The following is a 50176-nucleotide window of genomic DNA, read 5'->3' as shown; positions in this document are numbered from 1 at the left end:
TCGTTGACGGCGTGGAAACCTTGGGTGGGCAGGTAATGGTCGATGGCGCGGTTGAAGGCAGCGCGGTCTTTGGTGGGATCGATGGGTGGGTCGGGTAGGACTTTATTCATGGTGTAACTCCGAATTTTGAGTAAGGAGCCGAACCGGTCGCGACTAAACGAAGGTGGCGGCTGTACGCAGGTTAGTCGACCGGCCAAAATCGGAAACTCCGGCGCACCCAAAGGCGCCCTGCGCACAGCCACCATAAACTGCATGGACCATTGCGCCGAATTTGGAGTCCGGGCGACTAAACCCGATCACTGATGAGCAGTGACGGACCGCAGACTAGCCATCGATTCCAACAGGCACAAGGCGGCGCAGATTGTCTAGGAAACGTCCTGCAATTTAAAGCGACCCGGCTTGCTGGCCCTTTAAAAACCATGACCAAATGCCACTAACTCCAATGAAATGCGGTCCATGTGGGAGGGAGCTTGCTCCCGATGGCGGTGGTTCAGGCACTCATGCAGTGACTGACCCACCGCCATCGGGGGCAAGTCGAACCGTCGCACCGCCCCTCCCACATGGGAGAGTGGGGCTCACCGCCGACCCGCCCGCGTACTCACATCCACCCACACCGCCAGCACCAAAATGCTGCCCTTCACAATCATCTGCCAGTAACTGTCCACATCCAGCATCGACATGCCGTTATCCAGGCTGGTAATCACCAACGCCCCGAGCAGCGCGCCATACACCGTGCCCGAGCCGCCGCGCATGGAGGTGCCGCCGATAAAGCAGGCGGCGATGGCGTCGAGTTCGCCCATGTTGCCCGCCGACGGTGAACCGGCGGCGAGGCGTGCGGTGTTGACCAGGCCGGCGAGGGCGCACATCACGCCCATGATGCCGAAGATCCACAGTTTGACGGCCTGCACGTTGATGCCCGACAGGCGCGTGGCTTCCATGTTGCTGCCCACCGCATACACGCGGCGGCCGAATACGGTCTGGCTGGTGACGTAGCTGAACACGCCGAGCAGCACCAGCAACAGCAGCACCGGCACAGGGATGCCGTCGTAGCTGTTGAGGATGGTGACGAACCCGGCCAGCACCGCGCCGATCACCGCCACGCGCAGCACGTCGCGCATCAATGAGTGTGAGGCCAAGCCATGCAGTGCGCGGTTGCGCCGTTGTTTCCAGGTCAAAAACAGGGTCAGGGCAAACAGCAAAATCCCGAGGCCGATGCCCACCGCATGCGGCAGATAGCCCTGGCCCACGTACACCAGCGACGGCGACACCGGCGCGATGGTGGTGCCGCCGGTGATGCCCAGCAGAATCCCGCGAAACGCCAGCATGCCGCCCAAACCGACGATAAACGACGGGATGCGCAGGTACGCGGTCATGTAGCCGTTGGCCAAACCGATCATCAGCCCGCACAGCGCCACCAGGCTCAGGTTGGCCAGCAGCGGCAGGTGATAGACCACGTCCAGAATCGCCGCGAGCCCGCCCAACAAGCCGAGCAACGAGCCCACCGACAAATCGATCTCGCCGCTGATGATCACCAGCACCATGCCGCACGCCAGAATCCCGGTGATCGACATCTGCCGCAGCAGGTTGGACAGGTTGCGCGGGGTGAGGAAACCGCCCTCGGTCTGCCAACTGAAAAACAGCCAGATGAACGCCACGGCGATCACCAACGCGAGCATTTTGTAGCGGGTAAACAGCTGTTTGAGCTGATTCATCTAAGCGGTCTTCCGATCATTATTATTTTGGCTGAGCGCAGCGGCGAGGACCTGTTCCTGGGTGAGGCCTTCGTTGATGAAATCCCCACGCAACTGGCCGTCGCCGATCACCAGCACGCGGTTGGACACGCCGAGCACTTCGGCCAGTTCCGAGGAGACCATGATGATCGCCACGCCTTCGGCCGCCAGCGCGCCCATCAGTTTGTAGATCTCATACTTGGCGCCCACATCCACACCGCGCGTGGGCTCGTCGAGGATCAGCACCTTGGGCTTGGCCATGAGCATTTTCGCCAGCACGGCCTTTTGCTGATTGCCGCCGGACAGGCTGGTGATCGGCAAGAACGGGCTGGCGGTCTTGAGGTGCATGCGCGCGATCTGCCGGTCGATGCTGCCCAGTTCGGCCTCGGCGTCGATGCGCGTCAGGTGCGCGTAGGTGTCGAGTACCGCCAGGGTGATGTTCTGGCCCACGTCCAGGTCGGGAATGATGCCCTGGCGCTTGCGGTCCTCGGGCACCATGCACAGCCCGGCGCGGATCGATTTGAGCGGCGTGCGCGTGTCGATCAGTTGGCCGTCCAGCCAGACTTGCGCGCTGTAGCGGCCGGGGTAGGCGCCGAACAAGGCCGAGACCAGCTCCGTGCGCCCGGCGCCGACCAGCCCGGCAATGCCGAGGATTTCCCCGCGCCTGAGCACGAAGGAGATGTCGTCCACGCGTTTGCGCTTGGGGTTGTCGACGTCGTAGCAGGTGACATGGCGCGCTTCGAACATCACCTCGCCGATCTCATGAGGCTCGGTGGGGTAGAGGTTGCTCATTTCGCGCCCGACCATCTGCGTGATGATCCGGGGGATATCCATGTCGGCCATGGCGCTGGTCGCGATGTGCTGGCCGTCGCGGATCACCGTGATGGTGTCGCACACCGCCGCCACTTCATCGAGCTTGTGGGAGATATACACGCAAGCCACGCCCTTGGCCTTGAGGCCCTTGATGATCTCCAGCAGTACCTCGATTTCCGAGCGGGTCAGGGCCGAGGAGGGCTCGTCGAGGATCAGCAGGCGCGCCTGTTTATTCAGGGCCTTGGCGATTTCCACCAGTTGCTGGTAGCCACCGCCGTACTGCGACACCGGCAGCGCGACGTTCATGTCCGGCACCTTCAGCTCGCGCATCAACGCTTCGGCGCGGTGCAGCATCGCCGGGTAGTTCATGCGCCCGCCGGGCAGGGTCAGCTCGTGGCCCATGAAGATGTTCTCGGCCACCGACAGGTCCGGCACCAGGGTCAGTTCCTGGTGAATGATGACGATGCCGGCCGCCTCGGTTTCGCTGATCGACTGGGCCTTGAGCGGCTGCCCGTCCCAGAGGATTTCGCCGTCCCAGGTGCCATGGGGATAAACCGCCGACAGCACCTTCATCAAGGTGGATTTACCGGCACCGTTCTCGCCGCACAGGCCGACACATTCCCCCGGCCGCACCTTGATATCGATGCCGTTGAGCGCGTTGACACCGCCAAAGCGTTTGACGATGCCGTTCATTTGCAGCAGGTAGTGCGACATGGCGATGGCTCACACAAAAGGCCGAAGAAACGCGGTTTCCCGTAGGAGCGAGCTTGCTCGCGAAGAACCCTCAGGCAACGCGCACATCCAGGATGCCCGCGTTATCGTTGACGTTTTTCGCGGGCAAGCCCGCTCCTACAGGCCGATCTGCTCTTTGGTGTAGAAGCCGTCCTTCTCCAACAGGTCGATATTGGCCTTGGTCAGCGGGGTCGGGGTGAGCAGAATGGTGTCGACTTTCTTGCTGCCGTTGTCGTATTGCGAGCTGTAGGTGGGCTTCTCGTTGCGCGCCAGTTGCACCGAGAGCTTGGCGGCTTCGGTGGCGATCAGTTTGAGCGGCTTGTACACGGTCATGGTCTGGGTGCCGTCGATCACGCGCTTGACGGCGGCGAGGTCGGCGTCTTGCCCGGAGATCGGCACCTTGCCCGCCAGTTTCTGCGCGGCCAGGGCCTGGATCGCACCGCCAGCGGTGGCGTCGTTGGAGGCAACGATGGCATCGATCTTATTGTTGTTCCGGGTCAGGGCGTTTTCGACGATGCTCAGGGCTTCGGTCGGGTTCCATTCCTTGACCCACTGCTGGCCGACAATCTTGATGTCGCCCTTGTCGATGGCCGGTTGCAGCACTTTCATCTGGCCTTCGCGCAGGACCTTGGCATTGTTGTCGGTGGGCGCACCGCCGAGCAGGAAATAATTGCCCTTGGGCGCCGCCTGCAGCACGCCATTGGCCTGCATCTCGCCGACCTTTTCGTTATCGAAGGAGATGTAGGCGTCGATATCCGCGTTGAGGATCAGGCGGTCATACGACACCACCTTGATCCCGGCCTTCTTGGCTTCGGCGATGGCGTTGGTCAGCACGGTGGCGTTGAACGGCACGATCACGATCACGTCGACGCCGCGTGATATCAGGTTTTCGATCTGGGAAATCTGCTTTTGCTCGTTGGCATCGGCCGACTGCACAAACACCTTGGCATCGAGTTTTTCCGCCGCCGCGACGAAGTAGTCACGATCGCGGGACCAGCGTTCCAGACGCAGGTCGTCGATGGAAAAACCGATTTTCGGATGGGCCGGATCGGCCATGACCGGCAGGGCGAGCAGGGCCAGGGCAGAGGCGAGCAGGGTGCGTTTAAATGACTTCATGGTGGTGCGTCCTTTTATTGTTGTTGGAAAGACACAGCGTGATGCGGGTAGAACTGTAGAGCGTCCCTCGACGCTCTGTGCGTAGATTTGTCGCGCAAATGTCACCGCCGCCCCCTGTGTAGGAGCGAGCTTGCTCGCGAAAAACGTCAACGATGACGCGTGATGCCTGGATAAACGTGTCGAGTTCACGATTTTCGCGAGCAAGCTCGCTCCTACACAGGGGGCTGCGTGATCAGGTGTAGATAAACCGATTGACCACGCCTTCGAGCATCTCCTGCCGACCACTCACGGCCTGCGGGTTGAGCTCGTGGGCAAACGCATGTTCGGCCAGGGATTCCAGGCTGAATTCGCCCGCCAGTACCGCCTGGCCCAACGGTTGCTGCCAGCCGGCATAGCGCTGGTCCTTGAACTGCTGCAACCGATCGTTCTGCACCATCGCCGCCGCGCGTTCCAGCGCCAGGGCGAGCACATCCATGGCGGCGACGTGGCCGTGGAACAGGTCGATCTCGTCCAGGCTCTGGCGGCGCACCTTGGAATCGAAGTTGTAGCCGCCATTCTTGAAGCCGCCGGCCTTGAGGATTTCATACGTCGCGAGGGTCATCTCCTCGACGCTGTTGGGGAACTGGTCGGTGTCCCAGCCGTTCTGCGGGTCGCCGCGGTTGGCGTCGATGCTGCCGAAGATCCCGAGGGACACGGCGGTGGCGATCTCATGATGAAAGCTGTGCCCGGCCAGGGTCGCGTGGTTGGCCTCGATATTCACCTTGATCTCGTGTTCCAGGCCGTACTCATGCAGGAAGCCGAACACCGTGGCGCTGTCGTAATCGTATTGGTGCTTGGTCGGCTCCTGGGGCTTGGGTTCGATCAGCAGGTCGCCCTTGAAGCCGATCTTGTGCTTGTGCTCCACCACCATGTGCATAAAGCGCCCGAGCTGTTCGCGCTCGCGCTTGAGGTCGGTATTGAGCAGGGTTTCGTAACCTTCGCGGCCGCCCCACAGCACATAATTGGCGCCCTTGAGCCGCAGCGTGGCGTTCATCGCGCTGCACACCTGGGCGGCGGCGTAGGCGAACACCTCCGGGTCCGGGTTACTGGCGGCGCCGGCGGCAAAGCGCGGGTTGCTGAAGCAATTGGCGGTGCCCCACAGCAGTTTGACGCCGGTCTGTTCCTGGTGGCGTTCGAGGTGATCGACCATCTGCGCGAAGTGGTTACGGTATTCCTTGAGCGAGCTGCCTTCCGGCGCCACATCGGTGTCGTGAAAACTGTAGTAGTCGATGCCCAACTTGGAGAAAAACTCAAAGGCCGCCTCGGCCTTGCCGATCGCCACTTCCATCGGCTCGCCGCTGCGCTGCCACGGGCGCTTGAAGGTGCCCATGCCAAACATATCCGCGCCGGGCCAGACGAAGGTGTGCCAATAACAGGCGGCCATGCGCAGGTGTTCGCGCATCGGTTTGCCGAGGATCAGTTTGTTGGCGTCGTAGTGGCGAAAGGCGAGGGGGGCGTCGCTGGCGGGGCCTTCGAAGCGAACCTTCTCGACACCGGGGAAGTACGTCATGGCGTGTTCCTTATTGTTCTTGGCGGTGTCTGGATACTAGCAACGGCACTGGGCCCGGCGATTATGAAAATCGTCAAGGTGTAGTGCGATTTTGAGTGCTGGGGTCTAACCTGTGGCGACCGGCCTCAGGACAAAAACAATGAAAACCCTACCGCCCGTCCACCGCATCGCCTTGCTGTTCAACGGCAGCAAAATCTATGACCGCGGCATCATCACCGGCATCGGCAATTACCTGAGCAGCACCCGCGCGTCCTGGGATTTGTTCCTGGAGGAAGATTTTTTGTGCCGCCTCAAAGGCATCGAGCGCTGGCAGGGCGACGGCATCATTGCCGACTTCGACGACCCGCTGATCGGCGAGGCACTGGCCGATATCAAGCTGCCGGTGGTGGCGGTGGGCGGTTCCTATGAGGATGCGCGTGCCTACCCCAGGGGCATCCCCTACGTGGCCACCGACAACCATGCGCTGATGAAGCTGGCGTATGAGCATTTGATCGAGGCCGGACTGACCCGGTTTGCCTGTTTCAGCCTGCCGCCAGCCCAGGCCAATCGCTGGGCCCAGGAGCGCGAAAAGGCCTTCAAGCGCCTGCTGCAACGTGATGGTTTGCCGGTGGAGGTGTACCGCGGCCTGGGCACCAGCGCGCCGTTGTGGGACAGCGCGGTGGAGCAGCAGATCGCCTGGCTGCAAAGCCTGCCCAAGCCCATCGGCATCATCGCCGTCACCGACGCCCGCGCCCGGCAATTGCTGCAGGCCTGCCTCACTGCCGGTATCGCCGTGCCGGAGGAGGTGGCGCTGATCGGCATCGACAACGACCCGCTGACTCGCACCCTCACGCGGGTGCCGCTGAGTTCGGTGATCCAGGGCACGGAAACCATGGGCCGCACGGCCGCCGCGCTGCTGCATCAGATGCTGCACGGCAAACCCTGCACCGGCACGCAGATCCTGGTGCCACCGGATGCAATCAATGTGCAGGCTTCCAGCTTGCATCAGCCGTTGGGCAATCCGTATGTGATGCAGGCGCTGCTGTTCATCCGCCAGTACGCCTGCCAGGGCATCAAGACCGCCCAGGTCGCGGCGTATGTCGGTGTATCGCGTTCATCCCTGGAATCGCACTTTCGCAAGACACGCGGGTGCAGCGTGCATGACGAGATCCTGCGCTTCAAACTCGCCGCCGCCGCCAAGGGCCTGGAAAACCACGCCCTGGCGATTGCCGATGTGGCGCAGCAGTGCGGCTTCAAGTCGGCGCAGTACCTGCATACGGTGTTTCGCCGTGAGTTTGGCTGTACGCCGCGGGAATACCAGCAAGGCGCGGCCTAGAAAAAAGCCGCTTGCTCCGTGAAGAGGCAAGCGGCTTGGTCATTCACCGATCAACGAAACGCTGGCACGACCTGCTCGATAAACAGCGCCAGGGACTTTTTCTTCTCGGCATGGGGCAGGCTGTTGTCGCACCAGAAGCTGAACTCATCCACGCCCAGTTCCTGGTAGTACTTGATGCGCGGGATGATTTCTGCGGCGGTGCCGATCATCGCGGTCTTGTGCAGGCTGTCCAGCTCGAACTCCGGGCGGCCGGCGAATTTTTCTTCCGGGCTTGGCGCCAGGAAGCCATTGACCGGCACTTCCTTGTTGCCGAACCAGGCATCGAAGGTGCGATAGAACTTGGAGATCGCCTTGGCCCCGACTTTCCAGCCTTCCGGGTCGTCGGCGGCGTGTACGTGGGTGTGGCGCAGCACCATCAATTGCGGGCGCGGCACGCCGGGGTTGTTGTCGAGGGCGGTCTGGAATTTGTTTTTCAGGTCCAGGACTTCTTCGTCGCCCTTCATCAGCGGCGTGACCATCACGTTGCAGCCGTTGGCCACTGCGAAGTTGTGGGAGTCCGGGTCGCGGGCGGCGATCCACATCGGCGGGTTGGGCTTCTGTACGGGCTTGGGCACGCTGGTGGAGGTGGGGAATTTCCAGATATCGCCGTCGTGGGCGTAGTCGCCTTGCCACAACGCGCGCACCACCGGGACCATTTCGCGCAGCGCCTGGCCGCCGCTGGAAGCGGGCATGCCGCCGGCCATGCGGTCGAACTCAACCTGGTAGGCGCCACGGGCCAGGCCGACTTCCATGCGGCCGTTGCTGATCACGTCGAGCAAGGCGCATTCACCCGCCACCCGCAGCGGGTGCCAGAACGGCGCGATGATGGTGCCGGCGCCCAGGTGAATGGTGGTGGTCTTGGCCGCGAGGTAAGCCAGCAACGGCATTGGGCTTGGCGATATGGTGTATTCCATGGCGTGGTGTTCGCCAATCCAGACGGTGCTGAAGCCACCGGCTTCGGCCATCAGGGTCAATTCGGTCAAGTCTTCGAACAACTGGCGGTGGCTGATGCTCTCGTCCCAACGTTCCATGTGTACGAACAGGGAAAACTTCATGACGCTTACCTCGGATCTATTGTGATCGGCCTGTCGACCGCGGGCCCCTAAGTGCTCTCGCCGTTGTAACGCTTGCCGGGGATAACGGCTGTTCGGCGGATTGATTGTTGGTATACCATAATATGGAATATCCACAAAACTTTTCTCTCCAACGGTTACACCCCCACCTCACAAGGAAGGCGAGCCCGATGAACATAAAACAAAAACTGATCCTGGCCTTTGCGGTGGTTGCCAGCCTACCGGTGATTCTGGTGGCTGTGCTGATCATCCTCAACGTGCATGAGGTTCTTCACCGAGCCGACCGTGATCGCGTGGTCTCACGCCACTGGGAGGGGCTGACACCCCGCAATCAAACTGTGGGAGGAGGCTTGCCCCCGATAGCGGTGGGTCAGCTACAGATAAGCTGGCTGTTCCTCCGCCATCGGGGGCAAGCCCCCTCCCACATGATTGGATGTGTGGCTTAAGCCGGCATGGGCAATGCGCCCATCTTGCCGTGGCAATACACCAGTGGTCCGGCGTTCTGCTGGGGCACGATGAGGTTCTTCACCGAGCCGACCATGATCGCGTGGTCACCGCCTTCGTACTCGCGCCACAGCTCGCATTCGATCACCGCCGTGGCATTCGCCAGGATCGGATTGCCCCGCTCGCTGAGCGTCCATTCGAGGCCTTGGGCCTTGTCCTTGCCCTTGCGCGCAAAGGCATACGCTTCGGTTTGCTGGCCGCCGGAGAGCACATGGATGGCAAAGCGTTTGTTCTTGATCAACACCGGGTACGAGTCGGAGCTGTAGTTGGGGCAGAACAGCACCAGCGCCGGGTCCATCGACAACGAACTGAAAGCACTGGCGGTCAGCCCGACGATTTGCCCGTCGTCATCGAGCGTGGTGATCACGGTGACCCCGGACGGAAACGAACCCATCACTTGTTTGTAGATAGCGGCATCGATCATGGGACGGTCCTCGGCGGTGGAGCGGTTTTTATAAGCTTGTAGGTATGATGGTATACCGTAATACAAAGCATGCAACTGCTTTTTCAATCGCCCGATGAACGTCAATTCTTGGTCTTGTATCCAATAAATACTGGGGTAAAGGCGATAAATGGCTATTGGCCATGCGGCACATTAGCAGATCAGATTAGCGCCAGAGCTACGGATCAGTCGTGTGAAAAACTGGGGGGCGTGTGGCGCTGTCGGGCGTGATCCTCATCGATTGCTGCCTGGCGACGCGACAGCACACGCAGGCGGTCAGGGCGGGGCGGTTGGGGTATACCGACTGAACAGGTTTTTCTGGCGAGAGCGCGGCGTTGACCCTGGCTTACCGCGTCATCGTTAACGACCCTCGCGGGCAAGCTCCGCTCCTACGGCGACGGGGTCATCTGTAGGAGCGAGCTTGCTCGCGAAAAACCTGATGCCGCTGCGTTAATCCTGGCTTACCGCGTCATCGTTAACGTTCCTCGCGAGCAAGCTCCGCTCCTACGGTGACGGGGTCATCTGTAGGAGCGAGCTTGCTCGCGAAAAACCCGAGAGCGCCGCGTTGACCCTGGTTTTACGCGCGATCGGCAAGCCCCACCCCGCCAAACTCCTCCAACGCATCCCGCAACGCGCCGTCGAAGTAGTCCTTCGAGGCGCGGTCCCAGAGGATGTGGAACGCTGGCGCGTCCACGCTTCCCGAGTGGATGACGATCACATTGATCCGTGCCGCCGCCGTCTGCGCCACCGCTCCCGGCTTGAAGGCCGGAAAACTGAGATCGACGCCGCACAGCTTGGCCATCACTTGGGCAATCACCGCGCCGCTGAGCAGCACGCAAGCATGACTGTCCTGGCGCGGCAGCAGGTAGTGGGCGCGGTGGTCGAGTTCCCAGCGCGCTTCTTCATCGGCGATGCGCTGGCCCTGGTCCGCCGGGCTGCCCAGCAGCAGGTATTCGTTCTGTGACAGGCGCGCCACCCAGCTGCCGTCCGCCTGCGCGGTCGCTCGGTTGGGCGCGTCGGGCAGGGTGAAGCCGCGGGCCGTGAGGTACTCGGCGCTGTGTGCGCCGCGAAAGCCGACCCGGGGCAGGTCGGTCTGGTCGATCAGGCGGCAGGGCGGCGTGAGCAATTCGTGGGTTTTCAGACTGGTCATGGCTTAACCCTCCTGGCGTTGGTTGGTGGGGTCGAAGAACGGTAGCTGCACCACTTCGGCCTGGACGACGATGCCGCCTTCGACGCGAATCGGAATGCATTGCCCCGGTGTGCTCTGGTCGATCCCGGCGTAGGCCAGGCCGATGATCCGGCCCAGGCTGGCGGAGTATTCACACGAGGTGACGTTGCCGCTGATGTCCGGGCCGTTGAGCACCAGGTGGCCTTCCAGCGGCTGCACGCTGCCCTTGGGCAAGCTGAAGCCGACCAGTTTGCGTTTGAGCGGTTGGGCTTCGAGGATGTCCACCGAGCGGCGGCCGATGAAGAACGGTTTGTTGCGGCTGACGGCCCAGCTCATGTCGATTTCCGCCGGGTGGGTCATGCCGTCGGTGTCCTGGCTGATGATCACGTGGCCTTTTTCCAGGCGCAGCAGGCGCTGGGTTTCGACGCCGAAGGGGCGAATGTCGAAGGCTTTGCCGGCGGCCATCAACGCATCCCACAATGCCAGGCCATGACGTGCGGCAACGTGGATTTCATAACCCAGTTCGCCGACGAAACCGACCCGCAGCAGCCGCGCCTTGATCCCGGCCACCGTGCCCTGGCGCACGCCCAGGTAAGGGAAACCCTCGGCGCTCAGGTCGAGGTCGCTGCACAGCTGTTCCAGCACTTTGCGCGAATCCGGCCCGGCCACGTTCACCGCACAGATCGCGGCGGTGACGTTGGCCACATCCACGTCCAGGCGCCATTGCGCGTTCCACTTGATCATCTGCTGGTAGATACGGTCGACGCCGCTGGTGGTGGCGGTGACGTAGAAGTGCTTGTCGGCCAGCCGCGCGCACACGCCGTCGTCGATCACCACCCCGTGTTCATTGGTCATCAGCGCATAACGCGAACGGCCCACCGGCTGCTTGAGAAATGCGAAGGTGTACATCCGGTTGAGCAGTTCGGCGGCATCCGGGCCGCGCACGTCCAGGCCGCCGAGGGTGGACACATCGATCAGCCCGACCTTGTTGCGCACATGCAGGGCTTCGGCCTGCATGCAGGCGTCGCGGTCCTCGGCCTTGCCGTAATAGGCCGGGCGCTGCCAGATGCCGGCGGGCATCATCTTCGCCCCGGCCTGCAGGTGCCGCGCATGCATCGGCGTTTGCCGGTAGGGGTCGAAGGCGCGCCCGGCGACGTGGGCGAGTTTCTCCGCCACGAACGGCGGCCGTGCGGTGGTGACCCCGGTTTCGCTGATATTGCGCTGGGTCGCCCAGGCCACCAGGCGCGCGGTCGGCAACGCCGAGTGGCGGCCCTGGGACGGGCCCATGCCGACGGTGGAGTAGCGTTTCACCAACTGCACATCGCGGTAGCCGATGCGGGTGGCGTTGACGATATCCGCCACTTGCAGGTCTTCGTCGAAGTCGACGAAATCCTTGCCCTTGGGGTGCGGGAAGATCGGCCAGTTGAAGTTGACCTGGGCTTCGCTGCGCAGCGGGGTACGCGCTGCGGCAGGGCTCAAGCCGAGGGCGAGGGCGATGTCGTGGGCGGCGTTGCTCGCGTCCGCCAGCACATTGTCCAGTTGGTGCCGACCGTGGACCGAACCGGCCACATTCAGGTTCTGCGGCAGGCCGCTGAGGCTGAACTCCGCACGCGAGTCCTCATAGGCCAATTTGCCGCCGGCCTGGCACAGCAGTTGGTACACCGGCATATAGCCGGCCGACATGCACAGCAGGTCGCAGTCGATCACCTGCCCCTTGTCGCTGACCTGGCCCTGGGCGGTGATCTGGCGCACATCAACACCCTTCACATGGCGCAGGCCTTTTTCATGCAAGGCCTCGAACACCGTGCTGTTAGTCAGGCAACGGATCTTGCGCTGCGCCAGCGCGCCGGCCAGGGCCTGGTCGGCGGGGGCGTGGCGCAGGTCGATCACGGCGGCGACGTCCACGCCCTGGTCATGCAGGTCGAGGGCAGCGAGGTAACCGTCATCGTTGCCGGTGAGCACCACCGCGCGTTTGCCGGGCTTGACGGCGTAGAGCTTGATCAGGCGTTGCGCGGCGCTGGTCAGCATCACCCCGGGCAGGTCGTTGTTGCGAAAGATCACCGGCTGGTCGAACGAGCCGCTGCACACCAGGCACTGCTGCGCGCGCACCTTGTACAGGCGCTTGCCCTGGATCACCGGCAGGTAGTTGTCGGTGAACCAGGCGTTGCAGGTGGCCTCGGTGAGCACCTGGATATTCGCGTGTTGCTGCACCGCGCTGAGCAATTCGCGGCGCAGGCTGTCGGCGCGGGTGCCGGCGATATCGAAGCGCGCATAAGTGAGCGAACCGCCGAGGATCGGCTGCTGCTCGATCAGCAGCACCTTCGCCCCGGCATCCGCGGCGGTCAGCGCCGCCTGCAAGCCGGCGGGGCCGGCGCCGATGACGGCGAGGTCGGTGAACAGGTAGGCCTTGTCGTAGTACTCGGGCTGGAAGTTCAGGTCGAGCACGCCCAGGCCGGCTTTTTTACGGATGATCGGCTCCCACACTTTCCACATGCCCTTGGGCTTGTAGAACGAGCGGTAGTAGAAACCCACCGGCATGAATTTGGAGAACTTGCCCATATAGGCATCGCGGTCGTGGTCCAGCGTGCCGTTGACGTTCTGCGCGGTCACCGCCAGGCCGTTGCTCAGCGCGTGGGCATCGGCCAGCACGTTGGGTTCCTGGGGCAATTGCACCAGGCTGTTGGCGTCCTGGCCGGCCATGCTCAGCGGCCCGCGTGGGCGGTGGTATTTGAACGAGCGCGACATCAGAAAGCGCCCGTTGGCGAGCAGGGCGCTGGCGATGCTGTCGCCCTGCAGGCCCTGGTAGGGGTGGCCGTCGAAACTGAAATCGAGTGGCTGATCGCGTTGGATCAGCAGGCCCATGGGGGCGGGGAGGCGGTTCATCCGGCGATCTCCTGGGGGGTGTTGAAGTCGACGCGGTGGGTGAACAGTTCCTTGGGATCGAAGGTGCGCAGGATCTCGTCGGTGACGGTGTGGCGCTCGGCGAGGAACCAGTAGCTGGACGGCGTGTGCATCCACCATTCACGCACTACACCGGCGAGGTTGTCGGTGTTGAACACGTAGTCGGCCCATTCGGCGTCGCTGCAGTTGACCGGATCGGGCATGGGCTTGAACTCGCCGCCGTAGGTGAACTCGCTGATATTGCGCGGCCCGTTGAGCGGGCACATCATGATTTTCATAGTCCGCTCTCCATCAGTGACTGGCCGCCGTGGCGCCCATCTCATTGACTTGCTGGAAGGTCGAGAAACGTTCGAGGCCAAAGGGTTTGATCAGCTCCGGCACCTTGCCGCCGCTGGCGACCAACTCGGCCATGGTCTTGCCGCAGATCGGCGTGGCCTTGAAACCCCAGGTGCCCCAACCGGCGTCGAGGTAGTAATTCTTCACCGGCGACAGGCCCATGATCGGGCTGTAGTCCGGGGTCATGTCGGTGATCCCGGCCCACTGGCGCATCAACTTGGCGTTGGCCAGGAACGGGAACATCTCGATGGCATGGGCCAGCAGGCTTTCCTTGAGGTCCAGGGTCGAGCGTGTGTTGAACAGCGGGTAGGGGTCGGAACCGCCGCCGAACACCACTTCGCCGCGACTGGTTTGCTGCACGTAGCAGTGCAGGGCCGAGGAACTCACCAGCGGGTCGAGGAACGGCTTGAACGGCTGGGTGACCATGGCCTGCAGCGGGAAGGTCTGGATCGGCGAGCGGATGCCGGCCTTGGCCATCAACAGTGAGCTGTGCCCGGCAATCGCCTGCACCGCGCAGCCGCACCGGATGGTGCCGCGATTGGTTTTCACCGCGGTGATGGCGCCGTTTTCAATGATCAGGTCTTGCACTTCGGTGAGCTGATGGATTTCCACGCCGCGCTTGGCCGCCTGCTTGGCGTAGCCCCAGGCCACGGCATCGTGGCGCGCGGTGGCGCCGTCGATGTGCCAGAGCCCGGCGAGCACCGGCAGGTGGCCGGGGTCGAGGTTGAGGCTGGGCACCAGTTCGCGGATCTGCTGGCGGTCGATCATCTCGGTGCGCCCGCCGAAGTGCTTGTTGACCTCGGCGCGCTGGCGGAACGAACGCACGGTGGCGTCGGTGTGGGCCAGGGTCAGTTGGCCGCGCTCGGAGTACATGATGTTGAAATCGAATTCGTTGGACAGCGCCTGGAACATCTTCACTGACTCGGCGTAGAAGCGCACCCCTTCGCTGGTCAGGTAGTTGGAGCGGATCACCGCTGTGTTACGCGCGGTGTTGCCGCCGCCCAGATAGGACTTTTCCAGCACGGCAATGTTGCTGATGCCGTGGTACTTGGCCAGGTAGTAGGCGGTCGCCAGGCCGTGGCCGCCGGCGCCGATGATCACCACGTCGTAACTCGACTTGAGTTCTTTGGGCGGCGGCAGATCCACCTCCACCGGGTACTCCGAACTCAGCCCGTATTTCAATAGATTGAATGGCATACGGCCTCCGATTGGCTGCGTAGGGCGTGATGTTGCGCAAGGGCGGCGGTCACGGTGTTTTTCATCAGGAAGGCAATGGTCATCGGGCCGACACCGCCGGGGACCGGGGTGATGGCGGCGACGTGGGGCAGGGCGGCGTCAAAGTCGACATCGCCCACCAGGCGGCTGCGGCCGTCGTCATCGATACGGTTGATGCCGACGTCGATCACCACCGCGCCGGGTTTGAGCCAGTTGGCATCGATCAAGCGTGGGCGGCCCACGGCGGCGATCACGATGTCGGCCTGGCGGCACAGGGCCTGGGCGTTGTGGCTGCGCGAATGCAGCACCGTCACCGAGCAATCGGCCTTGAGCAGCAGCGCCGCCATGGGCTTGCCGACGATGTTCGAGCGGCCGACCACCACCGCGTGTTTACCGCGCAGGTCGCCACAGGTTTGCTCCAGCAGGTACAGGCAACCGCTGGGAGTGCAGGGCGTGAGCACGGCGCGCCCCTGGCTGAGGCCGCCGACGTTCTGGCTGTGGAAACCGTCGACGTCTTTCTGCGGCGCGATGGCTTCCAGGGCGCGCAGTTCGTCCATCTGCTTGGGCAGCGGCAATTGCAGGAGAATGCCGTGGATCGCCGGGTCGGCATTCAACTGGGCGATCAGGATCAACAGTTGTTCGGTGCTGGTGTCGCTGGGCAGCCGATGCTCCACGGAGCGGATGCCCACTTCTTCGGCGCGCAGGATCTTGTTGCGCACATACACCTGGCTGGCGGCGTCGTTGCCCACCAGGATTACCGCCAGGGCCGGTTGAATGGCTTGCTCGTGCAGGCGCGCCACGTCTTCGCGCACTTGCAGCAGTACCCGTGCGGCGGCGGCTTTGCCGTCGATCAGTTTGGGCGCGCTCACCGGAACACCACCGTTCTGTCCTGGTTGAGGAACACCCGATGCTCCAGGTGGTACTTGACCGCCTTGGACAGGGCCACGGTTTCGGTGTCGCGGCCGATGGCGACGAGGTCGTCGGGCTTGTACACGTGGTCCACGCGCTGCACTTCCTGCTCGATGATCGGGCCCTCATCCAGGTCGCTGGTCACATAATGCGCGGTGGCGCCGATCAACTTCACGCCACGCTGATAGGCCTGGTGATAGGGCTTGGCGCCTTTGAAACCGGGCAGGAACGAATGGTGGATATTGATCGCGCGCCCCGACAGTTGCCGGCACAGGTCGTCGGAGAGGATCTGCATGTAGCGCGCCAACACCACCAGTTCGGTGCGGGTGTCGTCGACGATCTTCATCAGCTCGGCTTCCTGCGCGGCTTTGGTGTCCTTGGTCACGGGCAGGTAGATAAAGCGGATGCCCTCGCGCTCGGCCATGGGCCGCAGGTCGAGGTGGTTGGAGACGATGGCGGTGATGGTCATGTCCATCTCGCCCTTGTGGTAGCGGTAGAGCAGGTCGGTGAGGCAGTGGTCGAACTTGCTCACCATCAGCAGCACGCGCATCGGCTCGCGGGTGTCGTACAGCGCCCACTGCATGTCGAAGGCCTGGGCGACGTCGGCGAAACCGGCACGGATCTGTTCCAGGTCGCCGGCGTGCCCATCGTTGAAACGGAACACGGCACGCATGAAGAAGCGACCGCTGAAGTCATCATCGAACTGCGCCATCTCCCCGATGTAGCACGCGTTGTCCGCCAGGTACGTGGTGACGGCAGCGACAATGCCGGACACCGCGGGACAAGTGACCTTGATGATGAAATGGTTTTTTTCGTGTTGCATGACACGTCCTCGGGATGATGGCGGCAGCTCATCGCATAGCGAAAAAACGTCAGAGGACAGCAGGCTCATTCCGTGAGCGCATTTTCTTGTGAGGAATAAAATATTCCTGAAGTGGCTTTATAGGGGAATGGACGCGGGGCGTCTAGGGGTTTTGGGAAAGTTTTTTAACTGAGGGGAAATTTTCTACAGGCTCAGCGGCATCGAACGCTGTTAAAAATGTGGGAGGGGGCTTGCCCCCTCCCACAATTGGATCTCTGTGCTTCAGGTGTATCGCGAGTCCGGATTATTCTTTGTCGTTGCCGTAATTCATGATCGACAGCAGGCGAATCGGCACCCGCACCAATTGCTCCGGCCCATGGGGAATCTCGCCCTCGAACGTCAGGCTGTCGCCGGCTTCCATCCGATACAGCTGATTCCCATGCCGATAAATCAGCTCCCCTTCCAACAAGTGCAGAAACTCGGTCCCAGGGTGGGCAAAGGTCGGGAACTCCTCGCTGGCGTCATCCATGCTGACCATGTACGCCTCGAAGCTCTTCTTCGGCCCCCGGGTATGGTTGAGCAGATGGTAGGTATGCCCCTTTTCCGTCCCCCGGCGCACCACTTCCATGCCTTGGTCGGCCTTGACCAGCAAGGCACTGCCGTCCTGTTGATCGTATTCGGCGAATAATTTCGATAACGGCAGCCCGAGCACATCGCACAGGCGGCTGAGGGTGTCGAGGCTGGTGGAGACCTGGGCGTTTTCGATCTTGCTCAACATGCCCTGGCTGATATCGGCAATCTTCGCCACGTCGGACAGCTTCAGGTCCTGGGCCTGGCGCTGGCGTTTGATCTGCAAACCCAAGTATTGCTCGAGTTTGAGGCGGGGGGCGGTTTCGGTGGACATAGTCATCAGATCCTGCACGCTTTCCGTTCAGTAATATTAGTTTCGCACTAGGAAAGTGCAAGCAGCGGCGCTTGGCGGCCGTGCCCAGGCACGTATTCCCACGGGGAAAACAATTTTCCCATATATACAGCACAAAAGCGCTTTCACCGGCACTTCAATCGGCCGCTCGCGAATCTGGCAAGGGTATTGCATTCCTGTGGAGAAACTAACTTTCTTTTTAGGAATAAAAAGACAGTCCAGGCCCACCCACACGGTTTTGCCTTTCGCGAGGAGTGACACGCAATGTTGCCAGCAGAAACCCAGCGCATCATCGACAAGTACGGCATCAAGTACGTGCTTGCGCAGTTTGTGGATATACACGGTGCGGCCAAGACCAAGTCGGTGCCGATTTGCGGGCTCAAAACGGTGGCCGAAGAGGGCGCCGGGTTTGCCGGGTTTGCCATCAGCGGCATGGGCATGGAACCCCACGGCCCGGACTTCATGGCGCGGGGTGACCTGTCCACGCTGACCCCGGTGCCCTGGCAGCCGGGTTACGGGCGTGTGGTGTGCGTCGGGCATGTCGACGGCAAGCCCCATCCCTTTGATAGCCGCTACGTGCTGCAGCAGCAGGTGCAGCGCCTGCAGGACAAGGGCTGGACGCTGAACACCGGCCTGGAACCCGAATTCAACCTGATGCGCCGCGACGAGCAGGGCAAGCTGCAACTGGTCGACCCCAGCGACAACCTCGACAAGCCCTGCTACGACTACAAGGGCCTGTCGCGCTCGCGGGTATTCCTGGAGCGCCTGACCGAAGCCTTGCAGGCGGTGGATTTCGAGGTCTATCAGATCGACCACGAAGACGCCAACGGCCAGTTCGAGATCAACTACACCTACAGCGACGCCCTGACCTCGGCCGACCGTTTCACCTTCTTCCGCATGGCTGCCGGCGAGATCGCCAATGACCTGGGCATGATCTGTTCCTTCATGCCCAAGCCCGACCCGAAGCGCGCCGGCAACGGCATGCACTTTCATCTGTCGATCAGCAGCGCCGAGAACAAGAACCTGTTCCACGACGCCAGCGACCCGAGCGGCATGGGCCTGTCGAAGCTGGCCTATCACTTCGCCGCCGGCCTGCTCGCCCATGGCCCGGCGCTGTGTGCGTTCGCCGCGCCCACCGTCAACTCCTACAAGCGCCTGGTGGTGGGCCACTCGCTGTCCGGCGCCACCTGGGCCCCGGCCTTTATCGCGTTTGGCGCCAACAACCGTTCGGCCATGGTGCGCGTGCCTTACGGCCGCCTGGAGTTCCGCCTGCCGGATGCCGGCTGCAACCCTTACCTGGTCAGCGCCGCGATCATCGCGGCGGGCCTGGACGGTATCGATCGCCAGCTGGAAATCGACCACGTCTGCAATGAAAACCTCTACAGCCTGAGCCTGGAACAGATCGCCGAGCGCGGCATCAAGACCTTGCCGCAATCCCTCAAGGAAGCCTGCGACGCGCTGGAAGCCGACCCGCTGTTCGCCGAGGTGCTCGGCCCGCAGATCGTGGGTGAGTTCATCAAACTCAAGCGCATGGAGTGGGTGGAATACAGCCGCCATGTGAGCGACTGGGAAGTCCAGCGCTATACCGAATTTTTCTGACACCGTGTGACGGAGACTTGATATGTGTGGAATCGTAGGTCTGTACCTGAAAAACCCCCGGCTGGAACCCCAACTCGGCCAGCTGTTTGAACCGATGTTGCAGGCTATGACCGACCGTGGCCCGGACAGTGCGGGCTTTGCCATCTACGGTGATGAAGTCGCCGACGGCTGGGTCAAGCTGACCCTGCAAGCGACCACCGAGGCCTTCGACTGGAAAGCCCTGATGGGCGAGCTGGAAGGGCGCCTGGGCTGTTCGCTGGACTGGTTTCAGAACGCCAGCGCCGCCGTGTTGAAGGTCCACGCCGACGAAGCCCCGGTACGCCTGGCCCTGGCCGAACTGGCGCCGAGCGTGCGCGTCATGAGCGCCGGGCAGAGCATCGAGATCCTCAAGGGCATGGGCCTGCCCCAGGAGATTTCCCAGCGCTTCGGCCTGGCGAGCATGCAGGGCAGCCACATCATCGGCCACACCCGTATGGCCACCGAAAGCGCGGTGACCATGGAAGGCAGCCACCCGTTTTCCACCGGTGCCGACCTGTGCCTGGTGCATAACGGTTCGCTGTCGAACCACTTCCGCCTGCGCCAGGAACTCAAGCGCGAAGGCATCCATTTCGAAACCGACAACGACACCGAAGTCGCCGCCGGCTACCTGACCTGGCGCCTGCAACAGGGCGACTCGCTCAAAGACGCGCTGGACCACGCCCTGGAAGACCTCGACGGCTTCTTCACCTTCGCCATCGGCACGCGCAACGGTTTTGCGGTGATCCGCGATCCGATCGCGTGCAAGCCGGCGATCCTCGCCGAGACCGACGACTACGTCGCCATGGCCTCCGAGTACCAGGCGCTGTCGAGCCTGCCAGGCATCGAGAATGCCCGCATCTGGGAGCCCGCACCGGCCACTTTGTACATCTGGGAACGCCAGTCAGCTTAAGGAGCGCACACATGAAAACCATCGACCTTTCCACCGCCACCGTGCGTGACCTCAACCAGGCGCTGCACGCCCAGGCCATCGACAACGAGTGGCGCGTCACCCACTCCAACGGCAAGCACAACCTTGCGGTGGGGGTGAATCAGGCGGTGTCCATCGATATCGAAGGCCACGCCGGCTACTACTGCGCGGGCATGAACCAACAGGCGTCGATCACCGTACACGGCAACGTCGGCGTGGGCTGCGCCGAGAACATGATGTCTGGTTCGGTGCGCGTAAAAGGCAGCGCGTCCCAGGCGGCCGGGGCCACGGCCCATGGCGGCTTGCTGGTGATCGAAGGCGACGCGGGGGCGCGTTGCGGGATTTCCATGAAAGGCATCGACATCGTGGTCGGCGGCAGCATCGGCCACATGAGCTGCTTCATGGGCCAGGCCGGGCGTCTGGTCGTCTGCGGCGATGCCGGCGATGCGCTGGGCGATTCGCTGTACGAGACCCACATCTACGTGAAGGGCACGGTCGAGTCGCTGGGCTCCGATTGCGTCGAAAAAGAGATGCGCAGCGAGCACCTGCAAGAGCTGCAGGAGCTGCTCGATCGCGCCGGTTTCGCCCACCGCGCGGCGGATTTCAAGCGCTACGGCTCGGCCCGCCAGCTGTACAACTTCAAAGTCGATAACGCCTCCGCGTACTGAACCAGGAGCTACACCATGAGTGAAAAAAACCCTCCAGTGTTGCGCGAGTCGGCCACCTTCGACCGCCTGACCATCCAGGAAATCCAGCGTGCCGCCGAAACCGGCATCTACGACATTCGCGGCGGCGGTACCAAGCGCAAGTTGCCGCACTTCGATGACTTGCTGCTGCTGGGCGCCAGCGTGTCGCGTTACCCGCTGGAAGGCTATCGCGAGAAGTGCGGCACCGATGTGATCCTCGGCAACCGCTTCGCCAAGAAGCCGATCTACCTGAAGATCCCGGTGACCATCGCCGGCATGAGTTTCGGTGCGTTGTCGGCCAACGCCAAGGAAGCCCTGGGCCGTGGTGCGAGTATCGCCGGCACCAGCACCACCACCGGTGACGGCGGCATGACCCCGGAAGAGCGCGGCCAGTCCCGGCACCTGGTGTACCAGTACCTGCCGTCGCGCTACGGCATGAACCCCGATGACCTGCGCAAGGCCGACGCCATCGAGATCGTCCTCGGCCAGGGCGCCAAGCCCGGCGGTGGCGGCATGTTGCTGGGCATGAAGGTCACCGAACGCGTGGCCGGCATGCGTACCTTGCCGATCGGCGTGGACCAGCGCAGCGCCTGCCGCCACCCGGACTGGACCGGCCCGGACGACCTGGCGATCAAGATTGCCGAGTTGCGCGAAATCACCGATTGGGAAAAACCGATCTACGTGAAAATCGGCGCCAGCCGGCCGTATTACGACGTGAAGCTGGCGGTCAAGGCCGGTGCCGACGTGATCGTACTCGACGGCATGCAGGGTGGCACCGCGGCGACCCAGGAAGTGTTCATCGAACACGTCGGTATCCCGATTTTGTCGGCGATCCCGCAAGCGGTACAGGCTTTGCAAGAGATGGGCATGCACCGCAAGGTCCAGTTGATTGTGTCGGGCGGGATTCGCAACGGCGCCGATGTGGCCAAGGCCATGGCGATGGGCGCGGATGCGGTGGCCATCGGCACGGCGGCGTTGATTGCCCTGGGCGACAACCACCCACGGCTGGACGCGGAACTGAAAAAGATCGGCTCGGCCGCCGGCTTCTACGACGACTGGCAGAACGGCCGCGACCCGGCCGGCATCACCACCCAGGACCCGGAGCTGTCGAAACGCCTGGACCCGGTGGAAGGCGGGCGTCGTTTGGCCAACTACCTGCGGGTGATGGTGCTGGAAGCCCAGACCATGGCCCGTGCGTGCGGCAAGTCGCACCTGCACAACCTCGACCCCGAGGACCTGGTGGCGCTGACGGTGGAGTCGGCCGCCATGGCCCGGGTGCCGTTGGCGGGGACCCGTTGGATACCGGGTTCCGGTTACTGAGTGACGAGCCGGCTTGCCGGCTGCTACGGCGTTCCACCCCTGTAGGAGCGAGCCTGCTCGCGAAGGTCGTTAACGATAACGCGGGCATCCTGGATGACCGCGTTGCCTGGACGTTTTTCGCGAGCAAGAACTAGGCGTCCCCCTCGCTCCTACATGCATCTCCCCTATCTTTTGCAGGAGCTTTGAACATGATCAATCGTCTTCTCGGCAAATCCCTCTTCGGCTTATTGGCCGCCAGTGCCTTCGCCCCCTTGGCGCAGGCCGCCGATGCGCCCACCTTGAACACCGGCAGCACCGCCTGGATGGTCACCGCCGCGGTGCTGGTGCTGTTCATGTGCCTGCCGGGGCTTGCGCTGTTCTACGGCGGGCTGGTCCGGGCGAAAAACATGCTCTCGCTGTTCACCCAGTGTTTTGGCGTCGCCGGGCTGGTGGGCGTGCTGTGGGTGATCTACGGCTACAGCATGGTGGTGGACACCACGGGCATGGTCGAAGGGCAGGTGACCTTCAACAGTTTTGTCGGCGGCCTGAGCCGCGCGTTCCTGGCGGGCATGACCCCCGAGAGCCTGGTGGGGGATATTCCGGAAGGCGTGTTTGTGACCTTCCAGATGACCTTCGCGATCATCACCCCGGCGCTGATCGCCGGCGCCTTCGCCGAACGCATGAAGTTCTCGGCGGCGCTGCTGTTCATGGCCATCTGGTTCACCCTGGTGTATGCCCCGGTGGCGCATATGGTCTGGGGCGGTTCGGGGGCCTTGATGCATAACTGGGGCGTGCTCGACTTTGCCGGTGGCACTGCCGTACACATCAACGCCGGTGTGGCCGCGCTCGCCGCATGCCTGATCCTCGGCAAGCGCAAGGGCTACCAGAACACGCCGATGCCCGCGCATAACCTGAGCCTGACCATGGCCGGTGCGGCGATGCTCTGGGTCGGCTGGTTCGGCTTCAATATCGGCTCCGGCGGCGGCCTCAACGGCACCTCGGGGATTGTCATGCTCAACACCCAACTGGGCGCTTGTGCGGGGATTCTCGGCTGGATGTTCACCGAGTGGTTCAAGGTCGGCAAACCCAGCGCCCTGGGCCTGGCCAGCGGTGCATTGGCCGGTCTGGTGGGGATCACCCCGGCGTGCGCCTATGTCGGCGTCGGCGGCGCGTTGGCCATCGGCTTGCTGTGCGGGGTGTTCTGCTACTTGAGCGTGACCGTGTTGAAGCGGCGCTTCGGCTACGACGACAGCCTCGACGTATTCGGCCTGCACGGCATCGGCGGCATGATCGGCGCGGTGCTCACCGGGGTGTTCTGCGTGCCGTCCATGGGCGGCCTGGTGGAAGGCGTGACCATGGGCGGCCAAGTCGTCGCCCAGATCAAGGGGGTGTTGCTGACCACGGTGTACTGCTTCGTGGTCAGTTGGATCATCCTCAAGGTGGTCAATGCCCTGGTCGGCCTGCGTGCCCATGAGTCGGTGGAAGAAATGGGCCTGGACCTGGCCGAGCACAACGAGCGCGCCTACAACCACTAACGGCCCACTGTAGGAGCGAGCTTGCTCGCGAAGATCGTTAACGATAACGCGGGCATCCTGGATGACCGCGTTGCCTGGACGTTTTTTGCGAGCAAGCTCGCTCCTACAGGTACAGCGCCAGCGCCTGGGGCAGGGCTTTGTTCTTCAGCCTGCGTGCCCATGAGTCGGTGGAAGAGATGGGCCTGGACCTGGCCGCCTACAACCCCTGAGAACCCTGTAGGAGCGAGCTTGCTCGCGAAGGTCGTTAACGATAACGCAGGCATCCTGGATGACCGCGTTGCCTGGACGGTTTTCGCGAGCAAGCTCGCTCCTACAGGTGCAGCGCCAGCGCTCGGGGCAGGGCTTTGCGTTGCAACTGGCTCGCCACCAGGGTGTTTTTCAGCAGGTAGGCAATCGTCATCGGTCCCACACCACCCGGCACCGGCGTAATCGCGCTGGCCACGGTGCGTGCGCTGGCGTAGTCCACATCGCCCACCAACCGCGTACCGGTCTCGGTGCTGATGCGGTTGATCCCCACATCGATCACCACCGCGCCAGGCTTGAGCCAGCTGGCATCGATCAACTGCGGCCGCCCGACCGCAGCGACGACGATATCGGCCAAGCGGCACAATGCCTGAGCATCGACGCTGCGTGAATGCACCACGGTGACCGAGCAGTTGGCCTGCAACAGCAGGGTCGCCATCGGTTTGCCGACGATGTTCGAGCGGCCAATCACCACCGCGTGCAAGCCACTCAAATCGCCGCAGGTTTCATGCAGCAGGCGCATGCAGCCGCTGGGCGTGCAAGGCGTGAGCACCTCGATGCCTTGCACCAGGCCGCCGACGTTCTCACGGTGGAAACCGTCCACGTCCTTGATCGGGTCAATCGCATGGATCACGGCCGCCTCATCGATATGCGCCGGCAACGGCAACTGCACCAGCACGCCGTTGACCGAAACGTCGGCGTTCAACTGGGCCAGCAGGTCGAGCACTTGCGCCTGGCTGGCGTCATCCGGCAGCCGGTATTCAAGGGAGCGAATCCCGACTTCCTTGGCCCGCAGCAGTTTGTTGCGCACATACACTTCGCTGGCCGGATCGTCGCCCACCAGCACGACAGCCAGGGCCGGGAAGATTTTTTGCGCGGCAAGCAGCAGGACCTCTTCGCGAACCTCGTCGAGAACCTGGGCAGAAATGGCCTTGCCGTCGATATCGCGGGCAAGGGAAGGGAGAGTGCTGGTCAAAAGCGTCACCATTGTCTGGAGAAATAGGGGCGCTGAGGGATAAATCCCTCAGCGATAGGCAGCCCACGGCATTCAGGCTACCAGTTGATGGCAGGCATACACCACCAGCACACCGGCGATCAGTGTGGCGTAGGGCAGCCAGCCGGCGCGGCGTTGGCCGTCATCGGCCTGGATATACAAGTCACTGAGCATGGCCGCGGGGAAGCGGCCTTTGTCCTGCACATAGTGGCGGTAGCAGAACACCGGCAGGATCAACAGCGCCAGCAGCAAGCCGGTGACCAGCGTGCCTGCGCCCCAGATATCCGCACCCAGGCCCATGCACGCCAGGTTGACGAAGCTCAGCACGCCGCCGGCCGCCAGCAGCACGGTGGGGGCTTTGTACGGGCGCACCCAGTCGGGGCGGTCGAGGCGGTGGATCCAGCCGGCGTTGAGGTTGAGGAAGTTGAAAATGATGTAGCTGACGTTGGACGCCGCCAGCACGAACACATAGTCCGACATCAGCAACAACAGCAGGTTGAACGACAGGTCGGTCCACATCGCCGCCGTGGGCGCACCGTGTTCGTTGGTGCGCCCCAGGTATTTGGGCAGCCAGCCGTCCACCGACGCCTGATACAGGGTGCGCGACGAGCCGGACATCGAGGTCATGATCGCCAGCAACGTGGCGAGCACCAGCATGATCAGCACGATATTGGCGACCACCTTGCCGCCGCCGATGCTGTCGGCCATCACCTGGCCAACGCCCATGCCGCTGTAGATCGCCGGCGACAGCAGGCCGCTGTACACCGCCGGAGTCACTACCGCGCCGCTGGCGTCGAGCACCGCCGGGGTCACCAGTTGGCCCAGCCCCAGGCTGCCTTGAAACGCCAGCGGCACCAGGGTGAATACCAGGATGCACAGCAGGCCGGCGTAGAAGATCGCCTTGAAGGTGTCACGCTTGGGGTCCTTGAACTCGCGGGTGTAGCACACCGCCGTTTCGAACCCGTAGGTGGACCACGCGGCCATGAACAGCCCGCCGGCCATCAGCGACCAGCCGGACATATCCCACGGGCCGTCGATGACTTGCCCGGCCGCGTCATGGGCCAGCGGGAACAGCGGCAGGAAGTTGGCCTGGGTCGCGTCCCCGGTGAACAACGGCACCACGCCCACCAGCAACAGTGGGATCAGCGAGGTGACCCCGAGCACCAGCGTCAGCCGCGCCGAGCGCAGGATGCCGCCATGCTGCACGGCAAACACCGTGAGCAGAATCAACAGGCCAATGGCGAACGTCGCGTTGATGCGCAACGACAGGCCGCTCTTGACCCAACCCAGGTCAAGCAGGGTCAGTTGCCAGGTATTGATCAGCGCATCGGCGGGAAACAGCGCGGTGAGGATATACCCCGCCGCCAGCCCCGAGCCGATGGACAGCACGGGCGACCAGGCCAGCCAGTTGCACCACACCGACACCGGCGCGATCAACTTGCTGTAGCGCACCCAGGCCACCGCGCCGTATACCGAGGCGCCGCCGGACTTGTGCGGGAACAGCCCGGCGATCTCGGCATAGGTGAAGGCCTGGATAAACCCGAACAGGATCGACACGATCCACACGATCCAGGCCGGTTTGCCCACCGTGGCGGCAATCGCGCCGATGGAGAACAGCACCAGCGCGGGCACGCCACTGGCGACCCAGAATGCACCGCGCCAATCGATCTTGCGGTGCAGGCTGCCCACTGAGCGGGCAGCCTGCGGTACAGCCTCGAACGTCGTCGCTTCCATCTTCGTATTCCCATGTCTGAGTAGCGGTTAAGAAGGGCAATCAAAGTGGGCAGTCAAAGTGGGGTGGCACACATCGGTATCGGGACGATCAGCTACGCACGCGGCTCTTGTCCGGGTCATAGAAAATCGCTGCGCTGACCGTGGCGCTGATGCGCTTCTGTAGGCCATCGACTTTGCCAATCTCAAGCAGGGTGCCGGGCTCGGCGCAGCTCACGTCGACCCGGCACAGCGCGATATTGCTGGCCAGCAACGGTGAGCGGCAGGCGCTGGTGATGACCCCGACCTGGGCGCGGCCGTGGTACACCGGGTCGCCGTGGTGGGCCGCCTCGTTGCCGCCGAGGTGCAGGCCGACCAGTTTGTGGCTGGGATGGGCGCTGCGCCGCAACAGGGCGTCGCGGCCGATAAAATCATCGGTCTTGCTCTTGAGTGGCACGCTGAAGCCGATGCCGGCCTCGAACGGGTCGGTCTGGTCGTTGAACTCGTAGCCGGCAAAAATCAGCCCGGCTTCGATGCGCAACAGGTCCAGCGCTTCCAGGCCGAGGGGCACCAGGCCCAAGGGTTGGCCGAGTTGCCAGATGCGGTCCCACACCCGTTCGGCGTCTTCGGGCTGGCACCACACCTCAAAGCCCAGTTCGCCGGTGTAGCCGGTACGCGAAATCATCAACGGGCAGCCCTCGAAACCGTCCAGCCGGCCGACCAGGAAGCGGAACCAGCCGAGGCTGTCCACGCTCGGTTGGGTGGGCGGCGTCCAGACCATCTGCTTGAGCAGCTCGCGGCTGAGCGGCCCTTGCACCGCCAGGTTGTGAATCTGCTCGCTGGCGGACTTGACCCACACCTTCATCCCCAGTTTGTGGGCCTGCTCGCGCAGCCACACACCGGCGTAGTCTTCGCCGCAGATCCAGCGGAAGTTGTCCGGGCCCAGGCGCAGCAGGGTGCCGTCGTCGAGCATGCCACCGTGTTCGTGGCACATCGCCGAATAGACCACTTGGCCCACCGCCAGGCGCCGCACGTCGCGGGTCAGGCAGTATTGCAACAGGGCTTCGGCGTCGGGGCCGATGATCTCGAATTTGCGCAGGGCGGTCAGGTCCATCACGGCCACGCGTTCGCGGCAGCCGAGGTATTCCTCGGTGGCGCCATAACCGTCGTAGCGCAACGGCAGCCACCAGTTGCGGTAGTCGATGAAGCTGCCGGTGAGGGCGCTGGTGCGTGAGTGGAACGCGGTCTCACGGGTCAGTATCGGGTCGGCATCGGCCGTGGTTCGAGTGCTCATGGCGATGGAAAAACGCTCCTTCTCGCGGTAGATACGGACATGGATATCGGTCGGGTTCCAGCCATTGGCCGGGTCGATGTCATCCGGGCACGAGGTACTGCCGCACACCAGCTCGGTCATGGCCCGCAGCAGTACGTAGTCGCCGGGCCGTGACCACGGCTCATCCAGGGTCATCTGCTGGTGTGCATCAATGCCGGTGTTGAAGAAGAAATTGATCGCCGGCCAGCCGTTGCGCGCTTGCACGCCGTAGGGCGCGAGTACGCGGCTGAGGTTGTCGCTGCAGTTGTCGTGCCCGAAATAGCCATGGGATTCGTAGTAGCGCGCCGCGCAGGCCAGGGCGAAGGCGTCGTGGCGCCCGACGGTGTCCTGCACCACCTCCAGCATCGGCTGCATCCGGCGGTCGAAAAACTTCGAGAACAGCCCCGGCGCCGGGTAGGCGCTGCCGTTCAGCGTGCGCGTCACGGTCTGGTCGAGGTCCAGCTCCACGCCGCGATCCAGGGCGCGGCGGTCGAGGGCGACGAAGTCCGAACACTGGCGGCCGGCGACGTCCAGCACCTGCACGTACTGGCCCTTGGCGACGCTGTAGCCGTGGGCCGTGCCCGCGCGCACGGTGAACTCGTCCAGCACCTCGCCCAATGGCTCGGGCAGGGCAGGCACCAGCAGGGGCGATGGGTTGGCCCGTGTCACCAGCAGGCGCAGTTCGCTGGGCCGGTATTGCCGGTCGACGGCGGTGGGCCCGGCGGGAGCGGCGACGATCACCAGCAGGCGGTCATGGGCGACAAACTGCCGAGCGTGACCGGGCGGGCTGGCGTCGTCCCACAGCGCGGCGGCGAGGGGCAATGCCTGCGCGTCGATGCCGCGCCGCTTGAGCGCCTGGCCGACACGCGGTGGCACGCGGCAGGCGCTCGAGCCGCTCAGCCCCCAGCTCGCCAGGGCGCTGCGGCCGCTGGCGTCGAGGGCCAGCAGTTCGCAGATTTGCCGGCCTTCGAGGTCGATCACTTGCAGGCCGTCGCCGGGCTGCAGGTCGACCAGCGTCACACCGCCGGCGGCCACGCGGTAGCGTTCGAGGTTCGGCGCCCGGGCAAACAGCCCGGGTTCTCGCGGGTGGGAAACACGCGGAGCATTCATCATGGGCACCCGCTCAGCCGACTGATTTGATGGGCGTCACGGGCTCGCCCAGGTACGCCGCCATCGAGTCGTCCAGGGCCAGCAGCCACGGGGTGTGGTGCGGCGGCGACTGGGTGCCGGTCATCAGCGAGCGGTAGGACTTGTCGCGATAGCCCATGATGTTTTCGGCCTTGTCGTGCTTCCAGTGCAGAAAAGTCTCGTTGACGGCGGCGATGTCGAAATCCGGGTAGTCGGTGGCGTCCACCAGGTGCTGGATGTAGGCGCCCTGGAACTCGAACATCTGCTGATTGGTTTCCAGGGTCAGTTCCCGTGCCTGCCATTGCTGGCTGTCGGCGATCATCGCGGCCTGGCTGGGCAATGGGATACGCCCCAGGATCACATCGCGGGCATACCAGGCCTGGGCGTCGAACATGTTGAACGAGTACCACTGGTCCTGCATGCCGAGGTAGATCAGGCGCGGGTTGGGTTCCCAGAACACGCCCTTGTAGAGGTTCATCGGCCACAGGCGGTTGTCGGTCCTGAGGCTCAGCTCATCCGGCAGGAACGGGAAGTGGTGCTTGTAGCCGGTACACAGGATCACCGCGTCGATGTGCTTGCTGCTGCCATCGGCAAAGAACGCACGGTTGTTTTCCAGGCGTTGCAGCAGCGGCTTTTCTTCCCAGTTGTCCGGCCACGCATAGCCCATGGGCGTGGTGCGGTAGCAACTGGTGATGCTGCGCGCGCCATATTTGTAGCATTGCGAGCCGATGTCCTCGGCCGAATAGCTGCTGCCGATGATCAGCAGGTCCTTGTCCTTGAATTCCAGCGCCTCGCGAAAGTCATGGGCATGCAGGATGCGCCCGGCGAACTGCTCGAAGCCTTCGAAGTACGGCACCTTGGGCGTGGAGAAGTGGCCGCAGGCGTTGATCACGTAGTCGAATTCTTCACAGGTCAAGGTGTCGTGGGTGTAGTCGTGGGCGTACACGGTGAAGCGCTGGGTCTGTTCGTCGAAGGTGACCTGGCGCACCACATTGTTGAAGCGGATGTAGTCGCGCACGCCGGCCTTTTCCACCCGGCCCTTGATGTAGTCCCACAACACTTCGCGGGGCGGATAGGAGGCGATGGGCCGGCCGAAATGTTCTTCAAAGGTGTAATCGGCGAACTCCAGGCATTCCTTGGGGCCGTTGGACCACAGGTAGCGGTACATGCTGCCATGCACCGGCTCGCCGTTTTCGTCCAGGCCGGTGCGCCAGGTGTAGTTCCACATGCCGCCCCAGTCCTGCTGTTTCTCGAAGCACACCAGTTCGGGAATGGCGGCGCCCTTGTCGCGGGCCGACTGGAAGGCGCGAAGTTGTGCCAGGCCGCATGGGCCGGCGCCGATGATTGCTACACGTAGAGTCATGAGCGTGCCTCCTGAAGGGTTTCAGCGAAAGATCACTGTCTTGTCGTGGTTGATGAACACCCGGTGTTCCAGGTGGTATTTCAGGGCTTTGGAAAGGGCGACGGTTTCGGTGTCGCGGCCGATGGCGACCAGTGAATCGGGCAAGTGGGTATGGTCGACGCGCTGGATTTCCTGCTCGATGATCGGGCCCTCGTCGAGGTCGCTGGTGACGTAGTGGGCGGTGGCGCCGATCAGCTTCACCCCCCGGTCATAGGCCTGGTGATACGGCTTGGCGCCCTTGAAACCGGGCAGGAACGAGTGGTGGATGTTGATCGCCCGCCCCGACAGTTGCTGGCACAGGCCGTCGGACAGGATCTGCATGTAGCGCGCGAGCACTACCAGATCGGTCTGGGTGTCTTCGACGATACGCATCAGTTCGGCTTCCTGGCCGGCCTTGGTGTCCTTGGTGATGGGCAGGTAGATGAAGCGGATGCCCTCACGCTCGGCCATCGCCCGCAGGTCCAGGTGGTTGGAGACCACGGCGGTGATGGTCATGTCCATTTCGCCTTTACGGTGGCGGTAGAGCAGGTCGGTGAGGCAATGGTCGAACTTGCTGACCATCAGCAGCACGCGGGTCGGCTGGCGTGAGCTGAACAACTGCCACTGCATGTCGAAGCCGCCGGCGAGCTCGCCCAGGCCTTTGCGCAGGTCGCCGATATCACCGCTGACGCCCTTGTTGAAACGGAACACCGCGCGCATGAAAAACTGCCCGGTGAACTCGTCGTCGAATTGCGCCAACTCGCTGATGTAGCACTGCCGCCGGGCCAGGCAGGCGCTGATCGCGGCGACGATCCCGGACGCCGCCGGGCAGGTGATCTTGAGAATGTAATGTTCGCTTGAGGCGTCCATCGAAGGCTCCTGAATGCGGTGAAGGAAGGCTCAGCCCTTGGCCGTGCGCTTGGTTTTTTGCGGGTCGTCGAAGGGCAGGGCGTGGGTGGTGGCGGTGCCTTCGAAGCTGCCGCGCACCTGCAACGCGATGCCGGGTACGGCGCAGGCGACGCTCATGCGCGCGATGGCCATCGAGCGTTTGCTCAGGCGCGAATACATGCCGCAGGTGATCACGCCGACTTGCTGGTTGCCCTGCCACAAGGTGTCGCCAGCCTCGGCCGGGCGCACGCCGTCGAGCAGCACGCCGGTGATCTTGAAGCGCTCCTGGCCGCGCAGGCGCAGGTGTTCTTCAGCGCCTCGGAACGCTTGTTTGTCGGGCGAAACCGTGAAGTCCAGGCCCATTTCCCACAGGGTGTCGCCGGCCTTCTGGTCGGCGAAGGGGTACATCTGCGAGTTGTCGTAGGGGAAAAACATCAGCGAGCTTTCCACTCGCAGCCAGTCCAGGGCGGTGAAGGCGCAGGGAATGATTCCCAGGCTCGCGCCCTGTTCGAGGATGCTGTCCCACAGGAACGGGGCGTCGGCGGCCTTGCAGAAAATCTCGTAGCCGCGCTCGCCGGTGTAGCCGGTGCGGGAGATCATCACCGGGCGCTCGAACAGGCGCGTTTGCAGGTGATGGAAGTACGGCAGCTGGCGGATGCCAGGCACGTGCTCGGCGAGAAAATCCACCGCCAGCGGGCCTTGCAGCGACAGGTCGTGCAGATCGTCGTCGAACAGCACCGCCACTTGCCGGCCCTGGGCCGAGCGCACCAGCATTTCATGCCCGGTGCCGGCGCCATGCACGACCATGAACGCATTGGGCCCGGTGCGGTAGACGATGCAGTCATCGACGAATTTGCCGTCCTCGTCGAGCATCGACGCATACACCGATTTGCCGGGATAGAGCTTGGCGATGTCGCGGGTGGTGGCCCACTGCAACAGGCTTTCGGCGTGCGGACCGACGTAGTGGACTTTTTTCAGGCCCGATACATCCATCAGGCCGGCGCGGGTGCGGATCGCTTCGTGGTGATCGGCCAGCGCGCTGCGGTAGGTCCAGGCGGTGCCCATGCCGTTCCAGTCTTCGAGGTTCGAGCCGAGCGCGCGGTGCCGCTCGGCCAATGCAGAAATACGCCAGGAGTGGGTCATGTGAGATTCCTTGCTGTGAAAAGGAGCACCGGGAAAAGGTTCAGGCGAGTGGATCGAACTGGCTCAGCCACTCGACCAGGGTCTGTCGATAGCGGGTCATGCCCTTGTAGTCGGCGATGGCATCGGGCAGGTCGCGCAGCACGCGGTGCAGGCGGCAGCCCCAGCCGGGGTGGCTGACCAGTTCGTCCAGGCTGATCAGGTAGGTGCGAATGCTGAACATCACTGCGTTGCTGCGCGGCAGGCGCGCCATCACTTGCAGTTCGACCCGCAGATGCACCTGTTGCCCGACGTTCTGCGCGGTGATCCGGCCGCGGTCGGCGCCCCATTGATGGAAGGTTTCCGGCGACGAATCCAGGCGCGGGTTGATGGTCAGGGTCCAGTTCAGGCGCCGGACCGGCTGGCCGGCCTGCAGGTTGAGCAGGTACTTCAGCGCGCGCTCGAACACGCCCATCTGGTGGGCCATGGGCACCGGTGCATGCCACTGCTTGAAACTCATCCCGGCATCGAACGCCAGTGACCAGTCGGCCGGGCTGGTGACCAGGCCGGCGTCCATGTACAGGTCGCCGTCGCGCTGGTCGAGCAGGGCGAAATCCCCTTGTACCTGGCGGCCGATGTATTCCAGCGGTGCGCAGGGCAGGCTGGCGGCATCGCCGAAGATGAACGGTTGATCGATCTGCAGCAGGTGGTTGCGCCAGTGCCAGCGGTCGCCGTCACGCACCAGGCTGAACCACTGCGGGTAGTCGACGGCGAGGTTTTCCATGAGCATTTGCAGCGCATCCCAGGCCGCCGCTTGCATGTGCGGCATCACCAGGTAGCGGCGCGGGTCGTTGTCCAGGATCAGGGCGCGTTCGGCCATTTCCGAGCGGTAGTGCTCGTCGATGTCGAAGGCGTGCTCGTAGACGGAACCCGGGTCGCGGGAGGTGGCCGGTTCGATGTTTACCGAGTACAGGTAGCTGTCCTCGATAAACGGAAACGGGAAGCGACGGATCGCCGCCGGGCTGTTGCGAAAGCTGAAATCGTCGCGATAGCTCAGCACAGGGCTCGATTGCAGGGGCATGGCACTCACTCCTATAGGTCCAGCGAAACGCAGGGGCCGCTGCCGCGTGAGACGCAGGGCATCAGAAATTCGGCCTGCTCGGCCGGGCTGAGGAAACTGTCGCGGTGTTCGATGGCACCGCCTTGATGGCGCGTGATGCACTGGCCGCAGACCCCGCCACGGCACAGGTTGGGCACTTGCAAGCCCGCGTGCTCCAAGGCTTCGAGCAGGCTCTGCTCGGCCTCCACGCGCAGGGTGCGGCCACTGCGCAGCAGTTTCAGGTCGAACGGCTGGCCCGGTTGCGCGCCTTTGAACGCCTCGGCATGCAGCCGATTGCGCGGCCAACCGAGGCGATCGGCGTGTTGCTCGACCGCCTCGATCAAGGGTTGCGGGCCACAGGTGTAGACGTGGCTGCCCAGCGGCCGGTTGGCGAGGATGCGGCTCAGGTCCGGGCGGCGGTCGTAGGCGTGCAGGCGCGGGCCGAGGCGCTGTTGCAATTCATCGAGGTAGGCGTCGCTGAGGCCTGGCCGGAACAGGTAATGCAGTTCGAAGTCGGCCTGCTGTTGTTCCATCGTGGCGATATAGGCCATGAACGGCGTGATACCGATGCCGGCGGCGATCAGGATGTGCCGGCGTGCGGTGCCATGGGGCGCGAACAGATTGGCCGGCGGCGAAATCCGCAAGGTGTCGCCGACCTGCACCTGGCGATGCAAGTACTGCGAACCGCCGCGAGACGCGTCCTGCAGGCGCACGGCGATGCGGTAGTGGCGCGTGTGCGCCGGGTCGCTGGTCAACGAGTAGGCGTTACGCACCGTGCCCTCGGCCAGCGGCAGATGCACCTGGACGTGGCTGCCGGGCGAGAAAGCGGGCAGGGCACCGTCGCAGGCAGTCAGGGTGAACTCGCGCACCACGGGGGTGAGCATTCTGGCCGCACTGACCTGAACTTTGAGGGCGGCACTCATGGCTGGAACCCCGCGTAGGGCTGGTCGGGGTTGATGCACACGCCGAGGTAAGCCCCCAGGCGCCGGGAAAAGTGTGCGCGCACTTCCAGCCCGACGTTGCAGCCGATGCAGTTCAACACCGGCTCTGGGCCTGCGGTCTGGGTCAGCCCGCAATGGGCGCAATACACCTGGCGCAGGCCGGGCATCGTGCAGGTCACGCTGATCTCGTCGTCTTCCAGGCCGGCGGCTCGGGCTTCGGTGTGAATGCGCCAGACAAAGGCCTCATCGCCCAACAGGTAGAGCCGACAACCCACGGTTGCGCTGGCCAATGCCTGTTGTAAACGCCGGCTGAAGTCAGGTTGTTCGCCGCTCAGCAGCAAAGGCTTGTGCAGGTCGGCGGCAACCGCCATGCCGGCGGTTGCCGATTGCATCACCACGATGGGGCGGTTGTGGGTGTGCGTCATGCGGGCTCTCCAAGGTGCGTTTTGTTTCCTGTTGGGAGAGATACTTTCCTATGAGGAAAATCTTCTCAATCTGGAAAAAGGGCTATGCCTTTGGAGATAAGCCTTGCCGCACTGGTGTTCGGGGCATGGAAGTTGCTGGTCTTGCACTAATGCTCAGCAACCGGACGGGGAGTTATCGAAGAGTGCGAACGCGACCGAAGAGCTGGCCGCTCTGGTTGGGGCCTGTGCGCCCCGAACAGGCGCGCAGCGTGCGCAGGCTGTTGGCCGGGTTGCCCCTGCACGCTGACGGTGCCTTGTCGGGTTTTCTGGACCGTTTCGACGCACTGCTGCCCGCCGCCAGGCTCAACCTGATCCTGGGCGGCGAAGACCTGGGCCCGACGCGACGTGGCTTGATCGAGGGCTGCCAGAACGTGGCGCGCTGCCCCTGGCGCGACGCGAGTGCGATGGACACGCCCCAGGCCTGCGGCCCTTGCCGGCAACGCGGGGTACACCGATTGGTGTGCGCCTTGCCCGAGGGTGAAAAAGGCGCGTTACTGCTCGACACCCCCCGACGGGCCGGTGCCAGTTGGCGCCAGTTGCTGGAGGAAGCAGCGCAAGCCGTGGCGGTCAGCGTGCGTCTGCGCAGCGACAACCGTGAGCAGCAGCGCAGGCAGGCAACGTCGCGCCACGGCGCGCTGGCCCGTGAGCTGCACGATTCGGTGGCGCAACAGTTGGGTTACCTGGCGTTCCAGGCCCACGGCTTGCAGTCACAGCTGGGCGCGCCTGCCCTGCAGGACCTGTGCGCCGGCCTCAGCCAGTTGCAACGCCAGGTGCGCGAGCTGATCACCAGCGCACGCCTGACCATGGACGGACGCTCGCTGCGCCAGGCCCTGGCCGACTCCGTCGCGGAGTTTTCGCGGCGTTGCATCATCGTGTTCGAGTTGGATAACCGCCTGGCCGACGACGCCCTGGGTCCGGAAACCGAATTGCAGATCCTGCAGATCGTTCGCGAGGCCCTGGCCAATGCGGTGCGCCATTCCCACGCGCGGCATGTGCGTATTGAACTGCGCCAGACCCAGGACGGCGATGCCTCGGTGTCGGTGGAGGACGATGGCATCGGCTTGAGCCCGGCTTGCGATGAGCATAACCATTTCGGCCTGGCGATTATCCGCGAGCGCGCCGCCAGCATCGGCGCGCGGCTGAGCATTGAAGCGATCCGCCCGCACGGCGTGCGCGTGCATCTTGGCCTGCGCCGCCACCACGACCTGCCACACGGGAGTCTCGATGGACTGCACGACCTTATTACTGATCGATGATCACCCACTGTTTCGCAAAGGCCTGGCGCAACTGTTCGATGCCAGCGACGACTTCGAAGTGGTGGGGCAGGCGGCCAGTGGCCGGGAGGGCATCAACCTGGCCGTGAGCCTGACGCCGCAGCAGGTGTTGCTGGACCTGCACATGCCTGGCCTCAGCGGCCTGCAGGTGCTGGACGAACTGCGCCAATTGCGCCTGGACTGCCAGGTGGTGGTGCTCACCGCTTCGATGGACCGCGCCGAACTGCTCAGCGCCCTGCGCCTGGGCGCCAGCGGTTATGTGCTCAAGGAAACCGAGCCCGAGGCGTTGCTGGCGTATATGCGCAACTGCCACAAGGGCGCGATCATGCTCGACTCAACCCTGATCGCCTTGCTCGCCGACCCGGCCGAGCCCAGGCCACACGGTGAGACGCCGGGCGGTGAAAACCTCACCGAACGCGAAGGCCAGACCCTGGCGCTGATCGCCGCCGGCATGAGCAATAAACAGATCGGCAGGGAGCTGGGGATCAGCGACGGCACGGTGAAAATCTATGTGCGCAGCCTGTTGCAGAAACTCAACCTGCATTCGCGCCTGGAGCTGGCGGCCCGGGTACACAGCGGCGCCTTGCTCAAACACGAGGAGCGTCACTAGATGAGGGAAAGCTCTGACGCTTGGGTGCAGACATCGCCCGCGCACCTGATGGATTGTTTTCCCGCCGCCTTGCTGCACCTGCGCGACAACGGCCAGATCGCTCACTTCAACCTGGCCTGGGTCGAGTTGATGGGCGCGCCGGGCGCGGAGCGCAACCTCGTCGACTACGTCCACCAGGAAGACCGCCCGCTGTGGCGCCAGGCCTTGCATGAGCTACGCCGGCGTCCCGAGACCTCGTTCAACCAACGCCTGCGCTTCGTGCATCCGTGCGGCGAGCTGCGCTGGTTCGAGGTCAGCCTCAAGCGCGGCCCGCAGGGCTTCTACCTGGTGGCCGGAGATATCACCGCGCACAAGCGCCGCGAAATCGCCCTGCAGGCCAGCCAACGCAGCAGCATGAGCTTGCTCGACAGCATGCCTGGGCTGATCTATCGCGGCCGTAACAACCGCGACTGGACCATGGAATTCGTCAGTGCCGGCTGCCTGCAATTGACCGGCTACCCCGCCGAGCGGTTGGTGGACAACCATGAGTTCACCTACAACAGCCTGATCCTCGCCGAGGATGCCGACTACGTATGGCGCGAGGTGCAATATGCGTTGTCGCGCCAGGAACCGTTCGAACTCAATTACCAGATTCGTTGCGCCGACCAGTCGATCAAGCACGTATGGGAGAAGGGCGTGGGGATCTATGCCGATACCTGCGAGGTGCTGGGCATCGAGGGCGCGATTTTCGAGCGCAGAGTTCTGTAGGAGCCGGCTTGCCGGCGATGGTCGTCAACGATGACGCGGGAAGCCTGGATGCCCGCGGCGGCTGTGGGTTTTTCGCTGGCAAGCCAGCTCCTACCATGGGGCATAACCCTGTAGGAGCCGGCTTGCCGGCGATGGTCGTCAACGATGACGGGGGAAGCCTGGATGCCCGCGGTGGTTGTGGGTTTTTCGCTGGCAAGCCAGCTCCTACCATGGGGCATAACCCTGTAGGAGCCGGCTTGCCGGCGATGGTCGTCAACGATGACGCGGGAAGCCTGGATGCCCGCGGTGGTTGTGGGTTTTTCGCTGGCAAGCCAGCTCCTACAGGGGATGGTTCAGCTTTTTGTTTGGCTTAATGGGCGCCGGCGGCTTTGTTCAGATCGCTTTCGGCCCATTCGGTGTACACGCAGGCATCCGCCGTGGCCCAGCGCACGCGCACCGGGTCGTCGGCCTTGAGCGGCATGCCGGCGGCGGACAATGCCTTGACCGTCATCGAGGTGCCGCCCAGGGTTTTCACGCTGCAGGTCTGGCTTTCACCGAGGAACAGCACTTCGCCGACGATGGCCGACACTTCGTTCCAGCCTGCGGTCAATGGTTGCCCGGCGGCCTGTTCGACGCTCAGCGCGAGGGCTTTTTCCGGGCGCACCATCAGCAGCACATCCTGCTCGCTGCGCAGGCCGCCGGTCAGGCGGATCGACAGGGATTGGCCTTCGAACGACGCCGCCGCGTTGCTCTGGGCCTTGAGCTTGAGGAAGTTGGAGTTGCCCAGGAATGAGGCGACAAACGCATTCGGCGGGTTCTGGTACAGGTCGAAACCGCTGCCCAGGCCGACGATCTTGCCGTGGCTGAAAATCGCGATGCGCTGGGACAAGCGCATGGCTTCTTCCTGGTCGTGGGTCACGTAGACAATGGTGATGCCCAGGCGCCGATGCAACTGGCGCAGCTCGTCCTGCAAGTCCTCACGCAGCTTCTTGTCGAGGGCGCCGAGCGGTTCGTCCATCAGCAGGATGCGCGGTTCGTACACCAGCGCCCGGGCGATGGCGACGCGCTGTTGCTGGCCGCCAGACAGTTGCGACGGGCGGCGATGGGCGAACTGTTCCAGTTGCACCAGCTTGAGCATGGCGTCGACGCGCTTCTCGCGCTCGGCACTGGCCAGTTTGCGGATCGCCAGGGGGAAGGCGATGTTGTCGCGTACCGACAGGTGCGGGAACAGCGAGTAGCGTTGGAACACCATGCCGATGTCGCGCTTGTGCGGCGGTACGTTGACCAGCGATTGGCCGCTCACCAGGATCTCGCCGCTGCTCGGCGTTTCAAAGCCGGCGAGCATCGACAGGGTGGTGCTTTTGCCCGAGCCGCTGGAGCCGAGGAAGGTGAGGAACTCGCCGTCCTTGATGTCCAGCGAGATGTTGTCCACGGCGGCGAATTCGCCATAGAACTTGTTCAGGTTGCGCAGGCTGACCAGAGGTTGGCCAGGGTTCTGCGCGGCATCTTGGATCACTGCACTCATGTTCTGCTCCTGGGCGCTCAAGCGCGGGTTTCTGTGCGCCGGCGAACGGCGGCGGCGATGACCATGACCAGCACCGAGAGGCCGATCAGCAGCGTCGAGGCGACGGCGATCACGGGTGTCAGGTCCTGACGCAGGGTGGTCCACATTTTCACGGGAAGGGTTTGCAGGGTCGGGCTGGCCATCATCACGCTGAGCACCACTTCGTCCCATGACACGAGAAAGGCGAACAGCGCACCGGCCACCATCCCCGGGCGAATCGCCGGGAAGGTCACCTTGAACACCGCCTGCAGGCGCGACGCACCGCAGATCACCGCGGCGTCTTCAATCGACTGATCGAACAGTTTCAGCGAGTTGATGATCGAGATGATGGTGAACGGCAACGCGACAATCACGTGGCTGACCACAAAGGCGAACATCGTGCCGGTGTAGCCGAGCTTGAGGAACAGCGCGTACACCGCCACGGCGATGATCACCAGTGGCACGATCATCGGCAGGGTGAACAGGCCGTAGAGCAGCTCGCGGCCGGGGAAGCGCCCGCGCACCAGGGCAAATGCGCTGGGCAGGCCCAGCGCCACGGCGAACACCGTGGTCAGCACGGCGACCTTGAGGCTGGCCAGCGCCGCGTTCATCCAGTCGGCGTTGGAGAAGAACTGGCCGTACCATTTCAGCGTCCAGCCCGGTGGCGGGAACACCAGCCATTGCGACGAGCCGAACGACAGCAGCACGATAAACACGATCGGCAGCAGCAGGAACAGCCCAATCAAACCGGTGGTGGTGTAGAGGCCCAGACGCATCCTGCGGCTCATGGCATTCGGAGTCAGCAGCATGACGGCTTACCTCGCATGGCTGGCGCCAACCGGGGACTCCGGCTGAAGCTTCAGGTAGAAGTAGAACAGCACCAGCGTGATGAAGATCAGCAACGCGGCACCGGCACTGGCCAGGCCCCAATTGAGGAACGATTGCACCTGCTGGATGATGAACTCGGGCAGCATCATGTTCTGCGCACCGCCGAGCAGCGCCGGGGTGACGTAGTAACCGAGGGACATCACGAACACCATCAAGCCGCCGGAAAACAACCCCGGCCGGCACAGCGGCAGGAACACCCGGAAGAAGTTGGTCCACGGGCTCGCGCCACAGATGGAGCCGGCCTGCAGGATCATCGGGTCGATGGCCTGCATGGTCGCCTGCAACGGCAGCACGATGAACGGGATCATGATGTAGCTCATGCCGATCACCACGCCGGTGAGGTTATGCACCATCTCCAGGGGCACATCGATGATGCCCATGGCCAGCAGCGCCTTGTTGATCACCCCCGAGGCTTGCAGCAACACCAGCCAGGAATAGGTGCGGGCCAGCAGGCTGGTCCACATCGACAGCAGCACGATATTCAGCATCCAGCGGCCCCAGCCGCGTGGCACCAGGGTAATCGCCCAGGCCAGCGGGAAGCCCAGCAACAGGCTGAACAGGGTCACCAGGCCCGCCACCGAAAAGGTGTTGAGCAGCACGCGGGCGTAGGCCGAGTTGGCGAACAGCTGTTCATAGTTGCCCAGGCCCGGCACGGGCTCCAGCACGCCGCGCAGCAACAGCCCGATCAGCGGTGCGAGGAAGAACAGGCCGAGGAACAGCAGGGCCGGGATCAGGTTGCCCGCCCCGCGCCAGCGCTGGGCCAGGGGCGGCGATACGGCTTTGCTGCAAACCGCGCCGGCAGCGCCGAGGGCGCTCCCGGTCGGTGTGGTTGCCGTCATTTTCATTTGACTAGCCATTCATTCCACCGTGTCGCAATGGCCGGACCGTTCTTGGCCCAGTAGGCGAAATCGAGGGTGATCTGGTCCTTGGCATACGCCGTCGGCAGGTTGGGCGCCAGGACTGAATCCAGGCGCTGCACGCTGTCGATATTCACCGGTGCATAAGCGGTCAGGTTGGAGAAATCGGCCTGGCCCTTGGCGCTGCTGGCACTGGCCAGGAACTTCATCGCGGCGGCTTTGTTTTTGGTGCCCTTGGGCACGACGAGGATGTCGGCCATGACCAGGTTCTGCTTCCAGCTGACGCCCACCGGTGCGCCATCTTCCTGCAGGGCGTGGATGCGACCGTTCCAGAACTGGCCCATGCTGACTTCGCCGGAGGCCAGCAGTTGCTGCGATTGCGCGCCGCCGCCCCACCAGATGATGTCTTTTTTGATGGTGTCGAGTTTCTTGAAGGCGCGGTCCAGGTCCAGGGGGTAGAGCTTGTCGGCGGGCACGCCGTCGGCGAGCAGGGCCAGTTCGAGCACGCCAGGGCTGGGCCATTTGTAGAGGGCGCGTTTGCCGGGGTAGGTCTTGGTGTCGAACAGCGCGGTCCAATCCTGGGGCTTGGCGGCGCCGAGTTTGCTTTCGTTGTAGCCGAGCACGAAGGAGAAGAAGAACGAACCGACGCCATGGTCGGAGACGAAGCGCGGGTCGATCTTGTCGCGCTGGATCACCGAGAAGTCCAGGGGTTCGAGCAGGCCTTCGGCGGCGGCGCGCAAGGCGAAGTCGGCCTCGACGTCTACCACGTCCCACTGCACGTTGCCGCTTTCGACCATGGCCTTGAGCTTGCCGTAGTCGGTCGGGCCGTCTTGCACCACGGTGATGCCGCTGGCCTTGCTGAAAGGGTCGGCCCACGCCTGCTTCTGCGCATCCTGGGTGCTACCGCCCCAGCTCACGAAATTCACGCTTTCGGCCGCCAGGGCCGCGTGAGTGACCGTAGCCAATAAACCCGCGAACAGCACTGCGGTTGTACGTTTGTTCAACACCATTTTCACGCCCTCATTTGTTGTGTTTTTGAGCGGGCTTGGTAATGCCCGCCTATCGGGAGCAGTAGGTCCATCGGAGCCTCTAATCGAGGCCCAAAAGGCGACCGTGCCAAGGGCTGTTATTGGTGCTGTCCCTGGCGGGCGCACTTGGCGAAAGCGTTCGGTCTATGGAATATCATATTATGGTATTCCAAACTTTGTGCAAGCATTTTGCCTTACCGGTTATCCGTCACTCGGTGAAGGGAATGCTCTCGACCACCTCCAGGTCGTAGCCAGTCAGCCCGGCGTATTTCAGGGGCGGGCCGAGGTGACGCAGCTTGCCGACGCCCAGGTCCTGCAATATCTGCGCCCCGGTGCCGACTTCCGAATAAATCCGCGACTGCGAACGGTTGAACTGGCGCGGCGTCTGGGTCAGTTGCGGTACGCGCTCCAGCAGCGCCTGGGACGATTCATGATTGGCCAGCACCACCACCACGCCACGACCTTCGGCCGCGACGCGTTGCAGGGCGGCCCACAGCGTCCAGTTGGACGGACCGCTGTAGTCGGCACCGACCAGGTCGCGCAGCGGGTCGATCACATGCACGCGCACCAGCGTAGGTTCATCGCGGCGCAACGGGCCCATCACCATGGCCATGTGTACGCCACCGTCGATGCGGTCTTCAAAGGTGATCAGGCGGAACGTGCCATGCACCGTGGGCAGGTCGCGTTCGCCAATGCGCGCCACGGTGCGTTCGGTGCTGAGGCGGTAGTGAATCAGGTCGGCGATAGTGCCGATCTTGATCCCGTGCTTGCGCGCGAAGATCTCCAGCTCAGGTCGGCGGGCCATGGTGCCATCGTCGTTCATCACTTCGACGATCACCGAGGCTGGCGTATGCCCGGCCAGGCGTGCCAGGTCACAGCCGGCTTCGGTGTGGCCGGCGCGGGTCAGCACGCCGCCGTCTTTGGCGCGCAACGGAAAGATGTGCCCGGGCTGCACGATATCGGCCGGCCCGGCATTCACGTCCACGGCTGCCGCCACCGTGCGTGCGCGGTCGGCGGCAGAGATACCGGTGGTCACACCGCTGGCCGCTTCGATGGACACGGTAAACGCGGTGCTGAACGCGCTGCCATTGCTCGGTACCATCTGCTCCAGGCCCAGGCGCTGGCAGTGTTCGTCGGTGAGGGTCAGGCAGATCAGACCACGGGCTTCACGGGCCATGAAACTGATAGCCTCGGCACTGCAGCACGCCGCAGGCAGCAGCAGGTCGCCTTCGTTTTCCCGGTCTTCGTCGTCTACCAGGAGCACCATCTTGCCTTGGCGGTAGTCTTCGATGATGTCTGCGATGCTGTTGAAGGACATGTTGGGTGCTCGATTTGTTGGTTGTATGTATTATGGTATACCACAAAAATCAAGCAAGAGGATGTCGCGATGAAGGCCTACTGGATTGCCCATGTAGATGTGTCCGATGCAGAGCAGTACACGCAGTACACCCAACGCGCGCCGGCGGCGTTTGCGCAGTTTGGCGGGCGGTTTCTGGCCAGGGGCGGGCGCAGCGAAGCGATGGAAGGCGGGCCGGCGCGGCAGCGTAATGTGGTGATTGAGTTCGATAGCTATGAGCAGGCGGTGGCGTGTTACGAATCCGCCGAGTATCAGGCGGCGAAGGCCCACCGCGAGGGCGTGGGACAGGCGCAGATCATCATCGTGGAAGGCCTGGCGCCTTAGGTATATCAGTCCAAGTATTGTTCCCAATGTGGGAGGAGGCTTGCCCCCGATGGCAGTGGTTCAGTCACCTCATTCAGTGGCTGACACACCGCTATCGGGGGCAAGCCCCCTCCCACATTGGGTTCGGTGGTGTGGAATAGGATGCGTTGCAGCGCCCTGGTTTCGACGATGAGCAGGGTTGATTCACGCGCTTCAAACTGTGGGAGGGGGCTTGCCCCCGATAGCGGTGTGTCAGCCAACGACGATGTTGAATATGCCACTGCCATCGGGAGCAAGCCCTCTCCCACATTTGAACCGAGTTCAGCTTGAAGATCAGCGGATGAAGTGGATCTTGCCGCTGTCGTCATTCCCGATGTAGATGCCATACACCCCGGCCTGGCGTTCCTCGATGTAGCGTTCGAGGATCTGCCGGATCGCCGGGTAGTAGATGCTGTCCCAGGGAATGTCCTCGGGCGCGAAGAATTGATAGTCGAGGGTTTCCGGCCCGAACTGGCCGGTGATCTCCAGCGCGATGGCGCGGAAGATGATGTACACCTCGCTGATCTTCGGCACGCTGAAGATCGAGTAGGGCGAGACGATCTCGGCGCGCACGCCGCTTTCTTCCCAGACTTCGCGCAACGCGGCCTGTTCGGTGGTCTCGCCGCCTTCCATGAAACCGGCCGGCAGGGTCCAGGTGCCGGGGCGCGGTGGGATCGCCCGTTGGCACAGCAGGTACTTGCCGTCCTGCTCGATGATGCAGCCGGCGATGATCTTGGGATTGATGTAGTGGATATAGCCGCAACCGCGGCACATCAGGCGCTCATGCGTATCGCCCGGAGGCAGCTGGTGACCGAGGTCACTGCCGCCGCATTTGGGGCAAAAGCTTGGCCTGAACACGGTCAGTGACCTATGCGCGGTTCTTTGAGGGCGATGGGCAGGGTGATCTCGGGGATCTTGCCGGTCTCTTCCTGTTTGCGCTTGAGGTAATCCAGGGCCACGGCCGCCGCGGCGCGCACGTGGTCGACGCAGGCCTGGTGGGCGGCGAGCGGGTCGCCGCTCTTGATCGCCTGGACCATGCGTTCCATTTCCTGATTGCTGGTGCCGCGACGGTTTTCCTGGGACACCGACGTGGCGCGCAGGTAGCTGATACGCGCCTGCAACTGACGCAACTGGGTGGCGGCCACATGGTTGCCGGAGCCTTCGAGCAACACGTCGTAGAACCCCTGTACCGAATCGATGACCTGTTGCAGTTCGCCGTCCTTGAGGGCCTTGCGGTTTTCCTCCAGGGCTTTTTCCAGGGCCTTGATGTCCTTGGCCTTGGCGCGCAGGGTGAACAGCTGCACGATCAAACCTTCGAGCACGCAACGCAGTTCATAGATGTCGACGGCATCGGCCAGGGTGATGATCGCCACCTGGGGCCCCTTGGCATCGGCGAATTCCACCAGGCCTTCGGACTCCAGGTGACGCAAGGCTTCGCGCACCGAGGTACGGCTGACGCCGAGGCGGTCGCACAGGTCGCGCTCCACCAGGCGATCACCCGGCAGCAGCTGGAAGTTCATGATGGCGCTGCGCAGTTTCTCCAGCACGATTTCGCGCAGGGTGACCGGGTTGTGATTGACCTTGAAGCTGTCGTCGAGGGGCAGGCGTTTCATGGGGGCTGCTCTGAATGGGGCGGTTAACGGGAGGCCTCGGCATCGGCTTCGGCGAAGGCTTCCCGGGCCAGCCGGAAGCTGTCCACGGCGGCGGGAACCCCGCAATAGATGCCGACCTGAAGCAGAATTTCGCGTATTTGTTCACGACTCAGGCCGTTACGCAAGGCGCCGCGCACATGCAGCTTGAGCTCGTGAGGCCGATTGAGGGCCGAAATCATTGCCAAGTTTATCATGCTGCGTTCTTTAAGCGACAAACCCTCCCGGCCCCACACATGGCCCCAGCAGTATTCGGTGACCATCTCTTGCAGGGGGCGGGTGAAGTCGTCGGCGTTCTCGATCGAGCGCTGCACATAGGCTTCGCCCAGCACCTGGGTGCGGATCTTCAGGCCTTGCTCATACTTTTCGTTGCTCATTGCACACAGCTCCTCAAGCCAGGGTGGGCAGCGGGCCCAGCTTGCCTTTGTGATAGATCATCGGCGTGACCGGTTGCTCGGGCAGGATCAGGTTCTTCACGGCGCCGACGATGATCGCGTGATCGCCGCCGTCGTATTCGCGCCACAGCTCGCACTCGATGATCGCCGTGGCCTTGGCCAGCAGCGGGTTGCCCAATTCGCTCAGGTGCCACTCGATGCCCTTGGCTTTTTCCTTGCCTTTGCTGGCGAAGGCATAGGCTTCGGCGGTCTGGTCGGCGGACAGCAAGTGGATCGCAAAGCGCTTGCTGTCACGCAGGATCGGGTACGTGTCCGACGCATAGTTGGGGCAGAACAGCACCAGGGCCGGGTCGATCGACAGCGCGCTGAACGCGCTGGCGGTGATGCCGACGATGCCGCCGTCCGGGTCGAGGGTGGTGACCACCGTGACCCCGGACGGGAACGAGCTCATGACGTCTTTGTAAATGCCGGGTTCGATCATGGTTGTGGACTCTTAACGCATCACAAAAGGATCAGGCATGGGCGCCTGGGAGAGGTTGATCCACACCGTCTTCAGCTCGGTGTAGGCCAGCACCGAATCGATGCCGCTTTCGCGTCCGTAGCCACTGTTCTTGAAGCCGCCGATGGGGGCCATGGCCGAGACCGCGCGGTAGGTGTTGACCCAGATGATCCCCGAGCGCACATCGCGCGCCAGGCGGTGGGCGCGCCCGAGGTCGCGGGTCCAGATACCGGCAGCGAGGCCGAACTGCGAGTCGTTGGCGATGGCCAGTGCTTCGGCTTCGTCCTTGAAACGGATGACCGAGGCCACAGGCCCGAATACTTCCTCTTGCATGATCTTCATCGAGTTGCGGTCGCACTCGAACAGCGTCGGCTCATAGAACCAGCCTTCGCCGAGGTTCTGCGGGCGCTTGCCGCCGGTGCGCAGGCGTGCCCCTTCGGCGATGGCGTCCGCCACCAGGCCTTCGACCACGGCCAGTTGCTGCGCGGTGGCCATGGGGCCCATTTCGCTGGCGTCGTCTTGCGGGTTGCCGATGCGGATGCGTTGGGCGCGCGCTACCAGGCGCTCGACGAATTCGTCGTAGATAGCGTCCTGCACCAGCAGGCGCGAACCGGAGACGCAACTCTGCCCGGACGCCGCGTAGATGCCGGCGATTGCACCATTGATGGCGCTGTCGAGGTCGGCGTCGGCAAAAATGATATTCGGCGACTTGCCGCCCAGTTCCAGGGAGAGTTTGGCGAAGTTCTCCGCGCTGCTGCGCACCACATGCCTTGCCGTGGCCGCGCCGCCGGTGAAGGCGATCTTGCGCACCAGCGGGTGGCGGGTGAGGGCGGCGCCGGTGCTGGGGCCAAAGCCTGTGACCACGTTGACCACGCCCGCTGGAATGCCGGCTTCGAGGGCCAGGCGCGCCAGTTCCAGGACGGTCGCCGAGGCATGTTCCGACGGCTTGATCACGATGGTATTGCCCGCCGCCAGGGCCGGCGCGAGTTTGATCGCGGTCAGGTACAGCGGGCTGTTCCACGGAATGATCGCAGCGACTACGCCCATGGCTTCATGCACGGTGTAGGCGAACAGGTCGGGCTTGTCCAACGGCAGGGTGCCGCCTTCGAGCTTGTCGGCCAGGCCGGCGGTATAGTGGAAAAACTCCGGCAGGTAGCTGACCTGGCCACGGGTTTCGCGGATCAGCTTGCCGTTGTCGCGGCTTTCCAACTGGGCCAGGTGTTCCTTGTTCGCGGCGATCAGGTCACCCAGGCGGCGCAGCAGTTTGCCCCGCGCGGTGGCGGTGAGGCCGCGCCAGGCCGGGCTGTCGAAGGCGCTTTGCGCGGCCTGCACGGCGCGCTCCACGTCGGCTTCGTCGGCGTCGGGCAATTGCGCCCAGGGTTCGGCCAGGGCCGGGTTGAGGCTGTCGAAGGTCTTGCCGGAGAGGGCATCGACCCATTCACCGCCGATGCACATCTGGAAGCGTGCGAGTGTCATGCAACGATCCCCTTGATTGGAGTGTTTTGGGCGTACACCGTGTCGAGGAACCCCAGCAGCAACTGGTTGACCAGGCGCGGCGATTCTACCGGCATCATATGCCGTTGCTCGGCCAGCACCGCAACGCTGGCGCCGGGAATGCGATCGGCCAGTTGCCGGGCCATTTCCGGGGTCGAGCCAGGGTCGAGTTCGCCGGTGGCGACCAGGGTCGGTGCGCGCAACCCCGGGAGGTCGTCGGCACGGTACATGTCCTGGGTCGCAAACAGTTCATAGGTGGTCAGGTAACCCTGGGGGTCGTTGCCCGCCAGGGTTTCACGCAGCGCGGCGATCTGCGCCGGGTTGGCCGCCTGGTATTCACGGCTGAACCAGCGCGACAGTGCGGCTTCGGCATTCGCGTCGGGGCCGTGTTCGGCGGCCTGGGCAGTACGTGCGATGACCCCGGCACGCTGTTCAGGGCTGCGGTTGAACACACTGTTGAGCACCACCAGGCCCTTCAGGCGCTCGGGGTAATGCAAGGCAAACGCCCGCGCGACCAGGCCGCCCATGGAAAACCCGATCACCGTGGCCTGGGGCAGTTGCAGGTGGTCGAGCAGTTCCAGCAACTGGTCGGCATAGCCGAGCAGCGGGGTGTCGGCGGCCGGGCGCGGGCTGGCGCCATGGCCGAGCATGTCATAGGTGATCACGCGGTAGTTCGTGGCCAGGCCAACGACTTGCCCGCCCCACATTTCTTTATTCAGGCCCACGCCGTGGATCAAAACCACAGGCTGGCCTTGGCCGGTCGCCAGATAACTGGTGCCAGCCGGGGTGCGTTCAGCGGTGAGCCGAATCATGGAGCGCTCCTGCATGCTTTTTGTTGGGGTGGCCGGTCTTGCTTACTGGGCTTTTTCAGCCGCCAGCTCTTCCAGGTCGATATAACGGTTGCCGATGCGCGGATGCAGGCGGCCGCCATCGGCGCAACCCAGGACCACGACGATTTCGTCGGCACGCGGCGCATCTTCGATCTGCATCTCCAGGGTGATGTAGTGCGAACGCAGGCCTTCGTCGTCCTTGTGCATCATCGGGATCTGGATCGACGTGCCCGGGCCGCCGCGCTTGTTGGTAAAACTCAGGTAGCTCTTGGCCTTGACCGCCTCACGGTAGTGGTTGCCGAAGCGCAGGGTGTGGATGATCGCGCTGGCATGTTCGATCTCGCCGTCGGCACCGACCACTGCCGCCTTGCCGTAGGCCTCGATTTTTTCCGCGCCGCCGATGATGCCCACCAGGCGCTCGACCATCAGCGCGCCGAGGTCGGAGCAATTGGCACGGATCTCAGGCTTGAGGTCTTCGACGAAACCGCGACCCAGCCAAGGGTTTTTCAGCACCACGGCCAGGCCGACCATGGTCACGGGAGTGTCCGCGGCTTTACCGCCTTCGATAAAGGTTTCTTCTACGTAGCTGACGATCTTGCGGATTTCGAAACTCATGGGCTGCTCCGTCTGATGTGAGAGGTCTGCGTATGATGGTATACCATAATACGAGAATCGCAATAGACGTCAGCACGTTCGAATGATCGGCGGTTGCACGCCAGCCTTATCCGCGGATGCGGACAGTGACGCCGAGGTCGGCGGGAGGTATTGGCGTGTGAATGCACCTCAAGGCGACCGGTTGCGCGGTCGGGCTCAAGGTAGAGGCTGGCGTGGGGTAAGCAGCAGAGGCGGTGAGTGGTTCACCGCCTTGCATTGGCGGGGGTTAGAACTTGAAGCGGCCGACCAGGCCTTTGAGCTGCCCGGAGATATCCGTCAAACGGCCAGAGCCGGTCTGCGCCGAGTGGGCAAAGTCTTCCACCAGTTGGGCATCGGCGTGGATTTGCGCGATGTGCTGGTTGATCTGTTCGGCGACCTGGTGCTGTTCCTCGGCGGCGGTGGCGATCTGGGTGTTCTGGTCGCGGATCGAGTCCACCGAGCCTTGGATCTTGTCGAAGCTGTCGCGGGCCTGCTGGATGCGTTCCACACTGGTTTGCGACACCTGCAGGCTGCCTTGCATCTGCAGGGTGACTTCCTGGGTGCGGCGTGCGAGGTTGCCGAGCAGGCTGTCGATCTCGCCGGTGGAGTCGGCGGTGCGGCGGGCCAGGGCGCGCACTTCGTCGGCGACCACCGCGAAGCCGCGGCCCTGGTCACCGGCGCGCGCGGCTTCAATCGCCGCGTTGAGCGCCAGCAGGTTGGTCTGCTCGGCAATCGAGCGGATCGTGTCGAGGATGGTGTTGATGTTTTTGCTGTCCTGCTCCAACTGCTGCATGGTCTGGGTCGACTTTTGCAGGTCTTCGCTCAGTTTGAGCACGCTGCCGGTGGCTTCGCCGATATGCTGCTGGCCGTCGTGTACATCGCGGTAGCCTGCGTCGGCGCTGGACGCGGCGGCGCTGCAGGAGCGGGCGACTTCGTTGGCGGTGGCCACCATTTCGTTGAATGCGGTACTCACCAGCTCCACGGCTTCACGTTGGCGACCGGCGGCCTGGTTCAGGTTGTTGGCCACTTCGCGGGTGTCGGCGGCGGCGCTTTGCAGGTCGGAGGATGCGCTGCCGATGCGCTGTACCAACTGGGCGATCATGCCCAGGAACTGGTTGAACCAGCCGGCCAGGCTGGCGGT

General features: G+C 63.5%; 46 protein-coding genes and 2 pseudogenes (1 of these 48 only partly in view). 11 read left to right on the top strand and 37 right to left on the bottom strand.

Translation table 11 applies throughout. The features are described from left to right. From AC07W0_RS17600 to xylA, 5 genes and pseudogenes are all read right to left on the bottom strand, one after another. Positions 1-110: pseudogene (locus AC07W0_RS17600) on the bottom strand (DUF6124 family protein); the annotation flags it as partial. A 465-nt stretch (positions 111-575) separates the two neighbouring features. Continuing rightward, positions 576-1712 (bottom strand): sugar ABC transporter permease, encoded by a 1137-nt coding sequence (locus tag AC07W0_RS17595; protein WP_102618276.1) that lies wholly within the window; start codon positions 1710-1712, stop codon positions 576-578. Further along, on the bottom strand, positions 1713-3257 hold the full coding sequence (gene xylG, locus AC07W0_RS17590) for a D-xylose ABC transporter ATP-binding protein (RefSeq protein ID WP_102618275.1): 1545 nt from the start codon (positions 3255-3257) through the stop codon (positions 1713-1715). It abuts the gene before it with no gap. Positions 3258-3392: 135 nt separating this feature from the next. Then, positions 3393-4391 carry a D-xylose ABC transporter substrate-binding protein gene (gene xylF, locus AC07W0_RS17585; protein ID WP_017847900.1) on the bottom strand — a complete coding sequence of 333 codons (999 nt, stop codon included), beginning with the start codon at positions 4389-4391 and terminating at the stop codon, positions 3393-3395. Between the two features lie 232 nt (positions 4392-4623). Beyond that, positions 4624-5940, bottom strand: coding sequence for a xylose isomerase (gene xylA / locus AC07W0_RS17580; protein ID WP_046383928.1), 1317 nt, complete (start codon positions 5938-5940; stop codon positions 4624-4626). Positions 5941-6079: 139 nt separating this feature from the next. On the opposite strand from xylA, the gene AC07W0_RS17575 reads away from it, so the two are divergent. Then, on the top strand, positions 6080-7255 hold the full coding sequence (locus AC07W0_RS17575; RefSeq protein WP_046383927.1) for a XylR family transcriptional regulator: 1176 nt from the start codon (positions 6080-6082) through the stop codon (positions 7253-7255). A 50-nt stretch (positions 7256-7305) separates the two neighbouring features. Here the strand turns inward: AC07W0_RS17575 and AC07W0_RS17570 are convergent, their stop codons facing one another. Beyond that, entirely contained in the window at positions 7306-8349 is a 1044-nt protein-coding gene (locus tag AC07W0_RS17570) for an LLM class flavin-dependent oxidoreductase (protein WP_046383926.1), read from the bottom strand. A gap of 188 nt (positions 8350-8537) precedes the next feature. Between AC07W0_RS17570 and AC07W0_RS17565 the strand changes: the two genes are divergently transcribed. After that, on the top strand, positions 8538-8813 hold the full coding sequence (locus AC07W0_RS17565) for a hypothetical protein (RefSeq protein WP_102618274.1): 276 nt from the start codon (positions 8538-8540) through the stop codon (positions 8811-8813). Here AC07W0_RS17565 and AC07W0_RS17560 read toward each other — a convergent pair. The 8 genes from AC07W0_RS17560 to AC07W0_RS17525 form a co-directional block, all read right to left on the bottom strand. Next, positions 8810-9295: a flavin reductase family protein gene (locus AC07W0_RS17560; protein WP_046383924.1), complete on the bottom strand. Its 486-nt coding sequence runs from the start codon at positions 9293-9295 to the stop codon at positions 8810-8812. The two genes, AC07W0_RS17565 and AC07W0_RS17560, sit on opposite strands and share 4 nt — an antisense overlap. Before the next feature lie 595 nt (positions 9296-9890). Further along, a complete protein-coding gene (locus tag AC07W0_RS17555) occupies positions 9891-10463 on the bottom strand; it encodes a sarcosine oxidase subunit gamma (RefSeq protein WP_102618273.1) in 573 nt (190 codons plus the stop codon). A gap of 3 nt (positions 10464-10466) precedes the next feature. Continuing rightward, complete coding sequence (locus AC07W0_RS17550; protein WP_102618272.1) at positions 10467-13364, bottom strand: 2Fe-2S iron-sulfur cluster-binding protein; 2898 nt, start codon at positions 13362-13364, stop codon at positions 10467-10469. Then, positions 13361-13660 (bottom strand): sarcosine oxidase subunit delta, encoded by a 300-nt coding sequence (locus tag AC07W0_RS17545; RefSeq protein ID WP_057005905.1) that lies wholly within the window; start codon positions 13658-13660, stop codon positions 13361-13363. Before AC07W0_RS17545 ends, AC07W0_RS17550 begins: the two co-directional genes overlap by 4 nt. Positions 13661-13673: 13 nt before the next feature. Further along, positions 13674-14915, bottom strand: coding sequence for an FAD-dependent oxidoreductase (locus AC07W0_RS17540; protein WP_046383920.1), 1242 nt, complete (start codon positions 14913-14915; stop codon positions 13674-13676). Further along, on the bottom strand, positions 14897-15802 hold the full coding sequence (gene folD / locus AC07W0_RS17535) for a bifunctional methylenetetrahydrofolate dehydrogenase/methenyltetrahydrofolate cyclohydrolase FolD (protein WP_102618271.1): 906 nt from the start codon (positions 15800-15802) through the stop codon (positions 14897-14899). Before folD (AC07W0_RS17535) ends, AC07W0_RS17540 begins: the two co-directional genes overlap by 19 nt. Next, positions 15799-16665: a formyltetrahydrofolate deformylase gene (gene purU, locus AC07W0_RS17530; protein ID WP_046383918.1), complete on the bottom strand. Its 867-nt coding sequence runs from the start codon at positions 16663-16665 to the stop codon at positions 15799-15801. The genes folD (AC07W0_RS17535) and purU (AC07W0_RS17530) overlap by 4 nt, the downstream gene beginning before the upstream one ends. A gap of 283 nt (positions 16666-16948) precedes the next feature. Next, positions 16949-17548 (bottom strand): helix-turn-helix domain-containing protein, encoded by a 600-nt coding sequence (locus tag AC07W0_RS17525; protein ID WP_078834999.1) that lies wholly within the window; start codon positions 17546-17548, stop codon positions 16949-16951. A gap of 282 nt (positions 17549-17830) precedes the next feature. On the opposite strand from AC07W0_RS17525, the gene glnT reads away from it, so the two are divergent. From glnT to AC07W0_RS17500, 5 genes are all read left to right on the top strand, one after another. Beyond that, entirely contained in the window at positions 17831-19165 is a 1335-nt protein-coding gene (gene glnT / locus AC07W0_RS17520; RefSeq protein ID WP_057005902.1) for a type III glutamate--ammonia ligase, read from the top strand. A gap of 22 nt (positions 19166-19187) precedes the next feature. Then, a complete protein-coding gene (locus AC07W0_RS17515) occupies positions 19188-20093 on the top strand; it encodes a class II glutamine amidotransferase (protein ID WP_046383915.1) in 906 nt (301 codons plus the stop codon). Positions 20094-20104: 11 nt separating this feature from the next. After that, positions 20105-20779: a GltB/FmdC/FwdC-like GXGXG domain-containing protein gene (locus AC07W0_RS17510; protein WP_046383914.1), complete on the top strand. Its 675-nt coding sequence runs from the start codon at positions 20105-20107 to the stop codon at positions 20777-20779. Positions 20780-20794: 15 nt separating this feature from the next. Then, positions 20795-22117 carry an FMN-binding glutamate synthase family protein gene (locus AC07W0_RS17505; protein WP_102618270.1) on the top strand — a complete coding sequence of 441 codons (1323 nt, stop codon included), beginning with the start codon at positions 20795-20797 and terminating at the stop codon, positions 22115-22117. 188 nt (positions 22118-22305) lie between these two features. Beyond that, on the top strand, positions 22306-23631 hold the full coding sequence (locus AC07W0_RS17500; protein ID WP_102618269.1) for an ammonium transporter: 1326 nt from the start codon (positions 22306-22308) through the stop codon (positions 23629-23631). A gap of 310 nt (positions 23632-23941) precedes the next feature. On the opposite strand, the gene folD (AC07W0_RS17495) is transcribed toward AC07W0_RS17500, so the two are convergent. From folD (AC07W0_RS17495) to AC07W0_RS17455, 9 genes are all read right to left on the bottom strand, one after another. After that, positions 23942-24859 carry a bifunctional methylenetetrahydrofolate dehydrogenase/methenyltetrahydrofolate cyclohydrolase FolD gene (folD, locus tag AC07W0_RS17495; RefSeq protein WP_082643919.1) on the bottom strand — a complete coding sequence of 306 codons (918 nt, stop codon included), beginning with the start codon at positions 24857-24859 and terminating at the stop codon, positions 23942-23944. A 63-nt stretch (positions 24860-24922) separates the two neighbouring features. Further along, positions 24923-26602 carry an APC family permease gene (locus tag AC07W0_RS17490; protein ID WP_102618267.1) on the bottom strand — a complete coding sequence of 560 codons (1680 nt, stop codon included), beginning with the start codon at positions 26600-26602 and terminating at the stop codon, positions 24923-24925. An 88-nt stretch (positions 26603-26690) separates the two neighbouring features. Continuing rightward, positions 26691-29000, bottom strand: a complete 2310-nt coding sequence (locus tag AC07W0_RS17485; protein ID WP_102618287.1) for a trimethylamine N-oxide demethylase — start codon at positions 28998-29000, stop codon at positions 26691-26693. A 13-nt stretch (positions 29001-29013) separates the two neighbouring features. Then, positions 29014-30381, bottom strand: coding sequence for a trimethylamine monooxygenase (locus AC07W0_RS17480; RefSeq protein WP_046383909.1), 1368 nt, complete (start codon positions 30379-30381; stop codon positions 29014-29016). A 21-nt stretch (positions 30382-30402) separates the two neighbouring features. Beyond that, positions 30403-31269, bottom strand: coding sequence for a formyltetrahydrofolate deformylase (gene purU, locus AC07W0_RS17475; protein ID WP_102618266.1), 867 nt, complete (start codon positions 31267-31269; stop codon positions 30403-30405). 30 nt (positions 31270-31299) lie between these two features. After that, positions 31300-32430: an aminomethyl transferase family protein gene (locus AC07W0_RS17470; protein ID WP_102618265.1), complete on the bottom strand. Its 1131-nt coding sequence runs from the start codon at positions 32428-32430 to the stop codon at positions 31300-31302. Between the two features lie 40 nt (positions 32431-32470). Beyond that, positions 32471-33487, bottom strand: a complete 1017-nt coding sequence (locus AC07W0_RS17465) for a heme-dependent oxidative N-demethylase family protein (RefSeq protein WP_102618264.1) — start codon at positions 33485-33487, stop codon at positions 32471-32473. A gap of 11 nt (positions 33488-33498) precedes the next feature. Beyond that, the gene (locus AC07W0_RS17460) at positions 33499-34428 is read right to left on the bottom strand and encodes a PDR/VanB family oxidoreductase (protein WP_102618263.1); all 930 of its coding nucleotides are present in this window, start codon (positions 34426-34428) and stop codon (positions 33499-33501) included. Then, positions 34425-34871 (bottom strand): dimethylamine monooxygenase subunit DmmA family protein, encoded by a 447-nt coding sequence (locus tag AC07W0_RS17455; RefSeq protein ID WP_102618262.1) that lies wholly within the window; start codon positions 34869-34871, stop codon positions 34425-34427. Before AC07W0_RS17455 ends, AC07W0_RS17460 begins: the two co-directional genes overlap by 4 nt. Before the next feature lie 248 nt (positions 34872-35119). Between AC07W0_RS17455 and AC07W0_RS17450 the strand changes: the two genes are divergently transcribed. From AC07W0_RS17450 to AC07W0_RS17440, 3 genes are read left to right on the top strand one after another with little or no spacing between them, the layout of a single operon-like run. Beyond that, entirely contained in the window at positions 35120-36166 is a 1047-nt protein-coding gene (locus tag AC07W0_RS17450; RefSeq protein ID WP_079445010.1) for an ATP-binding protein, read from the top strand. After that, positions 36135-36794: a response regulator gene (locus tag AC07W0_RS17445; RefSeq protein WP_046383903.1), complete on the top strand. Its 660-nt coding sequence runs from the start codon at positions 36135-36137 to the stop codon at positions 36792-36794. Before AC07W0_RS17450 ends, AC07W0_RS17445 begins: the two co-directional genes overlap by 32 nt. Continuing rightward, positions 36795-37541 carry a PAS domain-containing protein gene (locus tag AC07W0_RS17440; protein WP_046383902.1) on the top strand — a complete coding sequence of 249 codons (747 nt, stop codon included), beginning with the start codon at positions 36795-36797 and terminating at the stop codon, positions 37539-37541. 349 nt (positions 37542-37890) lie between these two features. On the opposite strand, the gene AC07W0_RS17435 is transcribed toward AC07W0_RS17440, so the two are convergent. The 5 genes from AC07W0_RS17435 to ribBA form a co-directional block, all read right to left on the bottom strand. Further along, positions 37891-39045 carry an ABC transporter ATP-binding protein gene (locus AC07W0_RS17435; RefSeq protein WP_102618260.1) on the bottom strand — a complete coding sequence of 385 codons (1155 nt, stop codon included), beginning with the start codon at positions 39043-39045 and terminating at the stop codon, positions 37891-37893. A 17-nt stretch (positions 39046-39062) separates the two neighbouring features. Next, entirely contained in the window at positions 39063-39872 is an 810-nt protein-coding gene (locus tag AC07W0_RS17430; protein ID WP_102618259.1) for an ABC transporter permease, read from the bottom strand. A 6-nt stretch (positions 39873-39878) separates the two neighbouring features. Continuing rightward, positions 39879-40796 carry an ABC transporter permease gene (locus AC07W0_RS17425; RefSeq protein ID WP_046383897.1) on the bottom strand — a complete coding sequence of 306 codons (918 nt, stop codon included), beginning with the start codon at positions 40794-40796 and terminating at the stop codon, positions 39879-39881. Then, positions 40793-41818 carry an ABC transporter substrate-binding protein gene (locus AC07W0_RS17420; protein WP_102618258.1) on the bottom strand — a complete coding sequence of 342 codons (1026 nt, stop codon included), beginning with the start codon at positions 41816-41818 and terminating at the stop codon, positions 40793-40795. The genes AC07W0_RS17425 and AC07W0_RS17420 overlap by 4 nt, the downstream gene beginning before the upstream one ends. Positions 41819-42044: 226 nt before the next feature. Continuing rightward, positions 42045-43154: a bifunctional 3,4-dihydroxy-2-butanone-4-phosphate synthase/GTP cyclohydrolase II gene (ribBA, locus tag AC07W0_RS17415; protein ID WP_102618257.1), complete on the bottom strand. Its 1110-nt coding sequence runs from the start codon at positions 43152-43154 to the stop codon at positions 42045-42047. A gap of 69 nt (positions 43155-43223) precedes the next feature. On the opposite strand from ribBA, the gene AC07W0_RS17410 reads away from it, so the two are divergent. Continuing rightward, on the top strand, positions 43224-43517 hold the full coding sequence (locus AC07W0_RS17410; RefSeq protein ID WP_046383894.1) for a DUF1330 domain-containing protein: 294 nt from the start codon (positions 43224-43226) through the stop codon (positions 43515-43517). Positions 43518-43829: 312 nt separating this feature from the next. On the opposite strand, the gene AC07W0_RS17405 is transcribed toward AC07W0_RS17410, so the two are convergent. The 9 genes and pseudogenes from AC07W0_RS17405 to AC07W0_RS17365 all read right to left on the bottom strand — a co-directional run. Next, a complete protein-coding gene (locus AC07W0_RS17405) occupies positions 43830-44393 on the bottom strand; it encodes an NUDIX hydrolase (protein WP_046383893.1) in 564 nt (187 codons plus the stop codon). Positions 44394-44395: 2 nt separating this feature from the next. Beyond that, positions 44396-45148 (bottom strand): GntR family transcriptional regulator, encoded by a 753-nt coding sequence (locus AC07W0_RS17400; RefSeq protein ID WP_010567342.1) that lies wholly within the window; start codon positions 45146-45148, stop codon positions 44396-44398. Positions 45149-45171: 23 nt separating this feature from the next. Further along, the gene (locus AC07W0_RS17395; protein WP_046383892.1) at positions 45172-45561 is read right to left on the bottom strand and encodes a carboxymuconolactone decarboxylase family protein; all 390 of its coding nucleotides are present in this window, start codon (positions 45559-45561) and stop codon (positions 45172-45174) included. A 13-nt stretch (positions 45562-45574) separates the two neighbouring features. After that, positions 45575-46060, bottom strand: a complete 486-nt coding sequence (locus AC07W0_RS17390; protein WP_010567340.1) for a flavin reductase family protein — start codon at positions 46058-46060, stop codon at positions 45575-45577. Positions 46061-46072: 12 nt separating this feature from the next. Beyond that, complete coding sequence (locus AC07W0_RS17385) at positions 46073-47554, bottom strand: aldehyde dehydrogenase (RefSeq protein ID WP_046383891.1); 1482 nt, start codon at positions 47552-47554, stop codon at positions 46073-46075. Continuing rightward, positions 47551-48384 (bottom strand): alpha/beta fold hydrolase, encoded by an 834-nt coding sequence (locus AC07W0_RS17380; protein ID WP_046383890.1) that lies wholly within the window; start codon positions 48382-48384, stop codon positions 47551-47553. Before AC07W0_RS17380 ends, AC07W0_RS17385 begins: the two co-directional genes overlap by 4 nt. Positions 48385-48426: 42 nt before the next feature. Next, positions 48427-49017: an amino acid synthesis family protein gene (locus tag AC07W0_RS17375; RefSeq protein ID WP_046383889.1), complete on the bottom strand. Its 591-nt coding sequence runs from the start codon at positions 49015-49017 to the stop codon at positions 48427-48429. A 265-nt stretch (positions 49018-49282) separates the two neighbouring features. Further along, on the bottom strand, positions 49283-50137 hold the full coding sequence (locus AC07W0_RS17370; RefSeq protein ID WP_370737513.1) for a methyl-accepting chemotaxis protein: 855 nt from the start codon (positions 50135-50137) through the stop codon (positions 49283-49285). Between the two features lie 6 nt (positions 50138-50143). Next, positions 50144-50176, bottom strand: a pseudogene (locus tag AC07W0_RS17365) (HAMP domain-containing protein); its annotated part runs 1050 nt beyond the window's last position; the annotation flags it as partial.

The sequence above is a fragment of the Pseudomonas sp. GW704-F2 genome (assembly GCF_059423025.1).
The sequence above is the reverse complement of the archived record's forward strand: the minus strand, read 5'-3'. Positions and strand labels throughout refer to the sequence as shown.

Bases quoted from the DNA above. Each gene is read 5' to 3' on its own strand.
- AC07W0_RS17595 (WP_102618276.1), bottom strand. From the start codon at position 1,712: ATGAATCAGCTCAAACAGCTGTTTACCCGCTACAAAATGCTCGCGTTG.
- xylG (WP_102618275.1), bottom strand. From the start codon at position 3,257: ATGTCGCACTACCTGCTGCAAATGAACGGCATCGTCAAACGCTTTGGC.
- xylF (WP_017847900.1), bottom strand. From the start codon at position 4,391: ATGAAGTCATTTAAACGCACCCTGCTCGCCTCTGCCCTGGCCCTGCTC.
- xylA (WP_046383928.1), bottom strand. From the start codon at position 5,940: ATGACGTACTTCCCCGGTGTCGAGAAGGTTCGCTTCGAAGGCCCCGCC.
- AC07W0_RS17575 (WP_046383927.1), top strand. From the start codon at position 6,080: ATGAAAACCCTACCGCCCGTCCACCGCATCGCCTTGCTGTTCAACGGC.
- AC07W0_RS17570 (WP_046383926.1), bottom strand. From the start codon at position 8,349: ATGAAGTTTTCCCTGTTCGTACACATGGAACGTTGGGACGAGAGCATC.
- AC07W0_RS17565 (WP_102618274.1), top strand. From the start codon at position 8,538: ATGAACATAAAACAAAAACTGATCCTGGCCTTTGCGGTGGTTGCCAGC.
- AC07W0_RS17560 (WP_046383924.1), bottom strand. From the start codon at position 9,295: ATGATCGATGCCGCTATCTACAAACAAGTGATGGGTTCGTTTCCGTCC.
- AC07W0_RS17555 (WP_102618273.1), bottom strand. From the start codon at position 10,463: ATGACCAGTCTGAAAACCCACGAATTGCTCACGCCGCCCTGCCGCCTG.
- AC07W0_RS17550 (WP_102618272.1), bottom strand. From the start codon at position 13,364: ATGAACCGCCTCCCCGCCCCCATGGGCCTGCTGATCCAACGCGATCAG.
- AC07W0_RS17545 (WP_057005905.1), bottom strand. From the start codon at position 13,660: ATGAAAATCATGATGTGCCCGCTCAACGGGCCGCGCAATATCAGCGAG.
- AC07W0_RS17540 (WP_046383920.1), bottom strand. From the start codon at position 14,915: ATGCCATTCAATCTATTGAAATACGGGCTGAGTTCGGAGTACCCGGTG.
- purU (WP_046383918.1), bottom strand. From the start codon at position 16,665: ATGCAACACGAAAAAAACCATTTCATCATCAAGGTCACTTGTCCCGCG.
- AC07W0_RS17525 (WP_078834999.1), bottom strand. From the start codon at position 17,548: ATGTCCACCGAAACCGCCCCCCGCCTCAAACTCGAGCAATACTTGGGT.
- glnT (WP_057005902.1), top strand. From the start codon at position 17,831: ATGTTGCCAGCAGAAACCCAGCGCATCATCGACAAGTACGGCATCAAG.
- AC07W0_RS17515 (WP_046383915.1), top strand. From the start codon at position 19,188: ATGTGTGGAATCGTAGGTCTGTACCTGAAAAACCCCCGGCTGGAACCC.
- AC07W0_RS17510 (WP_046383914.1), top strand. From the start codon at position 20,105: ATGAAAACCATCGACCTTTCCACCGCCACCGTGCGTGACCTCAACCAG.
- AC07W0_RS17505 (WP_102618270.1), top strand. From the start codon at position 20,795: ATGAGTGAAAAAAACCCTCCAGTGTTGCGCGAGTCGGCCACCTTCGAC.
- AC07W0_RS17500 (WP_102618269.1), top strand. From the start codon at position 22,306: ATGATCAATCGTCTTCTCGGCAAATCCCTCTTCGGCTTATTGGCCGCC.
- AC07W0_RS17490 (WP_102618267.1), bottom strand. From the start codon at position 26,602: ATGGAAGCGACGACGTTCGAGGCTGTACCGCAGGCTGCCCGCTCAGTG.
- AC07W0_RS17485 (WP_102618287.1), bottom strand. From the start codon at position 29,000: ATGAATGCTCCGCGTGTTTCCCACCCGCGAGAACCCGGGCTGTTTGCC.
- AC07W0_RS17480 (WP_046383909.1), bottom strand. From the start codon at position 30,381: ATGACTCTACGTGTAGCAATCATCGGCGCCGGCCCATGCGGCCTGGCA.
- purU (WP_102618266.1), bottom strand. From the start codon at position 31,269: ATGGACGCCTCAAGCGAACATTACATTCTCAAGATCACCTGCCCGGCG.
- AC07W0_RS17470 (WP_102618265.1), bottom strand. From the start codon at position 32,430: ATGACCCACTCCTGGCGTATTTCTGCATTGGCCGAGCGGCACCGCGCG.
- AC07W0_RS17465 (WP_102618264.1), bottom strand. From the start codon at position 33,487: ATGCCCCTGCAATCGAGCCCTGTGCTGAGCTATCGCGACGATTTCAGC.
- AC07W0_RS17460 (WP_102618263.1), bottom strand. From the start codon at position 34,428: ATGAGTGCCGCCCTCAAAGTTCAGGTCAGTGCGGCCAGAATGCTCACC.
- AC07W0_RS17455 (WP_102618262.1), bottom strand. From the start codon at position 34,871: ATGACGCACACCCACAACCGCCCCATCGTGGTGATGCAATCGGCAACC.
- AC07W0_RS17445 (WP_046383903.1), top strand. From the start codon at position 36,135: ATGGACTGCACGACCTTATTACTGATCGATGATCACCCACTGTTTCGC.
- AC07W0_RS17440 (WP_046383902.1), top strand. From the start codon at position 36,795: ATGAGGGAAAGCTCTGACGCTTGGGTGCAGACATCGCCCGCGCACCTG.
- AC07W0_RS17435 (WP_102618260.1), bottom strand. From the start codon at position 39,045: ATGAGTGCAGTGATCCAAGATGCCGCGCAGAACCCTGGCCAACCTCTG.
- AC07W0_RS17430 (WP_102618259.1), bottom strand. From the start codon at position 39,872: ATGCTGCTGACTCCGAATGCCATGAGCCGCAGGATGCGTCTGGGCCTC.
- AC07W0_RS17425 (WP_046383897.1), bottom strand. From the start codon at position 40,796: ATGAAAATGACGGCAACCACACCGACCGGGAGCGCCCTCGGCGCTGCC.
- AC07W0_RS17420 (WP_102618258.1), bottom strand. From the start codon at position 41,818: ATGGTGTTGAACAAACGTACAACCGCAGTGCTGTTCGCGGGTTTATTG.
- ribBA (WP_102618257.1), bottom strand. From the start codon at position 43,154: ATGTCCTTCAACAGCATCGCAGACATCATCGAAGACTACCGCCAAGGC.
- AC07W0_RS17410 (WP_046383894.1), top strand. From the start codon at position 43,224: ATGAAGGCCTACTGGATTGCCCATGTAGATGTGTCCGATGCAGAGCAG.
- AC07W0_RS17400 (WP_010567342.1), bottom strand. From the start codon at position 45,148: ATGAAACGCCTGCCCCTCGACGACAGCTTCAAGGTCAATCACAACCCG.
- AC07W0_RS17395 (WP_046383892.1), bottom strand. From the start codon at position 45,561: ATGAGCAACGAAAAGTATGAGCAAGGCCTGAAGATCCGCACCCAGGTG.
- AC07W0_RS17390 (WP_010567340.1), bottom strand. From the start codon at position 46,060: ATGATCGAACCCGGCATTTACAAAGACGTCATGAGCTCGTTCCCGTCC.
- AC07W0_RS17385 (WP_046383891.1), bottom strand. From the start codon at position 47,554: ATGACACTCGCACGCTTCCAGATGTGCATCGGCGGTGAATGGGTCGAT.
- AC07W0_RS17380 (WP_046383890.1), bottom strand. From the start codon at position 48,384: ATGATTCGGCTCACCGCTGAACGCACCCCGGCTGGCACCAGTTATCTG.
- AC07W0_RS17375 (WP_046383889.1), bottom strand. From the start codon at position 49,017: ATGAGTTTCGAAATCCGCAAGATCGTCAGCTACGTAGAAGAAACCTTT.
- AC07W0_RS17370 (WP_370737513.1), bottom strand. From the start codon at position 50,137: ATGATCGCCCAGTTGGTACAGCGCATCGGCAGCGCATCCTCCGACCTG.